Origin of the sequence: Streptomyces sp. PTY087I2, from assembly GCF_001687325.1 — a bacterium.
Taxonomy (GTDB): domain Bacteria; phylum Actinomycetota; class Actinomycetes; order Streptomycetales; family Streptomycetaceae; genus Streptomyces.
This window is the reverse complement of record NZ_LZRD01000024.1, coordinates 56,881-114,035: the sequence shown is the minus strand read 5'-3', so window position 1 is coordinate 114,035 and position 57,155 is coordinate 56,881. Positions and strand designations below refer to the sequence as shown.

Here is a 57,155-nt window from a genome sequence, read left to right as displayed (position 1 = left end):
GCCTACACCGCCGAGGAGTCGGTCGACGGCGTCGCGGACACCTGGGACCAGGAACTGCGGGGCAACTTCAACCAGTTGCGCAAGCTGAAGGAGCTCCACCCCGACCTCAAGGTCCTGTGGTCCTTCGGCGGCTGGAGCTGGTCCGGCGGCTTCGGTGAGGCCGCGCAGAACCCGGCCGCGTTCGCCCAGTCCTGCTACAACCTGGTGGAGGACCCCCGCTGGGCCGATGTCTTCGACGGCATCGACATCGACTGGGAGTACCCGAACGCCTGCGGGCTCACCTGTGACACCAGCGGCCGTGACGCGTACGGCAATCTGCTGGGCGAGCTGCGCAAGGCCTTCGGGAACGACAACCTGATCACCTCGGCGATCACGGCGGACGGCTCCGACGGCGGCAAGATCGACGCGGTGGACTACGCGGGGGCGGCAAAGCATCTCGACTGGTACCTGCCGATGACGTACGACTTCTTCGGCGCGTTCGCGGCGCAGGGCCCGACGGCCCCGCACTCCCCGCTGACCTCCTACCCGGGCATCCCGTCGGAGGGCTTCAACTCGGACGCCGCGATCTCCAAGCTGAAGGGGCTGGGCATCCCGTCGGAGAAGCTGCTGCTGGGCATCGGCTTCTACGGCCGCGGCTGGACCGGCGTCACGCAGTCCGAGCCGGGCGGCACCGCCACCGGGGCGGCGGCGGGCACGTACGAGCCCGGCATCGAGGACTACAAGGTCCTCAAGAGCAGTTGCCCGGCCACGGGTACGGTCGCGGGCACGGCGTACGCGCACTGCGGGAACAACTGGTGGAGCTACGACACCCCGGAGACCATCGGCACCAAGATGACCTACAAGAACGAGCAGGGCCTCGGCGGCACGTTCTTCTGGGAGCTGAGCGGTGACACGACGAACGGCGAGCTGATCAAGGCGATCGACTGATCGACCAGCCGGGCGCGCGGCTGTGGGGGGTGGCGGTTCGCCACCCCCCACAGCCGTTTCCGGCCGCCCGGCGATCCCGGGGCGGGTGTGGGAACTTTTTCGGCCATCCGGCCGACTACTGCCCCATGGGAAGAGACCGCGGCACCGAGCCGCACGCCGCACCCCCCGCCGAGCCTCCCGGGGCAGCTGGCTATTTTGTGTCCATGCGTGCACCGGGCGGCCTGCCGAGGCGAGCGGCCAGGGGCCTGCTCTGCGGTTCGGCGTGCCTGGCCCTCGGTGCCGGGAGCCATGTCGCGGCGGGCGGACGCCTGCCCGGCGCGGGGGTGCTCGCGCTCCTGTTCCTCGCCCTGACCGTGCAGGGCGCCCTGCTGCTCGGCGGCCGGAAGCGGCGCTTCGACGTCGTGGTCCTGGTGCTCGGGGCGACCCAGTTCGCCCTGCACAACGCGTTCCACTTCCTCCCGGCCCCCGGCGGAGGCCCGCATCCCGGAATGCCCGCCGGGCACGGGCACGGGGCCCGGCACCACATGGCCGGGGCATCCGAGGACGTGGCCGCCGGGCATGCCATGGACGCCGGGATGCCCCTGGCCCACGCGGCGGCCACGCTCGGGTCGGCCCTCTGCGTGCTGTACGGGGAGCGGGTGCTGCGACGCCTCGGGGCGCTGCTCGCCCCGCGCGTCGTCCTCCGGCCGGCCCCGTCGCTCCCCTGCCCGCCCCGGTCGCGCCCGGTGCCGCCGGTGGTGGTGCGGATCCGGTTCGGGGCGCTCCTCGCCCGGTCCCGGTCCCGGCGCGGGCCGCCCGTGGCGGCCTCGGCCTGACCTCCTCCCCCACCTGCCCCGACGCCGGAACCGCTCCGGCGTCCGTCAGGCATGCGTGCGGGAGGCGTCGGGCGCGCGTCCGTCACCGTCCGCCCTCCGAGGAGCACCATGTCCCGCAGAACCGAAGAAATACCGCAGAACGAGCAAGAGCAGAGCGAGAAGGAGCAGAACGGGCAGGAGGGGAAGGCCCACGATCCGGCCGCCGGAAGACCGGGCGGCCCCGCGAAAGACTCGTCCGGGCGGCCGGATCGCCCGGCCCGCTCCTGGGCGGAGGTACGGCATCTCCTGGTCCGGCTGCACTTCTACGCCGGGGTGCTCGTCGCCCCCTTCCTGCTGGTGGCCGCGCTGACCGGGCTGGCCTACACGCTGACACCCCAGCTCGACCGGATCGTCTACGGGGACCAGCTCCGCGTCGACCGGGTCGGGGACGAGGTACGCCCGCTGGCCGAGCAGATCGCCGCCGCGCGGGCCGCGTACCCCGAAGGCACCCTGGCGTCGGTGATCACTCCGCCGGGCCCCGAGGACACCACCCGGGTGGTGCTCGCGGTGCCGGAGCTGGGCGAGAACCAGCGCACGGTGTTCGTCGACCCGTACACCGCCGAGGTGCGAGGCGAGCTGACGACCTGGTTCGGGTCGACGCCGCTCACCACCTGGCTCGACGACCTGCACCGCAATCTCCACCTCGGCGAGGTGGGCCGCCTGTACTCCGAGGTCGCCGCGAGCTGGCTGTGGGTGGCCGTCGTGGGCGGCCTGGTGCTGTGGCTCGGGCGCGCCCGGGGTCTGCGCGCCAAGTCGGCCCGGGGCGTGCTGCTTCCGGACCGTAAGGCCAAGGGAGTCCGGCGGACCCGCGGCTGGCACGCGGCCACCGGGGTGTGGCTCGCGCTGGGGCTGCTGTTCCTGAGCGCCACGGGCCTCACCTGGTCGAACTACGGCGGCGAGCGGTTCGGCCGGCTGCTGGACGCGGCCAACGGCAACGCCCCGGCTCTGGACACGGCGCTGCCGGGCGCCGATGCCCCGGCCGAGGACCACTCGGAGCACGCCGGGCACGGCGGTTCCGGCGGAGCGACCGCCGACGCCGATCCGGCGGACTTCGACGCGGCCCTGGCTGCGGCCCGGGGCGCGGGTCTCGGCGGGATCGTGGAAGTGACGCCCCCGGCGGACGCGGCGAGCGCGTGGGTCGTGGCGCAGACCGACAACACCTGGCCCGTGCACTACGACCGGGTGGCCGTGGACACCACGAGCGGCGAGATCACCTCGCGCACCCGCTGGGCCGACCACCCGGCCCTCAACAAGCTCAGCAAGCTGGGCGTGCAGGGCCACATGGGGGTGCTGTTCGGGGTCGCCAACCAGATCGTGCTGGCGATCGTCGCCCTCGGCCTGACCGCGGTGATCGTCTGGGGCTACCGCATGTGGTGGCAGCGCCGGCCCACCCGGGGCGACCGGCGCGCGCCGGTCGGCAGGGCCCCCGAGCGCGGGGCGTGGCGGCGGATCCCGCTGCCCGCCCTCGTCCTGGGCATCCCGGCCGTGGCCGCCCTGGGCTGGGCGCTGCCGGTCCTGGGGGTGACCCTGGCCGGGTTCCTGGTGGTCGACGCGGTCGTGGGGGCGGTGCGCCGACGACGTACCGCCTGACGGTGACGGGGTGAGGCTCCCGGGGCCGGCGGCGAGGAACGCCGGCCCCGGGAGCGAGCCGTCACTTCCGGCCGACGCCCGCGTACATCGCGACATCCTGCGTCGGCGTCGGGGCCCGCCACGCGGAGCACGACACCACCCCGGGCTCCAGCAGTTCCAGGCCGTCGAAGTAGCGCGCGACGGCCGCCGGGGTGCGCTGCGTCAGCTTCGGGGTGCCGTGTTCGTTCCAGAACGCCACTGCCTCGTCGACGTCCGGCATGTCGGGGTGTGTGACCGTGTGGGACAGGACGAGGTGGCTGCCGGGCGCGAGCGCGTCCATGAGCCGGCGCACGATCGCGTACGACTGCTCGTCGTCCTCGATGAAGATGACGACGCCGAGCAGCATCAGCGCCACCGGCTGCGAGAAGTCGAGCGTCTTCGCCGCCGCGGCCAGGATGTCGTCGACGTCCCGCAGATCGGCGTCCAGGTAGTCGATGCGTCCCTCGGGGGTCCCGACCAGCAGCGCCTGGGCGTGTGCCAGGACGAGCGGGTCGTTGTCCACGTACACGACGCGGGCGTCGGGGGCCACGCGCTGGGCGACCTCGTGGGTGTTGTCGGCGCTGGGCAGCCCCGTTCCGATGTCCAGGAACTGGGTGATGCCCTCCTGCTCGGCCAGGTGGCGCACCGCCCGCCCCAGGAACAGCCGGTCCGCCTTCGCGTAGTCGCCGATCCCGGGGTGCAGGGCCCGGATCTCGTCACCGGCCGCCCGGTCGACCGGGTAGTTGTCCTTGCCGCCGGTCCAGTAGTTCCAGATCCGGGCGGTGTGCGGCCGGGTGGTGTCGATGCGCGATTCGATGTCGGTCACACGTTCAACATAGCGCGCCCCTCCGGCAACTCCGTTACGCCGGGGGCGCTTTGCTCACGCCCGGTGCCGCGGCCGTCATCGGGGCGGCCGCGGAACCGGGCTTGCTCAGACCAGGCCGAGCGACCTCAGGACCCGCTGGCGGGAAGGCGTCGGCCGAGTCGGCCAGTAGACGTAGCACACCCCGCCCGTACCGCTTCTGACCCTCCCCTCGGCGTCATAGCGCTTGGTCCTCAACCACACGTTCTCGAATTCGCGCCTGCGGTAGACCCGGCGTACCGCGTCGTTGTCGGGTGACGCGGGGTCGTTCGCGACGACGTCGCCCTCGGGGGTGAAACCGATGACCGTCATCAGATGGCCCGACGTGCCGTATCCGGCGCCGGTCAGCTCCTCCTTCAGGAAGGACTGGGAGGTGATGACGGGGATTCCGGCGCGGACCAGCCGCTCCACGTCGGTGAGCGAGCCGAGCCGGGTGACGGCGGCGTTCATGTCGCGGTACGTGGCGGCGTAGGCGGCGTTGAACGGCCAGTTGCCGCAGCCCCCGTACGCGTAGTCGTAGGTGTTGCGGGCGGCGTGGCAGACCTGGGGGTCGGGCAGGCCGGGCTTGACCCAGGCGAGGTCCTCCGCGGTGGGCTTCCGGCCCCAGTACTCGATGATCATCTGCGAGGAGGTGGGGCTGCACCACGCCTCGCCGCCGTTGTCGTACTCGGGGTACTGCCCGATGTGGATGTTCTGCGAGTAGCGGGGCACGGGCAGTTCGCGGGCCGGGCCGGGGGCGGTCTCGGGCACGGTGAAGCGGTCCGGCACGTCGGAGGCCATCGCGCCGACCCGCCACACGGTCGGGGTGAGGCGGCTGCCCGGGGCGCGGTACAGCGTCACCCGCAGCCGGTGGGAGACCAGGCGTACGCCGCTCGCCGGGTCGTCCACCGCGAGGGTGTCCGTCCATACGGAGCTGTGCGGGTCGCCCTGGTCGTCGACGGAGGTACGGCGGATGTCGCCGTCGCCCGCCGCCCAGCGGCCCATCACGAACCAGGGGGTCGCGGTGCCGTCGGCGTAACGCCCGCTCAGCTCGACCTGGATCCAGGTGCCGGCCGGTGTACGGGCGTTCCAGGAGGCGATCACCTCGGTGGCCGGGACGGTGGAGCGGTGGACGGGCGAGGTCCAGGTGGCGTAGTCCCAGGCGGCCGTCTCACCGGTGTGCGGGTCGGTGTAGTCGGTGCGGCCGGCCGGGGCGGCGATCACCAGGCCGGGGCGGGCGCCGGGGAGGATCCGGGTGCCGTCGCCGGTGCCGCAGCGCCAGTCGGTGTACGTGTGCCAGAAACGGTTGTCCACGAGGGCCGCCGGGGTCGCGGAGGGGCCCGCAGGCGAGGGCGAGGACGGGGCGGCGGACGAGGGCGCGGCGGAGGAGGCCACCGTGCCCGCACTCGCCGCGGCGGCGAGCGCGGCGGTCAGAACGGTTCTGCGCGAAGTCGGACTGGTCATGGTCGTGACCCCCGGTCGGATGCGGAAGAAGGTGGTCTGCGGATGCCGTGCGGTTCGGGCGCCGTGCGGTTTGCGGTTCGGATGCCGTGCGGTTCGCCAACTATCCCGGTTCCGGGGCGGATCGGGCCAGCGGTTCGGCGGTCGCCGCCGAACCAATATGGGTCTGGACCACTGGCATGACCTGCGGCGGCTCCCTGGTGCCCGCGTGCCGGAACGTACCCTGGGGCCATGGACGACCTGGCCCGCCACGCCGATGACCTCGCCGCACTGCCCCCCTCCTGCGGGCCGGTCCGGCTCGTCGCGGTCGACGGGCACGCCGGTTCGGGCAAGAGCACCTTCGCCGCCCGCCTCGCGACGGCGCTGGGCGGCGCCCCGGTCCTCCATCTGGACGATCTCGCCACGCACGAGGAGCTGTTCGGCTGGACGGGCCGGCTGCGGGAGCAGGTGCTCGGGCCGCTCTCGCGCGGCGAGTCCGCCCGCTATGCCCCGTACGACTGGACGGAGCGCCGCTTCGGGCCCGCGCGGACCCTGGAGCCGGCCCCGGTGGTGCTGGTGGAGGGGGTCGGCGCGGGGCGCCGAGAGGTGCGGCCGTGGCTGGCGGCGCTGTGCTGGATGGAGCTGGACCGGGAGACGTCCTGGGAGCGGGGCCGGCGCCGCGACGGGGCCGGGCTCACCGGGTTCTGGGACGGGTGGACGCTCGCCGAGGAACGGCACTTCGCCGCGGACCCCTCCCGGCCGTACGCCGACACTCTGGTACGGCAGTTGCCCGAGGGGTACGCGTGGCTGCCGGGGCCCGGGCGACAGCCGGGAGCGCACCGGAGCGTCACGTACCGTAGCCACGGCACCGCGCCATACTGAGCAGTCGGAAATCAGCTCAGAAGAGCCTCAACTCTGCTTGACCGAGGGGCCTTACTGGTCTTACGTTCTCATTGTGCGGCTTTTCGGAGCCCCCGCAGACGCGAAGCCCCCGGTTGTTCCCCCGTGATCGGGGGCTTCGCCCTGTGCTCCCTCCGCCGCTCCGGCGACTACGCAGAGCGATTCACTCACCCTCGGTGACCACCCCCGAGGGCCGGCCGTTGCGCGGCTCCTCCCCCGGTGCGCGGGTACGATGCAGCTCGGTGTGGTCAATTCCCTTCCTCCACGCCGTGATTCAGCACGCTCAGGTGGGCATGCTGTGCGGGCGGGACATCCTGGGGGCACGGTTTGTGGGGGACCTGATGGACATCGGCACACAGGGCGCTGGAGCCCCCGCCGACCTCGCCTGGCTGCGTGGCATGGACGCCTACACGATGGGCGCCTACCCGCAGGCCGAGGAGGAGTTCAGAGCCGCGGTGCGGTTCGATCCCGGCATGGCGGACGGCTGGCTCGGCCTCCACGCGCTGCGCATCGACACCACCACCGCCCTGTTACGCATGTACCGGCACCGCGACCGCTTCGGCGAGCAGCGCGCCCGTCACCGCCGCGCGCTCAACTCCTGGTACTGGCTGGGCTGGTGGGTGCAGCCGGTGCTGGAGAGCCCGCGCGATCTGCTGCTGGCGCACGCCTCGCACTGGCTGGACGGACGCCATGTGCCGGAGCTGGACCGGGCATTGGCCGGGCTGCCGCCGGTGGACACGGATCCGCAGGTGCGGTTCCTGCACGCCTGCCGCTCGTATCTGGTCAAGGACTGGGAGCAGTTGGTGCGCTGCACCGAGCAGCTCGTCGACGATCCGATGCTGGGCATCGAGGCGGGCCTGTTCGGCGGGATGGCCCGGGTGCGGCTGGAGATGTTCGGGCAGGCGGAGCCGCTGCTGTCGGCCGCGCTGATGCGCTGTCGCAGCGAGCAGCCGCAGCGCAAGGAGCTGCGCTACTGGCTGGCGCGGGCCCACGAGGGCACCGGGCGCAGCGCCGCCGCCCTGCCGCTGTACCGGGCGGTGCACCGGGTGGACCCGGCGTTCATGGACACCTCGGCCCGGCTGGCGGCGCTCGTGGAGGGCGACGGGTTCGACGAGTCGGCGGATCTGGCCGCCGTGTCCCTGACCGGTTTCGGTTCGGGGGGCGCGGGGGCGGAGGCGCAGCCGGAGGGCGACGCGCTGCTCGGCACCGATCTGGTGGACGGGCGCGAGTCCTGGCCGGTCGGCGAGGCCGGGCTGCTCGGCGACGAACCGGCCCCCGGTCCGCCCGTTCCCGTCGAGGGGGCCCGGCGCACCAGGACCCGTAAGGCGCCGCCGTTCCCGGCCGGGCCCAGCGATCCGGTCCTGCTGGCCGAGGCGCTGGCGCAGCTGGAGCGGATGGTCGGCCTGGAGCCGGTCAAGCGGCAGGTCAAGGCGTTGTCGGCGCAGTTGAACATGGCCCGGCGGCGGGCCGAGCAGGGTCTGCCCGTGCAGCCGCCGAAGCGCCACTTCGTCTTCTCCGGCCCCTCCGGCACCGGCAAGACCACGGTGGCCCGCATCCTGGGCCGGGTCTTCTACGCTCTCGGGCTGCTCGGAGGCGATCATCTGGTCGAGGCCCAACGCTCGGATCTCGTCGGGGAGTTCCTGGGGCAGACGGCGGTCAAGGCGAACGAGCTGATCGACTCGGCGCTCGGCGGGGTGCTGTTCGTCGACGAGGCGTACAGCCTGGCCAACTCCGGTTACAGCAAGGGCGACGCGTACGGCGACGAGGCGCTTCAGGTGCTCCTCAAGCGGGCCGAGGACAACCGGGACCATCTCGTCGTCATCCTCGCGGGGTATCCGGAGGGCATGGACCGGCTGCTCGCCACCAACCCGGGTCTCTCCTCCCGGTTCACCAGCCGGGTCGACTTCCCCAGCTACCGGCCGCTCGAACTCACCGCGATCGGCAGCGTCCTGGCCGCCGAGAACGACGACGTGTGGGACGAGGAGGCGCTGGACGAGCTGCGCTCCATCAGCGGCCATGTGGTGGACCAGGGGTGGATCGACGAGCTGGGCAACGGCCGCTTCCTGCGGACGCTGTACGAGAAGAGCTGCGCCTACCGTGATCTGCGGCTGTCCGGTTATGCGGGCGAGCTGACCCGGGAGGACCTGTCGACGCTGCGGCTGGCGGATCTGATGCAGGCCTACGGCGAGGTGCTGTCGGGGCGCGGTCCGGTGGGCCGGGGCAAGCAGGAGCCGGGCGCGGTGTGAGGTCCGGGCCGGGGGAGCTGGCCCCCCGGCGCGGCCTCATACCGCCGGTCCCGGCCCCGTGCCGCCGTCTCAGTGCACCAGCGCCCCGGACGACGGCCGCCCCGGTGTCCTGGGGACGTCCACCGTACGGCGGGGTACGGACACCACCCGGTGGGCCGGGTCGCGTACCTCCCCCACCAGCATCTCCAGGACGTCCTCCATCGCGACCAGGCCGAGGACCCGGCCCGATCCGTCGGCGACCTGGGCGAGGTGCGTCGCGGCGCGGCGCATCACGGTCAGGGCGTCGTCCAGCGGGAGTTCGGCCCGTACGGTCGCCATCGGGCGCCAGATCTGCTGCGGGACCGCGCGGTCGGCGTCCTCCAGCTCCAGGACGTCCTTGACGTGGAGGTAGCCCATGAAGGGGCCGCCGTCCTCCGCGCAGACCGGGAAGCGGGAGAAGCCGGTGCGTACCGTCAGCTCCTCGATGCGGCGCGGGGTGACCGACGGGTCGACGGTGACCAGGGAGGCCCGCTCCAGCAGGACGTCGGCGACGGGCCTGCTGCCCAGTTCGAGGGCGTCCTCCAGTCGTTCGGCGGCCTCCGGTCCGAGGAGGCCGGCCTGTCCGGAGTCCTCGACGAGCCGGTTGAGCTGCTCACTGGTGAAGACGGCCTCCACCTCGTCCTTCGGCTCGACGCCGAACAGCCGCAGCACCAGACCGGCGCAGGCGCCGAGCGCGGTGGTGACCGGGCGGCAGAGCCGGGCGAAGGCGACCAGGCCGGGGCTGAGCCAGAGCGCGGTCCGCTCGGGCGCCGCCATCGCGAGGTTCTTCGGGACCATCTCGCCGATGACCAGGTGCAGGACGACCACGGTCAGCAGCGCGAGGGCGAAGCCGAGGGGGTGGACGAGCCCGTCGGGGACGTGCGCCGCGTGGAAGACCGGCTCCAGGAGGTGGGCGACGGTCGGCTCGGCGACGGCTCCGAGGGTGAGGGAGCAGACGGTGATGCCGAACTGGGCGGCGGCCATCATCTGCGGCAGGTTCTCCAGGCCGTGCAGGACGGTACGGGCCCGGCCGGACCCCTGGGCGGCCAGCGGTTCGATCTGGCTGCGGCGGACGGAGACGAGGGCGAACTCCGCGCCGACGAAGAACCCGTTCGCCAGCACGAGGAGGGCGGCGAGGAGGAGTTGGAGCAGGCTCATCGCGCGGCCTCCAGCAGCCCCGGTGCGGCCGTCTCCGGCAGCGGACCGGACGTCCGGGTGAACCGGACGCGTTCGGCGCGGTTGTGGCCGACCTGGCGGACGGTGATCCGCCAGCCGGGGAGTTCGGCCCGGTCGCCGGGGGCGGGGATGCGGCCCAGGAGTTCCGCGACGAGCCCGGCGACGGTCTCGTACGGTCCGTCGGGGACGTCCAGCCCGTTGCGGCGCAGGGTGTGGACCCGGCAGCTGCCCTCGGCGTCCCACGCGGGGCGACCGTCCTCGGCGGTGGCGGCGGTCAGCTCGGGGCGGCCGGCCCCTTCGGCGTCGTGCTCGTCGCGGACCTCGCCGACGAGCTCCTCGATGATGTCCTCCAGGGTGACGACGCCGGCGGTGCCGCCGTACTCGTCGACGACCACGGCTATCGGCTGTTCGTGGCGCAGCCGCCGCAGCAGGTGTTCCACCGGCAGGGTGCCGGGCACCAGCAGCGGGGCGACGGCGATCCGGCCGGCCGGGGTGCGCAGCCGCTCGTGGGCGGGGACGGCGAGGGCGTCCTTGAGGTGGACCATGCCGATGACCTCGTCGATGCGGTCCCGGTAGACCGGGAAGCGGGAGAGGCCGGTGGCGCGGGTGAGGTTGAGGACGTCCTCGGCGGTCGCGGAGGAGTGCAGGGCGCTGACCTTCACCCGGGGGGTCATGACGTGCTGGGCGGTGAGACCGGCCAGCGAGAGGGTCCGCACGAAGAGGTCGGCGGTGTCCCGTTCCAGGGCCCCGGCCTCGGCGGAGTGCCGGGCGAGGGAGACCAGTTCGCCCGGGGTGCGGGCGGAGGCCAGTTCGTCGGTGGGCTCGACCCCGAAGAGGCGGACCAGCCGGTTGGCCAGGGCGTTGAGGAGGGTGATCACCGGTCGCAGGAGCGCGGCGAAGCGGGCCTGGGGTCCGGCGACGAAGCGGGCCACCTGGAGCGGCCGGGAGACCGCCCAGTTCTTGGGCACGAGTTCGCCGACGATCATCTGGACGGCGGAGGCCAGCAGCATCCCGACGACGACCGCGACCCCGGACACGGCCCCTGCGGGCAGTCCGGTGGCCGTGAGGGGTCCGGCGAGCAGCTGGGCGAGGGCCGGTTCGGCGAGCATGCCCACCACCAGGGAGGTGATGGTGATGCCGAGCTGGGTGCCGGAGAGCTGGAAGGAGAGTTCACGCAGGGCGCGGACGACGGTACGGGCCCGTCGGTCGCCCTCGGCGGCGGCTCGTTCGGCGTCCGGTCTGTCCACGGTGACGAGCCCGAATTCGGCTGCCACGAAGAAGCCGTTGGCGAGGATGAGGAGGAAGGCCGCCGCGAGGAGCAGCAGGGGGGTGGTCATGAGGCCGCCGCCTCCGAGGAAGGGGCGGCGCAGGTACTACCGGACGATCCGTCCATTGCTGGAAGGAGTCACTCCTTGGGTCGCAGGAAGAACCCCGCGGGCCCCGGGGCGGGGCCGTGGTACGGGCGGGGCGGGGCGCACGGGGCGCCGCCGCCCACCAGAGTAGACAAGAAGGCGCCGTGCCGGGCAGGGGCTCAGCCGCCGGCGGGAGTGTCGTCGCCGCCGGTGCCGCGCGACTCGGCGAGGGAGCGCAGGGCGCGGGCGTCGCGGATGGCCTGCTGCTTGGCCAGACCGGGCTGGATGCCGAGGACGGGCAGGCTGGTGCCGTCGCTGAGGTCGAGGAAGACCCAGGGGTCGCCGGAGCGCAGGTTGACGCGGAGGATCTCCTCCCAGGCCAGCCTGCGGGTCCGGGTGAGGTTGACGACGGTGACCCCGGTGTCGTCGGCGGCGACCTTGGGCCTGCTGAGCAGGGCCAGGACGCCGAAGAACAGCGCCGCGACGAAGATGAAGCTGGCCCGCTCCCCCGGGTTGAGCCGCTCCAGCATCAGCGCGACGACGGTGATGACGAGGAACATCGCCAGGCCCACGCTCAGCAGGACCACCCGGGTGAGGGTGGGCCGGAAGGTGACCGGCAGGGTGGGGAGTTCGGGCCTGGGCGCGGACATCGGGGTCTTCTCTCGGGAGGTGCGGGCGGCCGGGGCCGGGGCCGTCAGAGGCGGCAGGCGTGGATGGCCGTGGTGAGGATGGCGCGGGCGCCGAGCTCGTACAGGTCGTCCATGATCCGCTGGGCCTCCTTGGCGGCGACCATGGAGCGGACGGCGACCCAGCCCTCGTGGTGCAGCGGGGAGATGGTCGGCGACTCCAGGCCCGGGGTGAGGGCGACGGCGCGCTCCAGGTGCTCGACGCGGCAGTCGTAGTCCATCATCACGTAGGACCGGGCGACCAGGACGCCCTGGAGGCGGCGGAGGAACTGCTGCACCTTGGGGTCGTCGGCGGGGGCGCCGGTGCGGCGGATCACCACGGCCTCCGACTTCATGATCGGCTCGCCGATGATTTCGAGGCCCGCGTTGCGCATGCTGGTGCCGGTCTCGACGACGTCGGCGATGATCTGGGCGACGCCGAGCTCGATGGCGGTCTCGACGGCGCCGTCGAGGTGCACGACGGAGGCGTCGACGCCCTCGTCGGCCAGGTGCTTCGCCACGATGCCCTCGTAGGACGTGGCGATCGTCATGCCGGCGAAGTCCTTGGGGCCGGTGGCCGTGCCGGGCTTCGTGGCGTAGCGGAAGGTGGAACGCGCGAAGCCGAGCTGGAGGATCTCCTCGGCCCGGGCCCCGGAGTCCAGCAGCAGGTCGCGTCCGGTGATGCCGATGTCCAGCTTGCCGGAGCTGACGTAGATCGCGATGTCGCGCGGCCGCAGGTAGAAGAACTCGACCTCGTTCGCCGGGTCGACGAGGACCAGTTCCTTCGACTCCTTGCGCTGCCGGTAGCCCGCCTCATGGAGCATCGCCATCGCAGGCCCGGAGATTGCACCCTTGTTGGGGACGGCGATGCGCAGCATGAGGTCAGGTTTCCTTTGAGCGAAGGGGTGGTGGGACGGGCGGGGTGTGCTCAGAGATGGGCGTAGACGTCGTCGAGCGAGATCCCGCGGGCGACCATCATCACCTGGACGTGGTACAGCAGCTGGGAGATCTCCTCGGCGGCGGCTTCCTTGCCCTCGTACTCGGCGGCCATCCAGACCTCGGCGGCCTCCTCGACGACCTTCTTGCCGATGGCATGGACGCCCTTGTCGACCAGTTCGGCGGTGCGGGAGGTCGCGGGGTCGCCCTCGGCGGCCTTGAGCTGGAGCTCGGTGAAGAGCTCTTCGAAGGTTTTGTTGGCCATGATGGTCCTCAGAATACGGGGTCGCCGGAGGGCACTCAGCGCCAGGGTTCGCTGACGGTCCGCAGCGTGGCGGCGGTGGCGACAGCGGCGGTGACCGCTTCGTGCCCCTTGTCCTCGTTGGACCCTTCGAGGCCGGCCCGGTCGAGCGCCTGCTCCTCGGTGTCGCAGGTCAGTACGCCGAAGCCGACGGGAACACCGGTGTCGACGGTGACCTGGGTGAGGCCGAGGGTGACGCCCTGGGAGACGTACTCGAAGTGGGGGGTGCCGCCGCGGATGACCACGCCGAGGGCGACGATCGCGTCGTAGCCGCGTCCGGCGAGCACCTTGGCGACGACGGGCAGCTCGAAGGAGCCGGGGACCCGGAGCAGGGTCGGCTCGTCGATGCCCAGCTCGTGCAGGGCGCGCAGCGCGCCGTCGACGAGTCCGTCCATGACCTTCTCGTGCCACTGGGCCGCGATCACGGCCACGCGGAGGTCGCCGCAGTTGCGTACGGACAGTTCGGGTGCACCCTTGCCGCTCATGTCTCTCCTGTTGCTGGTTAAGAGGTGTTCGTTACTGGTTGGCGCAGGTCGACGCGGGGGCGTCGAGCCAGGGCAGATCGTGGCCCATGCGGTCGCGCTTGGTGCGCAGGTAGCGCAGGTTGTGCTCGCCGGCCTGGACGGGCATGGGCTCGCGGCCGGTGACGGCGAGTCCGTGGCGGACGACGGCCGCGGTCTTCTCGGGGTTGTTGGTCATCAGCCGCAGGCTGGTGACGCCGAGATCCTTGAGGATCCGGGCGCCCGCCGCGTAGTCGCGGGCGTCGGCGGGCAGGCCGAGCTCCAGGTTGGCGTCGAGGGTGTCGACGCCGCGCTCCTGGAGTTCGTACGCGCGGAGCTTGGACAGCAGGCCGATGCCGCGTCCCTCGTGGCCGCGGAGGTAGACGACGACGCCCCGGCCCGCTTCGGTGATGCGCCGCATGGAGGCGTGCAGCTGGGGGCCGCAGTCGCAGCGCTGGGACTGGAAGATGTCGCCGGTCAGGCACTCGGAGTGGATCCGTACGAGGACGTCCTCGCCGTCGCCGATGTCGCCGTGGACCAGGGCGACGTGTTCGACGCCGTCGGCGATGGAGCGGTAGCCGTACGCGGTGAAGTCGCCGAACGCGGTGGGCAGCCGGGTCTCGGCCTCGCGGCGGACGGTCGGCTCGTTGCTGCGGCGGTAGGCGATCAGGTCCTCGATGGAGATGATCGTCAGGCCGTGCTTGCGGGCGAACGGGATCAGCTCGGGCAGCCGGAGCATCACACCGTCCTCGCCCGCGATCTCGACGATGGCCCCGGCGGGGCGCAGTCCGGCGAGCCGGGCGAGGTCGACGGCGGCCTCGGTGTGGCCGTTGCGGACGAGGACGCCGCCGGAGCGGGCGCGCAGCGGGAAGATGTGGCCGGGCCGGACGAAGTCGCCGGGTCCGGCGACGCCGCCCGCGAGCATCCGCAGGGTGGTGGCGCGGTCGGCGGCGGAGATGCCGGTGGTGACGCCGTGCGCGGCGGAGGCGTCGACGGAGACCGTGAAGGCGGTCTGCATCGACTCGGTGTTGTCCTCGACCATCTGCGGCAGTTCGAGGCGTTCCAGCTCGTCGCTCTCCATGGGCGCGCAGATCAGACCGCGGCACTCGCTCATCATGAAGGCGACGATCTCGGGGGTGGCCTTCTCGGCGGCGATGACGAGGTCGCCCTCGTTCTCGCGGTCCTCGTCGTCCACGACGACGACGGGGCGGCCGGCGGCGATGTCACGGATGGCCTGCTCGACCGGGTCCAGCGAGAGGTCCTCAACGAGCGGGTCGTGGCCGGGGTGCAGCCAGGTGGGCTGAGCAGTCATGCCGTGGCTCCTTCCAGAGCGGGTGTCCGCGTACGCAGCCACCAGTCGCGCATCCCCCACAGGACGAGGGCGCCGTAGATGATGTAGACGAAGCCGGAGAAGGCGAATCCGTTGGCGAAGTTCAGGGGTACGCCGACCAGGTCGACCAGCAGCCAGGCGAACCAGAACTCGACCATGCCGCGCGCCTGGGCGTACATCGCGACGACGGTGCCGACGAAGATGTACGCGTCCGGCCACGGGTCCCAGGACAGCGACGGGAAGGCGGTGAACAGGCCGCCGACGGCGAGGGTGCCGAGCGCGGCGCCGCCGATCAGCACGCCGCGCTCGCGCCAGGTGGCGAAGCGGACGGCGATGGAGCCGTCCTGGGCCTGCTGCCTGCCGCGGTTCCAGGACCACCAGCCCCACAGAGCGACGACGATGACGACCAGCTGCTTGCCCGCGCTGCCGGAGAGGTGCGCGGAGGCGAAGGCGACGAGCAGGATGACGCCGGAGAGGAGCTGGGCGGGCCAGGTCCAGATGGAGCGCCGCCAGCCGAGGGCCAGGGCGATCAGGCCGACGATGTTGCCGATCATGTCCGACCACTTGATGTGCTGGCCGAACACGGTGAAGGCCTCGGAGTTGAGCCAGTTCGCGAGGTTCATCGCGGGTCCTGTCCGGCCCGGTCACCGAGCATCCGCTCGACGTACTTGGCGATGACGTCCACTTCCAGGTTGACCGGGTCGCCGGGCTGCTTGTGGCCGAGCGTGGTCAGGGCGAGGGTGGTGGGGATGAGGCTGATGGTGAAGTAGTCGGCCGCCGCCTCGACGACGGTGAGGCTGACGCCGTCGACGGTGATGGAGCCCTTCTCGACGACGTACCGGGTCAGCTCGGGCGGCAGGGAGACCTTGACGATCTCCCAGTGCTCGGAGGGGGTGCGCTCGACGATGGTGCCGGTGCCGTCCACATGGCCCTGGACGAGGTGTCCGCCGAGCCGGCCGCCGAGCGCCATCGGGCGCTCCAGGTTGACCCGGGAGCCGGGGGCGAGCGCGCCGAGGCTGGAGCGCTTCAGCGTCTCGGCCATCACGTCGGCGGTGAATTCGCCGTCCGCGGTGTCCACGACGGTGAGGCAGACGCCGTTCACCGCGATGGAGTCGCCGTGCTTCGCGCCCTCGGTGACGAGGGGGCCGCGCAGCCGGAAGCGGGAGGCGTCGGCGAGCTGCTCGACAGCGGTGACCTCACCCAGTTCTTCGACAATTCCGGTGAACACTCAGTTTCCCTTCCGAGCAGGGGCGGGGGCGGCGGGGACGGCGGTGACACGCAGATCGGGGCCGATGGCCACGGTCTCGGTCACATCGAGGCGCAACGCCTGGGAGATGGTGGAGATTCCGGCGTCGGCGAGGGCGGCGGGGCCCGCGCCGAGCAGGACCGGGGCGAGATAGCCGACGACCTTGTCGACCTTTCCGGCGGCGACGAAGGCGCCCGCGAGGGTGGGGCCGCCTTCGAGGAGTACGGAGCGGACGCCTCGCTCGTGCAGGGCGGCGAGGAGGGCGTCGAGGTCCAGGCCGGGGCCGGTGGCCGCGCGGGGCAGCCGCAGGGCGGCGGCCTCCGGGAGGTGGCCGGCCGGGGCGTCGTCGGCGACGGCGATCAGGGTGGGCGCGGTGGCGTCCAGGACCCGGGCGCCGGGCTTGACGGCGGTGGCGTTCGTGTCGACGACGACCCGCAGCGGCTGGGTGGCGCCGTCGATGCCGCGCACGCCGAGCTGGGGGTCGTCGGTGCGGGCGGTGCCGGAGCCGACGAGCACGGCGTCGGCCTCGGCGCGCAGCCGGTGGACGTCGGCGCGGGCCTCGGGCGAGGTGATCCAGCGGCTGGTGGCGTCGGCGGCGGCGATCCGGCCGTCGAGGGTGGCGGCGTACTTCCACAGGACGTACGGCCGGCCGAGGCGCACCGAGGTGAGCCAGGCGGCGTTGCCCGCCTCGGCCTCCTTGGCGAGGAGGCCCTGCTCGGCCCGGACCCCGGCCGCGCGCAGGGTGTCGCCGCCGCCGGTGGCCTGCGGGTTCGGGTCGCCGACCGCGTACACGACACGGCTGATCCCGGCGGCCAGGAGGGCCTGGGCGCAGGGGCCGGTGCGGCCGGTGTGGTTACAGGGTTCGAGGGTGACGTAGGCGGTGCCGCCACGGGCCCGGTCGCCGGCCGCGCGCAGGGCGTGGACCTCGGCGTGCGGACCTCCGGCGCGCTGATGGAAGCCTTCACCGGCCACGGCTCCGGCGGCGTCGGTGATCACGCATCCGACGACCGGATTGGGGCTGGTGGAGCCGAGACCGCGGGCGGCGAGCGCGATCGCTCGGCGCATGGCGGTGATGTCGGCTGCGGTGTCCACCGGGTCCTCCTGCCTCTTCGGGCACGGACTCCGGGGCCTGTCGATGACGACAGAGAAAGCGGATCACCAGCGGGAACGCCGCGGACCCGGGAACGGGAAACGCCAGGAACGCACGGCTTCCGGGAGATTCCCGGCCATGCGTCCGCCGACGGCGGCGTACCGATGACGAACCGCCGCGCACTGCCTCCCATCCGGACTTTAACCGTCGGTCCAGGAATTTCACCTGGTCAACCGGCCGCTGGCTGCGGACGGGTCGCGGACTGTAACCGCCGGTTCGGAATTGCACCGACCCCGGAGTGCGCTGCTACTGGTACGGAACCAGTCTGCCACGGACGCCTCTCGGCCATGCGGGTGAGCGCTGTGGGCTGGGTCACAGGATCCATGGATCGCGTCACACCGGGTCACGGAAAACGTGGCGCATTCCCGTCGGGACGAACGCGACAACGTAGTCATTCACAAAGTTGAGCCTTAAAGGTCCAGACCTATTGACGCACTGGTCTAGTCCTCTTAATCTCTGCGTCACCTCCGAGGTTCGGTCCCACGGTGGGCGCACACCGGGACCCCGACAGACCCACCCCCTTTTCAGCCAGTTGTGTTCTGCCGACCTCCCCAGGAGGAACGACCACATGCTGTCCCCCACCCGAGCGAGAGCCACGCTCCTCGCCGCCGGCGCCGCCGTCGCCGGACTGCTGCTGAGTTCGCTCGCCGCAGGCCCCTCGGCCGCCGCCGACCAGAACTCCTGTCGCCCCGACGGGCTTTACCAGACCCCCGGCGTCGATGTCCCGTACTGCTCCGTCTACGACGCCGACGGACGCGAGAAGATGGGCGCCGACCACCAGCGGCGCGTCATCGGCTACTTCACCAACTGGCGTACCGGCAAGGACGGCAAGGACGCCTACCTCGTCCCGGACATCCCGTGGGACAAGGTCACGCACCTCAACTACGCCTTCGCACACGTCGACAGCTCCAACAAGCTCTCGGTCGGGCCCGACAGCGCCGACAACGCCTCCACCGGAATGACCTGGCCCGGTGTCGAGGGCGCGGAGATGGACCCGACGCTCCCCTACAAGGGGCACTTCAACCTGCTGACGAAGTACAAGAAGCAGCACCCGAACGTGAAGACCCTGGTCTCCGTGGGCGGTTGGGCCGAGACCGGCGGCTACTTCGGCCCCGACGGCGAGCGCGTCGACTCGGGCGGCTTCTACTCGATGGCGACGAACGCCGACGGTTCGGTCAACCAGGCGGGCATCAACACCTTCGCCGACTCGGCCGTCGCCTTCATCAAGAAGTACGGCTTCAACGGCGTCGACATCGACTACGAGTACGCCACCACGATGAAGGACGCGGGCAACCCGCTGGACCACACGCTGGCCAACGGCCGCCGCGCGGGCCTGGTCAAGGGTTACGACGCCCTGATGAAGACGCTGCGCGAGAAGCTCGACCGCGCGGGCGAGGCCGACGGCAAGCACTACCTGCTGACCGTCGCCGCCCCCTCCTCCGGCTATCTGCTGCGGGGCATGGAGACGTACCAGATGCAGAAGTACCTGGACTACGTCAACATCATGTCCTACGACCTGCACGGCGCCTGGAACGAGTACGTCGGACCCAACGCCTCGCTGTTCGACGACGGCAAGGACAACGAGCTGGCGCAGGCGGGTGTCTACACCACCTCGCAGTACGGCGGCCTCGGCTACCTCAACACCGACTGGGCCTACCACTACTTCCGCGGCTCGATGCCGGCCGGCCGGATCAACATCGGCCTGCCGTACTACACCCGCGGCTTCAAGAACGTGCAGGGCGGCACCGACGGCCTGTGGGGCAAGGCGGCCACGACCGACTGCCCGGCGGGCGCGGGTCTGACCAAGTGCGGTGACGGCGCCGTCGGCATCGACAACCTGTGGCACGACAAGGACACCAACGGCAAGGAATCCCCTGCCGGTTCCAACCCGATGTGGCACGCGAAGAACTTGGAGAAGGGCATCGTCGGCGATTACGTCACCGACTACGGCTTCCCCGCGAACACCCAGCTGACCGGCACGTACGCCCGTAAGTACGACTCGACGCTGGTCGCCCCGTGGCTGTGGAACGCTGAGAAGAAGGTGTTCCTCTCCACCGAGGACGAGCAGTCGGTGAAGGCCAAGGCCGACTACGTCGTGGACAAGGGCATCGGCGGCACGATGATCTGGGAGCTGGCGGGCGACTACCAGTGGAACGCGGCGAAGGGCCAGTACGAGACGGGCTCCACGCTGACCTCCGCGATGTACGACGCGTTCAAGTCGGCCACCCCGTACGGCGCGAAGCGCTCCACGATCGACCTGCCGACCGAGGCGCTGGACATCGACGTCTCCTTCGGCCAGTTCCCGCTGGGCGACTCCAACTACCCGATCAGCCCCAAGCTGAAGATCACCAACCGGACCCAGGCCACGCTGCCCGGCGGTACGGAGTTCCAGTTCGACTACTCCACCTCCGCCCCGGCCAACGCCAAGGACCAGTCAGGCTTCGGTACGACGATCATCCGCAGCGACCACACGGCGGCCAACAACATCGGCGGCCTGAAGGGCGACTACAACCGTGTCTCGCTGAAGCTCCCGGCCTGGCAGAGCCTGGCCCCCGGCGCCTCGGTCGAGCTGGACTTCGTCTACTACCTGCCGACCTCCACCCCGTCGAACTGGACCGTGACCTTCGGCGGGAAGTCCTACTCCCTCGCCGGTGACCTGGCCCGCGGCACCACGGTGGTCGAGCCCGGCACCGGGACCGACCCGACGCCGACCCCGACCCCGGACCCGACCGGTCCGACGCCGACTCCGACCCCGACGCAGCCGGGCGGCAGCTGCTCGGCCCCGGCGTGGGACGCGGGCACCGAGTACGGCGGCGGCTCCACCGTCAGCCAGGACGGCCATCAGTGGAAGGCGTCCTGGTGGACGAAGGGCGAGAAGCCCGGCACCACCGGCGAGTGGGGCGTCTGGAAGGACCTCGGCGCCTGCTGATCCCTCCCGTGCCCTCCGGCCCGGCGTGAGCGGTCCTCCCCGCTCGCGCCGGGCCGTTCGGCTCTCCCCCGGTAGCCGCCGGGCCCGGACCGCGTTCTGGGAGGCGGCGGGTGGTACCGGTCCGGCCGTCCGCCGTTTCCCCGGTCCGCCCGCTCAGCCCTCCGGGGCGAACAGCGCGTCCTGGGCCGCGTCCCGGGCGGTGAGCAGCGCGCCGCGCAGCACGGCCCCGTCGCCCAGCGAACCGGCGCGGACCTCGGTGCGCAGCGGTGACATCGTGGCGAGCCGCTCCTCGACCCGGGCGGCGAGCGCGGCCCCGCCCGCGTGGCCGACGGCCCCCGCGAGCAGCACACAGCCCGGGTCGAGCACCGAGACGACGGCGGCGGACCCGAGGGCGAGGCGGTCGGCGACCTCCTTCAGGAAGGGCTCGCCCGCCTGCCCCGCCTCCAGGGCGGCCCGCACCGCGGCCACGGCGGCCGACTCCTCCTGGCCCTCGGCCACTGCCGCCCGGTCCACGAGTCCGTGCGCGGCCGCGAGTTCGCACAGCGCGACGGAGCCGGCCAGGGAGTGGAAGCCGCCCTCGCAGTTGACCGCCGACGGCAGCCCGCTCACCCCGGGGACCGGCAGGAAGCCGATCTCCCCCGCGCCGCCGGACGCCCCCTGACGCAGCTTGCCGTCCAGCATCACGGCGGCCCCGATCCCCTGGCCCAGCCAGAGCAGGACGAAGGTCTCCCGGTCGTGGGCGGCGCCCTCCCGGTGCTCCGCGACGGCCGCGAGGTTCGTCTCGTTCTCCACCAGGACCGTGGCCGGGAGCCGCCGCTGGAGCTCGCGGACCAGGCCCCGGTGCCAGGCGGGCAGGCCGGAGCTGTCGCGGAGTTCGCCGGTGGCCGGGTCGATCAGGCCCGGGGCGCCGATGCCGACGCTGTGCAGGGGTACGGACCCGGCGGCGCGGGCGGTGCGCTCCAGGAGGGCGGCGGCCCGCTCGACGGCGGGCCCGGTGCCGGTGTCGCTGCCGATGGGCAGCGAGTCCTCGGCGAGCGTCGTCCCCAGCAGATCGGTGACGACCACGCTGACACTGCCGAGACGCACGTCGAGCGCGGCGAGATGGGCCCGGTCGGCGACGATCCCGTACAGCTTGGCGTTGGGGCCGCGGCGGACGGCTCCGGACTCGCCGACGACCTGGATCAGACCGGCGCTCCGGAGCCGTTCGACGAGGTCGGCGACGGTGGGCCGGGAGAGCCCGGTCAGCGTCTTGAGCTGGGTGGCCGTCAGCGGGCCGTCCTGCTGGAGCAGGCGCAGGGCGAGCCGGTCGTTGATGGCCCGAGCCGTGCTCGGAGATGCGGGCATACCGGGGATCCTTCCAGATGGCCGCCCCGCCGCTTTCCGGCCGCTTTCCGGCCGCTTTCCGGGCCGATGAGAAACGACTATTTATCAGGCAGGGTTCCTGATAGTTTACGCGACGCATCGTCACGCATCGCCACACGGAAGCGGCGAAAGCGGCGGCAGCGCCGGACCGGCCGGCATCCGAGGATTCCCAGGGGAGGGGCTCGACGGCATGACGAAGGACTCGACGACCGTCACGGTCTACAGCACACAGCAGGTGAAGCGGGCGCGGATCGCCGTCGCCGCGGTCTTCACCGTCCACGGGGCGGTGACCGGCAGCTTCGCGACCCGGGTGCCGTGGATCCAGGACCACGCCGGGGTGAGCGCGGGCCAGCTCGGCCTGGCGCTGGCCTTCCCGGCGATCGGCGCGTCGATCGCGATGCCGCTGGCGGGCCGGATCAGCCACCGGTTCGGCGCCCGGACCGCACTGCGGGGGCTGCTGGCGCTCTGGACGCTGGCGCTGATCCTGCCCGCGCTGGCACCGAACCTGCTCACCCTCTGCGCCGCGCTGTTCGTCTACGGGGCGACGGCGGGCATGTCCGACGTGGCCATGAACGCGCTGGGCGTCGAGGTGGAGAACCGTCTCGACAGGTCGATCATGTCGGGGCTGCACGGCATGTGGAGCGTGGGCGCGCTGATCGGTTCCGCGGCGGGCACGGTCGCCGCCCACACCGCGACCGACGCCCGGCTGCACCACCTCGTCGCGGCCCTGGCGCTCACGGCGCTGGGCCTGATCGCCTGCCGGGACGTCCTCGACATCCAGAGCCGCACGGACGAGGAGCCGCCGCCGCGGTTCACGCTGCCACCGAAGTCGGCCCTGGTCATCGGGGCGGTCGGGTTCTGCGCGGTGTTCGCCGAGGGGGCCAGCCTGGACTGGTCGGCGGTCTACCTGCGGGACGTCCTGGACAGCTCGGACGGTCTCGCGGCCGCGTCCACCACGGCGTTCGCCCTGACGATGGCGGTGGCCAGGATCGCCGGGGACCGGATCGTCGACCGGTTCGGCGCGGTCCGCACGGTGCGGACCGGCGGAGTGATGGCCACCGCGGGCGGGCTGCTGGTCGTGCTCTCGCCCTCCCCCGCGGTCGCGATGTGCGGCTTCGGGCTGCTGGGCCTCGGTGTGGCGGTCGTGGTCCCGCTGGCCTTCGCCGCGGCGGGGCGCAGCGGGCCGAACCCGAGCCAGGCCATCGCGGGCGTCGCCACCATCACGTACACCTCCGGTCTGATCGCCCCCTCCGCGATCGGCTCGCTGGCCGAGGCGACCTCGCTGGTGGTGTCGTTCGGCGTGGTGACCGCGCTGGCCTTCGGCCTGGTGCTGGGCGCCGGGGTGCTGCGGTCGGCCGACCGGAAGGTCGCGGGATCGGCGGTCGGCGGGGGTACGACGACGAAGAGCGCCGCCGGAAGCTGACGCGGAGCCGGACGGGGACGGCGTACGCGACGGAAACGACGTACGCGACGGGAAGACCGCTCGCGTACGGGTGCGCCCCGTCCCCGTACGGGCATGGCGCGGCGGCGGCGCGCGGTGGGTGACCTCCGCGCGGCCGCCTCCGGGGGCACCACTACCATGGCGCTGATCTTTTCCGCAGGTGAACACCGAACCCCGGGTCGCAGACCGGTCGGCACACCGAGCAGACCTTCAGGGAGCAACCATGAGCCTCGGCGTGCGCTGGACCTTGCACGGCGACGGGAAGACCCCCGAGCCCGGGGCGGTGGTGCGCCCCGACGAACGGCTCTCCTGGCCCCGTACGTTCGGACTCGGCGCCCAGCATGTCGTCGCGATGTTCGGGGCGTCGTTCGTCGCCCCGGTCCTGATGGGCCTGGACCCGAACCTCGCGATCATGATGTCGGGTGTCGCGACCGCGATCTTCCTGCTGGCGACCAAGGGCCGGGTGCCCAGCTATCTGGGCTGCTCGCTCTCCTTCGTCGGCGTCGCGGCCACGATCCGGGCGAGCGGCGGGGACAGCGCGACCGTCACGGGCGCGGTGCTGGTGGTCGGCGCGGCGCTGTTCCTGGTGGGTCTCGCCGTGCAGCGGTTCGGCGCGCGGATCATCCACGCGGCGATGCCGCCGGTGGTGACGGGCGCGGTCGTGATGCTGATCGGCTTCAACCTGGCGCCGGTGACCGCCTCGACGTACTGGCCGCAGGACCAGTGGACGGCGCTGGCGGTGATGCTGTTCACCGGCCTCGCCGTGGTGTGCCTGCGCGGTTTCCTCTCCCGGATCGCGATCTTCCTGGGGCTGGTCTTCGGGTACGTGCTGTCGTGGGTGCTGGACCTGGTGTTCGGGAAGATCCACTCCCCGGCGGGCGGGGCCGAGGCCGTCGACCACTGGCGCCTGGACCTCTCGGCCGTCGGCCAGGCCGACTGGATCGGGCTGCCGTCCTTCCACGCCCCGGCCTTCGAGTGGTCGGCGATCCTGGTGGCGCTGCCCGTGGTGATCGCGCTCGTCGCGGAGAACGCCGGACACGTCAAGGCCGTCGGCGAGATGACCGGCGACCCGCTGGACGACAAGCTCGGCACCGCCATCGCGGCGGACGGCGCGGCCTCCATGCTCTCCACCGCCGTGGGCGGCCCGCCCAACACCACGTACTCCGAGAACATCGGCGTGATGGCCGCCACTCGCGTCTACTCCACGGCCGCGTACTGGGCGGCGGCCTGCTTCGCCCTGCTCTTCGGTCTGTGCCCGAAGTTCGGCGCGGTCGTCGCCGCGATCCCGGGCGGGGTGCTCGGCGGGATCACGGTGATCCTGTACGGGATGATCGGCCTGCTCGGCGCCCAGATCTGGCTCAACGGCCGGGTGGACCTGCGCAATCCGCTCAACCTGGTCCCGGCCGCCGCGGGCATCATCATCGGCGTCGGCGGGGTCAGCCTGAAGATCACCGACAACTTCGAGCTGGGCGGCATCGCGCTCGGCACGCTCGTCGTGATCACCGGCTACCACGTGCTGCGGGCCTTCGCCCCGGCGCACCTCAAGTCGCAGGAACCGCTGCTGGATTCGGGGACGTCGGCGTACGACGAGAAGCCGGGGCCCGAGAAGGGCTGAAGGCCGTACGGGGGCGGCCGGGGCTCACCCGGTGGCCAAGGCGTAGGCGTACTCCGGGGTGAAGGAGCCCGCCGCGCCCGAGCAGCCGTCGGACTCCCCCGGCAGCTTCACCCACAGGTACGCGTCGATCCGGGCCTCGCCGGTGCTCGTCGTCGGGGGCTGCCCCAGGGCCCGGCCCGCCGGGTCGCACCACTGGCCGGCGGCCGGTGCTCCGTTGCCGTTGCGGCTGGTGTCGATCACCGCGCCGAGGCCGGCCGGGCCGCCGAGTGCGGCGAGGACCCGGCGGGCGTAGGCGGTCTCGTCGGCGGTGCGGTGGAAGTTGGACACGTTGGTGAAGATGCCGTCGCCGTCGGTGGCGGCCCCGGCGGTCCGGAGCGCGGCGGCCTGTTTCGCGGGGGTGTGCCAGCCCGAGTGGCCGCCGTCGAAGTAGACCCGGGCCCGCGGATTGGCTGTGCGCAGAGTGCGTCCGGCGCGGGCCAGCGAGGCGAAACGGGCGGCCCGTTCCGAGGCGGTGAGGCAGTCGGACAGGGCGATGGCGTCCGGTTCCAGGATCACGATCGCCGGACCCGCGCCGAGCCCCTGGGCGAACTCCCGTATCCACGCGTCGTACGCCGCGAGGTCCGGGGCGCCGCCCTGGGACGCGCCGCCGCAGTCCCGGTCGGGTATCGCGTACGGGACGAGCACCGGGGTCCGGCCCGCGGCGGCCGCGCCCCGGGTGACCTCGCGGACCTGCCCGGCTATCTCGCCCGGGTTGTGGGCGGCGAACCAGACGGCGGCGGGCTGCGCCGCGATCCGGGACTCGATGACCGGGCGGCGCGGGTCGTCGGGGTTCGCCCGCACCCAGTCCAGGACCTGGGAGCGCGGGTGCCGGAAGAGGCCGCTGAGGGGCGCGGGTGCGGGCGCCGTCGACCGGGCGGGCGCGGGCGGCGGTGCGGCGCTCGGGCGGGCCGTGGTGCGTGAGGGCGACGGTGCCGGAGCGGGGCGCGTCGATGAGGCGGACGGGGCGGGGGCCGTGGGCGTCGGCGTGGGGATCGCGGGGAGGGGCTGGAGGAGCGGCGAGGGCGTCGGTTCGGGACGGGCCGTGTCGCGCCCGTCCTGGTGGCCCGCGTCGATCAGCCCGGCCGTCGCGCCGATCGCCACGACCGCCGAGGCGACGGCGAGCAGGGCGTGGCGGCGGGCCGCGCGGCGGCGTTCACGGTGAGCGGTGCGGCGTCGTACGCGGGTGCCCGGCACTCCTCGATCCCCTTTTCCGGCACCGCTGTTCGTCCGTTCCGATGAATACTCGGGCCGGTCGGCGCCGTGGCGAGCCTAAGGCTGGGACGCTCCGCGCATGACGCAGATCGAGCAGTTCGCAGGAGCGGCCGGGGTCGGCGGCCCGTCGGCGGGCACCTCACCGGTGATCGAACATATGCGGGAATTGCGGTCCCGCTGGCCGTCCGGGGAGGGGGTGGCGGTCTTCAACCGGGTCTATCTGGAGGTCCTGGAGACGGCCGAACCGAACCTCGGCCGGGGCGGGCCCGACGGCCGGGAAGCCGCCGCCCTGCTGGGCGTACGCTGCGCCGGGCACTATCTGTCGGCCGCCGATACGGCCACGGCGGGCGGGCGGCCGCCGGAGTGCTGGCGCCCGCTGCTCCCCTGCCGCCGTCATCCCGGCGTACGTCCGGTGCAGTTCGCGCTGAGCGGTCTCCAGGCGCACGTGGGCCACGATCTGGTCCTGGCGCTGGTGGACACCTGTCGTACGCTCGGCTGCGATCCGCCGGACCTGGAAGGGGAGTTCGAGCGCGTGGGCGATCTCCTCGCCTTGCTGGAGGAGCGGATCCACGACGAACTGATGCCGGGGCCCGACCTGTTGGAGATCGCGGATCCACTGACCCATCTGGTGAGTTCCTGGAGCCTGGAGCGGGCCCGCGAGGCGGCCTGGTCGGCGGCCCGGGTGCTCTGGCGGCTGCGCGGATTCCCTTCGCTGGCCGAGGAGTTCAGGCAGCGGACCGACGCGGGCGCGGGGCTGGTGGGGCGGCTCCTGCTCACCCCCTGCCGCTGACGCCCGCGTCGGTACGCTCGGGACTCAGTCCATCGGTACGCTCCCGGGGCTCAGTCCTCCGGAAGCTCGACCGGGGCGATCTCGTCGAAGACGTCGCCGGGGCCGGGGTTGGTCGCGTCCGTCGCCCCGCCGAACTGGTGCATGACGCCCCACACCGCGTTCAGCGCGGTCTGCACGGCGCCCTCGGCCCAGCCGGCCGTCCAGGAGATGTCGTCCCCGGCGAGGAAGATGCCCCGCTTGTCCTCGGGCAGCCGGTCCTGCATGAAGTGGGTGAACAGCCGCCGCTGGTAGCGGTAGTGGCCGGGCAGGTTGGCCTTGAACGCGCCCATGAACCAGGGCTCGTTCTCCCAGGAGACGGTGACCGGGTTGCCGATGATGTGGCTGCGGATGTCGACGTTCGGGTAGATCTCGCCGAGCGACTTGAGCATGACCTCCATGCGCTCCTTCGGGGAGAGCGGCAGCCACTTCAGGCTGTCGTCGCACCACGTGTAGGAGAGACAGATGACGGCGGGCTTGTCAGGACCGTCGTCCAGGAGGTACGTCCCCCGGGTCATCCGGTCGGTGAGCGTCATCGACATGGTGTCGCGGCCGGTGGTCTCGTCCTTGTCCAGCCAGAACGGCCGGTCGACCGGGACGAACAGCTTGGACGACTCCATGTAGTGGGTGCGCTCCATCGCCGTCCAGTGGTCGATCGGGAAGAGCGCGTCATCGCAGTCGATCTTGGAGAGCAGCAGCCAGGACTGGCCGGTGAAGACGGCAGCCCGGAAGGTGCGGATGTCGCCGGTGGCGTCGGTGACCGTGATGCGGTTGCCCGCCGTACGGGTCAGCCGGGTCACCGCGCCGCGCGGCTCACCGCCGTGCAGGGAGGACAGCGAGGTGCCGAGCGGCCAGTGGACGATCTTCTGCGGCTCGCGGTCCCACAGGCGCAGCGGGAGCTGCTGGCTGCCGCCGACGATGCCGCGGTGGTGGTCGTCGGCCTCGGTGTAGACGACGCGCAGGATCTCCAGGATGGAGTTGGGGAAGTCGGTGTCCCAGCCGCCGGTGCCGAAGCCGACCTGGCCGAAGATCTCGCGGTGCCGGAACGACTTGAAGGCCTCGGACTCGCAGAGGAAGCCGTAGAAGGTCTGGTTGTCGAGCCGCTCGACGAGCTGCGACCAGATCTCCCGGATGCGCGGGACGTCGCGCTCACGCAGCGCCCGGTTCATGTCGGAGAAGTCGGCGCCCTCCTCCAGACAGGCGTTCCAGGCCTCGGCGACGTCACGGTAGACCTGCGGCAGGTCGTCGATGGTCTCGGCGTAGTGCGACTCGCCCTTGAGGTCCACGACGGTGGAGGGCGTGGCCGGGGAGAGCGGGTTGGGGAAGGGCCGGGTCTGGAGGCCCACCAGGTCGATGTAGTGCTGGAGCGCCGTGGACGAGGGCGGGAAGCGCATGGCGCCCATCTCGGCGGTGAGGTCGCCGTCGCAGCCGTCGAAGCCGACGGTGCGCAGCCGGCCGCCGATCTGGTCGGCCTCGTAGACGACGGGCTTGAGGCCCATCTTCATCAACTCGTACGCGGCGATGATGCCGGAGAGACCGCCGCCGATGACGGCGACCTCCTGGCCGTGCTCGGTCGCCGGTATCTGGCCGAGCCCGGCCGGGTGGGCGAGGAAGTCGTCGTACGCGTACGGGAAGTCCGGCCCGAACATGGTGATCGGCGGGGCGGCCGCGTCGGTGTGCTGGACGGCGTTGGGCACCGTGGACGTCATGGGGTACGGACTCCTTGCGCGGTACGGAAGTTCAGGGGAGAGGAGGGGCTCAGGCGAGGGAGCCGTAGAGGCCGGGGCGGCGGTCCGCGAGATAGGGGTTGGCAGCGCGCGAGGCGGCCAGGAACTCCGGGTCCACCTCGCCGATCACGAGTTCCTCGCCGCGTCCGGCGCGGGTGCGGACCACCCCGTCGGGGCCGGCCAGGCAGCTGAGCCCGACGAACTCGAACTCCCCTTCCGGGCCGGTGCGATTGACGTACGCCACGTACATCTGGCTCTCGAAGGCCCGTACGGGGACCACGGATTCGGCGACGAACTGGAAGGGGTGCATCTGCGCGGTGGGCACCAGCAGCAGATCGGTGCCGGCCAGGGCGTGCGCCCGGACGTTCTCGGGGAACTCGACGTCGTAGCAGATCAGCAGGCCGATGCGGATGCCGTCGAGGTCGGCCTGGACGACGGTCCGCTCGCCGGGGGTGAACCACTCCTGCTCGAAGCAGCCGAACAGGTGGGTCTTGCGGTAGTTCGCGAGCCGGACGCCGTCGGGGGCGATGAGCTGGGAGGCGTTGAAGATCCGCTCCCCGTCGCGCTCCGGGTAGCCGTAGAGGACGGCGAGGCCGTGGCGTACGGCGATCTCGGCGATCGCTTCGGCGCCGGGTCCGTCGGCGGGCTCGGCCAGGACGGGCACGGCGTCGCCGATGGCGTATCCGGTGAGGAACAGCTCAGGGGCGACCAGCAGCCGTGCTCCGGCACCGGCGGCCCGGGCGGCGGCCTCGTCCAGCGTCTTCAGGTTCTCGGCGACGGCGCCGGGCCGTCCGGAGCTCTGGAGCAGGGCGGTGCGCAACGACGGCATGGCTGACCTCGGGCGGTGCGGGCGGGGTGGGGAGACGTATCGAAGGTACGTGGCCCGGATCGGCCCGGACAAGGCGCGAGCGTTGCGCGTCGACCGTTGATTCGTTGCGCGGGAAGGGCCTCGGGCAGCGAATCGTTGCGTCGGGCATCACCGCAGGTCAGCGGGGTGATGTGCGCCACCCGTCTCAGGCCGGCGGGGCCTCCGCGGAGTACCGGCGCAGCAGCGGCGAGAGCACCAGCACCGACTTCGTACGCTCCACGTACGGCTCCCCCGCGATGCGCTCCAGGACCTGTTCGAAGTGGCGCATGTCGGCGGCGAAGACCTGCACCACGGCGTCCGCCTCGCCGGTCACCGTGGAGGCCGAGGCGATCTCCGGGTAGCGGGCGAGGCCCTGCTTGATCGCGTCCGGGGAGGTGTTGCGGCTGCAATAGATCTCGATGAACCCCTCGGTCTCCCAGCCGAGCGCCGCCGGGTCGACCCGCACGGTGAAGCCGGTGATCGCGCCCTCGGCGCGCAGCCGGTCGACGCGGCGTTTCACGGCGGGGGCGGAGAGGCCGACGAGGGCGCCGATGTCGGCGTAGGAGCGCCGGGCGTCTTCGGCGAGGGCGTGGACGATGCGTTCGTCGAGGTCGTTCAGGCGCACGTCGGGCGGTTCACTATCTCTGCGGTGGGTCGGCTTGCGGGAGGCGGTGCGTGCCGCCTCCCGCAGTAGACCACGGGCCGCCGCTCCGGGCGCGCCCGGAGCGGCGGAACCGGCCGTCAGAAGGGGAACCGCGAGCGGCCGTGCTGGATGGAGATCCACTTCTGGGTGGTGAAGGCCTCGATCATCGAGTCGCCGTTGAGCCGGCCGAGACCGGAGCTCTTCTCGCCGCCGAAGGGGACGATCGGCTCGTCGTGGACGGTGCCGTCGTTGATGTGGATCATGCCGGTGTGGATGCGCTGCCCGATCCGTACGCCGCGCTCGATGTTGCCGGTGTGGACGGCGCCGCTGAGGCCGTACGGGGTGTCGTTGGCGATGCGGACGGCCTCGTCCTCGCCGTCGAAGGGGATCAGCAGGGCGACGGGCCCGAAGATCTCCTGGTGCAGGACGGGCGAGTCGGCGGCGAGGCCGGTCAGCACGGAGGGGCTGACGAGGTTGCCGTCGGCGCGGCCGTGCAGGAGGGCCGTCGCCCCGGCCGCCACGGTCTGGTCGACGAGCTTGGAGACGGACTCGGCCTGCGAGGAGTTGATCAGCGGGCCGATCTGGGTGGCCGGGTCGGCGGGGTCGCCGACGGTGAGCGATGCGACCTTGGCGACGAACTTCTCGGTGAACTCGGCCTCCACCGCGCGGTCGACCAGGATGCGGTTGGCGGCCATGCAGACCTGGCCCTGGTGGACGTACCGGCTGAAGACCGCCGCGTCGACGGCGTAGTCCACATCCGCGTCGTCGAGCACGATCAGGGCGCTGTTGCCGCCGAGTTCGAGGACGGCGCGCTTGAGGTTCTGGGCGCAGACGGTGGCGACGTGGCGGCCGACCTTGTCCGAACCGGTGAAGGAGATGATCTGCGGAATGGGGTGCTCCAGCAGGGTGTCGCCGATCTCCGCGATGTCGGTGATCACGACGTTCAGCAGCCCGGCGGGCAGCCCGGCGTCCTCGAAGACCTTGGCGAGCAGGGTGCCGCCGCAGATCGGGGTGTTCTGGTGCGGCTTGAGGACGACGGCGTTACCGAGGGCCAGCGCGGGCGCGACGGACTTCAGGGAGAGCAGGAAGGGGAAGTTGAACGGGCTGATCACGCCGATGACACCGGCGGGCACGCGGTAGACGCGGTTCTCCTTGCCCTCGGTCGGCGAGGGGAGGATCTGGCCTGCGGGGCGCAGGGCGAGCTGGATCGCCTCGCGGAGGAACTCCTTGGCCAGGTGCAGTTCGAAGCCGGCCTTCAGCCGGGTGCCGCCGAGCTCGGCGACGATCGCCTCGCCGATCTCCTGCTCGCGCTCCTCGACGATGCCGAGCACCTTCTCCAGGACGGCCCGCCTGCTGTACGGGTTGGTGTCCGCCCACGCCTGCTGGGCGCGCTCGGCGGCCCGGTAGGCCTGGTCGACCTCGTCGGCGGTGGCGACCGGGATCGAGGCGAGCTTCTCCCCGTCGAACGGGTTGAAGTCGATGATGTCCCAGGACCCCTTCCCCGGCCTCCACTCGCCGTCGATGTACTGGTGGGCCAGGTCAGTGAAGAAGGACATGAGATCCCTTACCGCAGAGAGGCAGGCAGCTGAGTGCGGTTCATATTACTTAGTTTTCAACAGAGTTGAAGCGCGTCCCCGGCCACGCGGGCAGGCCGGAAACGACCCCGCCCCCTCCGGCGTGGAACAGCCGGAGGGGGCGGGGTCGTTGCGGCGCTCGGGGTATCAACTCCAGCTGGCGTGCAGCGGCTTGCCCTCGGCGTAACCGGCGGCGCTCTGGACGCCGACGACCGCCTTCTCGGCGAACTCCGCCAGCGAGCCGGCGCCGGCGTAGGTGCAGGAGGAGCGGACGCCCGCGATGATCGAGTCGATCAGGTCCTCGACGCCCGGGCGGGCCGGGTCGAGGAACATCCGCGAGGTGGAGATGCCCTCCTCGAAGAGCGCCTTGCGGGCGCGGTCGTAGGCGGACTCGTCCGAGGTGCGGTTCTTCACGGCGCGGGCCGAGGCCATCCCGAAGGACTCCTTGTAGAAGCGGCCGTCGGCGGACTGCTGGAGGTCGCCGGGCGACTCGTACGTGCCCGCGAACCAGGAGCCGATCATCACGTTGGACGCGCCGGCGGCGAGCGCCATGGCGACGTCTCGCGGGTGCCGGACGCCGCCGTCCGCCCAGACGTGCTTGCCGTGCTTCTTCGCCTCGGCGGCGCACTCCAGGACGGCGGAGAACTGCGGGCGGCCGACGCCGGTCATCATCCGGGTGGTGCACATGGCGCCGGGGCCGACGCCGACCTTGATGATGTCGGCGCCCGCCTCGATCAGATCACGCACGCCCTCGGCGGCGACGATGTTGCCCGCGACGATCGGCACCCGCGGGTCGAGGGCCCGCACGGCCTTCACCGCGCTGATCATGGATTCCTGGTGGCCGTGGGCGGTGTCCACGACGAGGACGTCGGCGCCCGCGTCCAGGAGCTGCTTGGCCTTGCCGGCCACGTCGCCGTTGATACCGACGGCGGCCGCGATGCGCAGCTTGCCCTCGGCGTCGGTGGCGGGGGTGTAGAGCGTGGCGCGCAGGGCGGCCTTGCGGGTGAGGATGCCGACGAGGCGGCCGTCGGCGTCGACCGCGGGGGCGAGCTTGCGGTTGGCGCCGTCGAGCTTGTTGAAGGCGTCGCGCGGGTCGATGTCGGCGTCCAGCAGCACGAGGTCCTTGGACATGACCTCGGAGAGCTGGGTGAAGCGGTCGACGCCGCTGAGGTCGTGCTCGGTGACGACACCGACGGGGCGGCGGTCGGCGTCGACGACGACGCCCGCGCCGTGCGCCCGCTTGGGCAGCAGCGAGAGCGCGTCGGCGACGGTCTGGCCGGGGGCCAGCTCGATCGGGGTGTCGAGGACGAGGTGACGCGTCTTGACCCAGGAGATGACGTCGGTGACGACCTCGATCGGGATGTCCTGGGGGATGACGACGAGGCCGCCGCGGCGGGCGACGGTTTCGGCCATCCGGCGGCCCGCGATGGCGGTCATGTTGGCGACCACGAGCGGGATGGTGGTGCCGGTTCCGTCGGGCGACGAGAGGTCCACGCCCTGGCGGGAGCCGACCGCGGAGCGGCCGGGGACCATGAAGACGTCGTCGTACGTGAGGTCGTACGGGACCGCGGGGGACTCTGTGTAGCGACCGGTACCCGGCTCAAGAAAACGCATAAGACTCATTTTTTCATACGAAACCGCGCAGGTCGTTTCCCCGAAGACACAGCAAAAGACCCCCGTGTTCGTCTGATCCTCCGAAGAGGCGGCCGGGGGTCCCGGGCAAGTGAACCTGCCTTACCCACGGACTGTACCCGAACGGTATTCGAATCATTCGTGATCACCATCCCTGGACCGGGTGACAAGGGGTCAGGTAGCTTCAAAGCCGCAGGTCTCGGGGGTGTCGGAAGCGTCGATCCGGCTCGTCGGCAACCCTGGGCACACCGTATGACCGGAGAGGATCCCGATCCGCCTGTGGACAGCGAACTGCCGGACATCTACTGCCCGTTCCCGCAGCGGACCAACCCGCACGTGGGGCACACCCGGGGGCATCTGGACGCCTGGACCAGAGCGACGGGTCTGGTCCATCGCGAGTCCGCGAGGAACCGATTCGAACAAGCCGATTTCGGGGCGTTCGTCGGCATGGTCTACCCGACGGCCGACGAGGAACACCTCGATCTGGTGGCCGACTGGTTCGTCTGGCTCTTCCTGGTCGACGACCAGCTCGACGACGGCCACCTCGGCCGTTCACCCGACCGGGTGAGAAGTGTGGTCGAACGGATGCGCGCCGTGGTCGACGGCTCCGCCCCCGAGCCGCTGCCGGGGGAAGAGGTCCCGGCCGCCGTGACCGCCCTGGCCGATCTGTGGAAACGTACGACACCGAACGCGGCCCCGCACTGGCGGACCCGGTTCGCCTGGCATCTGGTCACCTACCTCACGACCGCCACGACCTGGGAGGCGGGCAATCGCGCCGAGGACGTGGTGCCCTCGGAGGAGACGTACATCGCCAAGCGGCGGCACACCGGGGCCATCCACGTCTGCATGGACCTCATAGAGATCGTGGCGGGCATCGAGGCCCCGGAGTCGCTCCACAACGACCCCCGCTTCATCACCGCCCTGGAAGCCGCGTGCAACCACGTCTGCTGGGCGAACGACGTGTACTCCTTCGAGAAGGAGCAGGTGCTCGGCGAGATCCACAACCTCGTCCACCTGGTCCGCCACCACCGGGGCCTCGGGGAGCAGCAGGCGCTGGACCACGTCGCGGAGCGGCTCGCGATGGAGACCGAGCGGTTCCTGACCGCCGAGGACGAGCTGCTGGAGCTGTATCCGGAGCTGTCCGGGCTGCTGGTGCCCTACCTGGACGGGATGCGGAGCTGGATGCGCGGCAACCTGGACTGGTCGCGCCAGACGCCCCGCTACAACCCGGCGGACGTGGGGCAGTACGAGGAGCCCGAGGAGTATCTGGAGGAGACGGTGCTGGGCGTCCCGCACGCGCGCACCGAGGCCGCCGCCCCCGCCCCGTGCGCGGCCAAGGCTCCCCCGGCCGGCTGAGGGAGTAGCAAGGACCGAGGGCCGTGCACCTTGCGGGGTGCACGGCCCTCAGCGCGTTCTCGGGGTCACTCGCCGTCGGGGTCGGCCCGCTCCAGCGCCGGGCGGACGCCCGCCGCGGACTCGGTGAGCAGATAGTCGGCCGCGGCGGTGTCCGTGACCAGGCTGGTGACCAGGCCGGAGCGGAGCACCGCGCCGATCGCCGCCGCCTTGCGCTGGCCGCCCGCGATCGCGACCACCTCGGGGATCCGGCGCAGCCGGTCCGCCTCCACGGTGATGCAGCGCTCCCCGAGGTCGCGCCCGACCCGGCGGCCCTCGGCGTCGAAGAGGTGCGCGGACATCTCGGCGGCGACGCCGAGCGAGGCGTAGTGGGCGCGCTCCTCGTCCGAGAGCATGTCGTGGACGGTGGAGATGCCCGGCTCCCAGGAGCCGATGGAGACGGCGGCGACGGTGACCTTGTCGAAGTACTCGAAGGCGCGGGCGATGCCCGTCTGGTCGCGCAGCGCGGCGGCCGTCGCGGGGTCGGGCAGCAGCATGGGGGCGTAGATGGGGTGGGCCTCGCCGCCGGAGACCTGGGCGGCCCGGCGGACCGCCTCGACCGAGCCGCGCTCGGCGGTGCCCGCGTCGTACACCCCGGTCAGCTGGACGACCGTGCACGGCGGGAGCCGGTCGAGGGCGGCCGCCATGTGGATGGTGGAGCGGCCCCAGGCCAGGCCGAGCACATCGCCCTCGGCCACCAGTTCGCCCAGGAGGTCGGCCGCGACCTCGCCCAGGTTCTCCGGGTCGGGGGCGTCGTCCTGTTCCTCGGCCGGGGATTCGACGACCACCGCGTGCCGCAGCCCGTAGCGGGCGCGCAGGGCGTCGGAGCGTTCGGCGTCCAGCTCGGCCGGGACCCGGATCTCGATGCGTACGAGATCGCGTTCGAGGGCGGTCTCCAGGACCCGGGCCACCTTGAAGCGGCTCACGCCGAACTCCTCGGCGATCTGGATCTTGGACTTGCCCTCCAGGTAGAACCGGCGGGCCATGGCCGCCGCCTGCACCAGCTCCGCGGGTCCCATCCGCATGGCTGACCGACCCGCCGAGATGCCAGACACCGCGATCTCCTCACTGCTGTTCACACGCCCGATACGCCGTTCATCCTGTCAGATCCGGCGATCCTTGATCGGCCCTGTCGGACCGCGTTCATCTGCCCTTGGTTCAGTGGTCGCATGCCCAGGGGGCCGCGGCCGTCGCCACGTCCGCCAGGGCCCGCAGGTCCCGCACCGCCGCCGCCGGGTCCGCCGCCCCGTAGACCGCGGATCCGGCCACGAAGACATCGGCTCCGGCCTCGGCGCAGCGCTCGATGGTGGAGGCCGAGACGCCGCCGTCGACCTGGAGCCACAGTTCGAGACCGTGCTTGCCGATCAGCTCCCGGGTGCGGCGGATCTTCGGCAGCATGATGTCCAGGAAGGCCTGCCCGCCGAAGCCCGGCTCGACCGTCATGATCAGCAGCATGTCCAGCTCGGGGAGCAGGTCCTCGTACGGCTCGATGGGCGTCGCGGGCTTGAGCGCCATCGAGGCGCGCGCCCCCTTCGCCCGGATCTCCCGCGCGAGGCGCACCGGAGCCGCGGCGGCCTCGGCGTGGAAGGTGACGGACCCGGCGCCGGCCTCGACGTACTGCGGGGCCCAGCGGTCCGCGTCCTCGATCATGAGGTGGCAGTCCAGCGGGGTGTCCGTCGCCTTGCTCAGCGCCTCGACGATCGGCACGCCGAGGGTCAGGTTGGGCACGAAGTGGTTGTCCATGACATCGACATGGAGCCAGTCCGCGCCTTCGACGGCCTTCGCCTCCTCGGCGAGACGCGCGAAATCGGCGGACAGGATGCTGGGGTTGATCTGCGCCATGACCCAAGCCTGCCACGTCTCCGGCCGGTTCCCCGACTCGATGCCCTCCGAAGCCTCACACAGCCCTCACAGTCCGCACATTCTGGGCATTTTGCCAGCGCTTTGCCGTTCTTTTACCGTACGGGCGGGCGCGCTGACGCGGTGATATTCAGCCGGTCCGGCGCAGCAGAGCCAGATACATCGCGTCCGTGCCGTGCAGATGCGGCCAGAGCTGGATGTCGGGCCCCTCGCCCAGGGCGGACACCCCGGGCAGCAGCGGGCGGGCGTCGATCCACTCCGCCTCGACCGGCTCCCCGCCGCGCCCCTTGAGCACGTCCTCGACGACCACGCGGGTCTCTGCGAGATGCGGCGAGCAGGTGGCGTAACCGACCACACCGCCGACCCGTACGGCCTTCAACGCCTCGCGCAGCAGGCCGCGTTGGAGCGGGGCGAAGGCCTCCAGGTCCTCGGCGCGCCGCCGCCAGCGGGACTCCGGGCGGCGGCGCAGCGCGCCGAGGCCGGAGCAGGGCACGTCCATCAGGACGCGGTCGAAGGTGCCGGGCAGCCACGGCGGGCGGGTGCCGTCGGCGGTGATCACCTGGTACGGGCCGGGGTTGCCGGCGAGCGCGCGCTCGACCAGCCGGGCGCGGTGCGGCTGCTTCTCGGCGGCGAGCAGCGTCGCGCCGCGTTCGGCGGCCAGCGCCGCGAGCAGGGCGGCCTTGCCGCCGGGACCCGCGCAGCCGTCCAGCCAGCGGGTGTCACGACCCTCGACGGGGACGGCGGCCAGGGCGGCGGCGACGAGCTGGCTGCCCTCGTCCTGGACGCCCGCCCGGCTCTCCCGGACGGCCTCCAGCGCACCGGGCTCGCCGCCCTCGGCCATCCGGACGGCGTACGGGGACCAGCGGCCGGGCAGGGAGTTGTCCTCGCCCAGAGCCTTGACCAGCTCCTCGGTGGTGGAGCGGCCGGGGCGGGCTACCAGGGTCACCTCGGGCCGCTCGTTGTCCGCCTCCAAGAGGTCCTCGATGCCGGCCCGGCCGCCGCCCAGCGCGTCCCAGAGGGCGGAGACGATCCAGCGGGGGTGGGAGTGGACGACCGCGAGGTGGTCCTCGGCGTCCTCGTCGTACGGCGGGGCGACCTTCTCCACCCAGCCGTCGAGATCGTGCGCGGTGACCTTGCGCAGCACCGCGTTGACGAACTTCGCACGCCCCTCCCCCAGCACCACCCGGGCCAGCTCCACACTGGCGGAGACGGCCGCGTGGGTGGGGATACGGGTGCCGAGCAGCTGGTGGACGCCCATGTTCAGGACGTCCAGGACCGGCGGGTCGACCTCGCGCAGCGGCCGGTCGATGCAGGCCGCCACGATCGCGTCGTACGTGCCCTGGCGGCGCAGCGTCCCGTAGACCAGCTCGGTCGCCAGCGCCGCGTCCCGGCCGTCGAAGTCGCCCTTGGCGCGGGCCTTCTTCAGCAGCGGGGGCAGCACGAGGTTGGCGTACGCGTCCCGTTCGTCGACGGCCCGCAGCGCCTCGAAGGCGAGGAAGCGGACCGGGTCCTTCTTGGGACGGCGGTGAGGCTTGGCGGGACGGCGACGCGGCTGGTCGTTCACGTGAAAGGTGCTCCGCTGAAGGTGCTGAAGGTCAAGGGGCGAACCCTCCCAGCGTACGACGCTGTCCGCGGCCGCCCGAACGGCAGCCCGGGGCTCGCGGAACGCCGCCCCGGGCCCCGGAAGCCCGCTACAGGCCCAGCAGCTCGCCGTGGGCGATGCGGACGCCGCGCGCCCAGTCGGCGGCCCGCATCGGCTTCTTGCCCTGCGGCTGGACCCACAGCAGCTCGACGGCGTGCGAGCCGGTGCCCACGTACACGTTGTTCTTGGCGGCCGACAGCTCGCCGGGGGCCAGGTCCGTACGGTCCAGGACGGGGGTCGCCTGGATCAGCTTGAGCCGCTCGCCGCGGAACAGGGTCCAGGCGCCGGGGGCCGGGGTGCAGCCGCGCACCACCCGGTCGACCCGCAGGGCGGGGTCGGACCACTGGACCTGGGCGTCCTCGACGGTGATCTTCGGGGCCAGCGTGACGCCCTCGTGCGGCTGGGGCACGGCGTGCAGGGTGTTGTCCTCGATGCCGTCCATGGTGGCGGCGAGCAGCCCGGCCCCGGCGAAGGCGAGCCGGGTGAGCAGATCGCCGCTGGTGTCGGTGGGCCGGATCTCCTCCGTGAGGACGCCGTAGACCGGGCCGGAGTCCAGGCCCTCCTCGATCAGGAAGGTCGACGCGCCGGTCACCTCGTCCCCGGCCATCAGGGAGTGCTGCACGGGGGCCGCGCCCCGCCAGGCGGGCAGCAGCGAGAAGTGCAGGTTGACCCAGCCCCGGGCGGGCACGTCGAGGGCGGCCTTGGGCAGCAGGGCGCCGTAGGCGACGACCGGGCAGCAGTCCGGGGCGATCTCGCGCAGCCGGGCGAGGAACTCCTCGTCCCGGGGCTTCACGGGCTTGAGCACCTCGATCCCGGCCTCCTCCGCCCGCTCGGCCACCGGGCTCGCGACGAGTCGGCGGCCCCGCCCTGCGGGGGCGTCGGGACGGGTCACGACGGCGGCCACCTCATGGCGGTCGGAGGCGATCAGGGCGTCCAGGGCGGGGACGGCGACTTCGGGGGTGCCGGCGAAGACGAGCTTCATGGGTGGCTGACTGCCTCTCGGGCCAAGACGTACGGTGACGAGCAGCACACCAGTCTAGGGTCTCGGATCGGACCGGGTCCGGCCGCTCCCTTACGCGGACGGCAGCTCCCTCACGCGGGGGGGCGGCGATCCCTTACGCGGGGGCGGCGACCAGGGGGCGTACGTGCGCCGCGCACGCCCCGTGCATATGCACATACGCCCCGATAGCGTGACCACATACCCGGCTCGGGCGTTGGTCAAAGGAGATTGACCGAAGCGGGCCGCCCCGATTGCGGCCCGATCCCTTTCAACGCCGGTTCGAGAGGCTTCTTCATGGCCGACCACGCAACGCACGACGCCCAAGCGCGGGCCAGTCTGCATCTTCTGGTGCGGGACATCGAGCGGGTCAGGCGGCAGGTGGACGCGCTGCGCACCCTCACCGCCCAGCTGGGCAATGTCTACCGTCCGCGCCGCTCCGGCCCTTCCGCGGGCTTCGTCGTCTACGGCAGGGCCCCGGCCCCCACCGTCCGCCTCGCGCAGGAGCTGCGGGACAGCGTCGAGACCCTGGTGACGGCCGCGGTGGACTTCGACCGCTCGCTGGGCTTCTCCTGGGACGCGGTGGGCTCCGCCCTCGGTGTCACCAAGCAGGCCGTTCACCGCCGTTACGGAGCGCGCCGCGCCACCCCGCAGCCCGCCGCCGAGACGGGCGGCGAGAACACGGCCACGCCGCGCCCGGTCTCCGTCGGCACCGGCCTCACCGGATCCTCCGCCAAGGGGTCCGGCTCCCCGGTGCCCTCGGTCCCGGCGGCCCGCTCGATGCCGCCGCAGCCGTCGACAGCCCCGCAGTCGGCCCGCGAGGAGCTGCGCCCCGGCGCCTTCCCGGGCCCGCGCAACGGCTGACCGTACGTCACGCCCTTCTGCCCCACCGTGCCGGTCGCACGGCGGGGCAGTCCCTTGTCCGCCCGTCTGGGCCCGGGCCCAGACGGGCGGACATACAACCCGCGGGCACCGGCTCACCCAATGTCCGGCGGATCGATCCTGATCCGGATCGGGTCGCCCGCCCCCTTCGCCGTACGGGCCGCGAGCGCCTTCTTGAGGGCGCGGGCCAGCGCCGCCCCGCGCCCCGGGACCACCCGGATCAGGGCCCGCTCCCAGGTCTCGCCCGGCGGCGCGTCCCCCGGCCTGCGGGCTCTTCCGGGCGCGGCCGAAGGGGCCGGCACCGGGCCCAGGATCTCGGCCTCCGGCGGCAGTCCGGCGGTCCGGAGGAAGGTGGCCAGAGCCTCGGGCGGGCCGGTCACCGAGGCCATCCGGGAGACGGGCGGGAAGCCCAGCTCGGCCCGTTCCGCCAGCTCCCGCCGGGCGAACCCCGCCGGATCCCAGCGGACCAGCGCCTGCACCGCCCGCTCCGTCGGCTCGGCCACGATCACCACCGTGCCGCCCTCCTCCTGCCCCCGCACCAGCGCCGACGCCGCCAGCCACCGGCGCAGCGCCTCCTCCCCCGCGCGCAGATCGGGCCGCCCGAGCATGGCCCAGCCGTCCAGCAGCAGGGCCGCCGCGTACCCGCCATCGGCGACGGGCTCCGCGCCGGGTGTGGAGACGACCAGGGCCGGGGCGTCGGGCACCGCGTCGAGGATGTGGTCGCGCCCCGAGGTGCGGACGGGCACGGCGGGAAAGGCCCGGCCCAGCTCCTCCGCGGTGCGGCGGGCGCCGACGATCCGGGCGCGCAGCCGGGTGGAACCGCACTCCGCGCAGCTCCAGGCCCGCTCGGCCTGCCCGCACCAGGCGCAGTTCAGATCCTGCTGGTCCGGGGCCTCCAGAGGGCCAGCGCAGTGCCGGCAGCGGGCGGGGGTGCGGCAGCGTTCGCAGGCGAGGCGGGGAGCGTAACCCCGCCGGGGGACCTGGATCAGCACCGGTCCGGTGCGCAGACCGTCGCGTACGGCGCCCCAGGCGAGGCTGGGCAGCCGGGCGGAGCGGGCGGCCCCGTCCCGGGCCAGCTCGCCGTCCCCGACCGTACGGATGAGGGGCGCGGCCCGGCGCAGCCGCTCGCGGTCCGCGAGGAGCGGGAGCGCCCAGCCGCTCTCGACGAGCTGGGCGGCCTCGACCGTGCAGCCGGTGGCGCCGAGGAGGAAGCCGCAGCGGCCCTGGGCCGCCCGCAGCTCCAGGACCTCGCGGACATGCGGGAAGGGGGCGTTGTCGTCGCTGTGGCTGGAGTCGCCGTCGTCCCAGACGACGACGAGGCCGAGGTCGCGGACGGGGGCGAACATGGCGGCGCGGGTGCCCACGACCGCCCGCACCGAGCCCCGGCGTACCGCGAGCCACTGGCGGTAGCGCTTCTCGGGGCCGGATTCGGCGGTCAGCAGGGCGTGCCTCCCCGCGCCGAGGGCTTCGGTGAGGGCCGCGTCGACCCGTGCGGCGGCCCGGCCGTCCGGGACGACGACGAGGGCGCCGCGCCCGGAGGAGAGCGTCGCCGCGACGGCTCCGGCGATCTCCGCGGGCCAGTGCGGTCCGGGCAGGGCGGTCCACACCGCGCGCGGGGCGCCGCCGTCGGCCAGGGCGCGCAGGAAGGCCGGGCCCTGCCCGTACCGCTCCCAGGTGCCCGGCTCCGGCGGCGGGGGCGGCGGCAGCGGGTCCGGGGAGGGCTTGGCCTCGGCGCGGCCGTTGCGGGGCGGGACGGCGAGCTGGAGGACGTCGGCGAGGCTGCCCGCGTACCGGTCGGCGACGGCGCGGCAGAGGGCGAGCAGCTCGGGCCCGAGGACCGGCTCCGGGGAGACCACGGAGGCGAGGGCGGCCAGCGCGCCCCGGTAGTCGGAGTCGGCGCGGCGCTCGACGATGAAGCCGTCGATCAGGCCGCCGCCCTCGCGCCGCCCGCCCTGGACGTTGCGCCCGCCGGCCCCGAACCGGACCCGGACCCGGACGCCCGGCTGTGCGTCGGCGTCCAGCTCCTGGGGCACCGCGTAGTCGAAATACTGGTCGAGGTGGAGGACGCCCTTGTTGACCAGGACGCGGGCGACGGGCAGCTCCTCGGCGAGGGGCGCGCCGCGCCAGGTCCGCGGCTTGGCGCGCGGCACCTTGGCCCGGCGCACGGTCTCCCGGATCAGCGCAAGCTGCTCCGGCGCCCCGGCATCCGGTTCGGCGGACCGCTCGTTCTCGCTGCTCACAGCTGCATTCCTACCAGAGGGCACGGACAGTCCGGAGCGCGCCGACCGTCGCGGGGGCACGGCAGCGGGGCCCGGCCACCGCGTTCGGTGTCCGGGCCCCGCCGTCGCTCACTGCTGATGCTTTACGTGCCTCTACAGACCCGCGGCCGCGCGCAGCGCGTCCACGCGGTCGGTGCGCTCCCAGGTGAAGTCGGGGAGCTCCCGGCCGAAGTGGCCGTACGCGGCGGTCTGCGCGTAGATCGGGCGGAGCAGGTCGAGGTCGCGGATGATCGCGGCCGGGCGGAGGTCGAAGACCTCGCCGATCGCGTTCTCGATCTTCTCGGTGTCGACCGCGGCGGTGCCGAAGGTCTCGACGAAGAGACCCACCGGCTCGGCCTTGCCGATCGCGTACGCGACCTGGACCTCGCAGCGGGCGGCGAGACCGGCGGCCACGACGTTCTTCGCGACCCAGCGCATCGCGTACGCAGCCGAGCGGTCCACCTTGGACGGGTCCTTGCCCGAGAAGGCGCCGCCGCCGTGGCGGGCCATGCCGCCGTAGGTGTCGATGATGATCTTGCGGCCGGTCAGGCCGGCGTCGCCCATCGGGCCGCCGATCTCGAAGCGGCCGGTCGGGTTCACCAGGAGGCGGTAGCCCTCGGTGTCCAGCTTGATGCCGTCCTCGACGAGCTGCGCGAGCACGTGCTCGACGACGAACTCGCGGATGTCGGGCGCGAGCAGCGAGTCCAGGTCGATGTCCGAGGCGTGCTGCGAGGAGACGACCACCGTGTCCAGCCGGACCGCCTTGTCACCGTCGTACTCGATGGTGACCTGGGTCTTGCCGTCCGGGCGCAGGTACGGGATGGTCCCGTTCTTCCGCACCTCGGACAGCCGCCGGGAGAGGCGGTGCGCGATGTGGATCGGGAGCGGCATGAGCTCCGGGGTCTCGTCGCAGGCGTAGCCGAACATCAGGCCCTGGTCACCCGCGCCCTGCTTGTCGAGCTCGTCCTCATCGCCCTCGACCCGCTTCTCGTACGCGGTGTCGACGCCCTGCGCGATGTCCGGCGACTGCGCGCCGATCGACACCGAGACGCCACAGGAAGCACCGTCGAAGCCCTTTTTGGAGGAGTCGTAGCCGATCTCCAGAACCTTGTTGCGCACGAGGTTGGGGATGTCGGCGTAGGCCTTGGTGGTGACCTCGCCCGCGACATGCACCAGACCGGTGGTGATCAAGGTCTCGACGGCGACACGCGAGGAGGGGTCCTCGCTCAGGAGCGCGTCGAGAATCGTGTCGCTGATCTGGTCAGCGATCTTGTCGGGGTGACCCTCGGTGACAGATTCCGAGGTGAAGAGACGGCGGGACACATCGCTCCCTGGGGTTGCAGCGGCTGCTGGCTGATCATGGGTGGTACGTCCGAGAGCTGCGCTCGGCGCGTACCGTCGGCCAGTTTATCGGTCACTTCCGGCGACCGGGCCAGGTGTCTCGCCCTTTGGGAGGTTCGTGACGTGCGCCACGTGGGTCACCAGTAGGACAATCCACCCTTCCCGGCCGCCATTTTGTGCCTTATGGGGCGATTTCACTCGCCCGGAGGGTTGATTATGAAATCGGCTGGAACCTTCCTGAAACCAGATCCCAGACCGTGTCGGCAAGCGCTTCCTTGGGTCCGTACGGCACCGGCGTCTCCTGGCCGTCGGCGGCGAGGACGACCGCCTCGTTCTCCTCCGAGCCGAAGGTCTTGCGCTCCCCCACCTCGTTGACCACGAGGAGGTCGCAGCCCTTGCGGCGGAGCTTGGCACGGCCGTTGGCCAGCACGTCGTCGGTCTCGGCGGCGAATCCGACGACGATCTGGTCCGGCCGCGCCCGCTCCTTGGAGACCTCGGCGAGGATGTCCGGGTTACGGACGAGGCTGAGCGCGGGCGCCTCCTCGCCGTCCTTCTTCTTGATCTTGCCGGTGGCGTACTCGGAGGGACGGAAGTCGGCCACCGCGGCCGCCATCACCACGGCGTCCGCGTCGGCGGCGGCCTTCAGCACGGCCTCGCGCAGCTGGACGGCCGTGCCGACCCGCAGGACGTCGGCCCCGGCCGGGTCGGGCAGCCCGGTGTTGGCCTCGATCAGGGTGACCCGGGCCCCCCGGGCCACGGCGGTGCGCGCCAGCGCGTACCCCTGCTTGCCGGAGGAGCGGTTGCCCAGGAAGCGCACCGGGTCGAGCGGCTCGCGGGTGCCTCCGGCGCTGATCACGACATGGCGGCCCGCGAGGTCGGACTCGGGAACCCCGCGCGCCAGCACCCGGCGGCAGACCTCGAAGATCTCGCCGGGATCGGGCAGCCGACCCTTGCCGGTGTCGACGCCGGTGAGCCGCCCGACGGCGGGCTCGATGACGACCGCGCCCCGGCGGCGCAGGGTGGCGACGTTCTCCTGGGTGGCCGGGTGCTCCCACATCTCGGTGTGCATGGCGGGGGCGAAGACCACCGGACAGCGGGCGGTCAGGAGCGTGTTGGTGAGCAGGTCGTCGGCGAGCCCGTGGGCGGCCTTGGCCAGCATGTCCGCGGTGGCCGGGGCGACCACCACGAGGTCGGCGCCCTGCCCGATCCGCACGTGCGGGACCTCGTGGACGTCCTGCCAGACCTCGTCGGAGACCGGGTGCCCGGAGAGCGCCGACCAGGTGGCCGCCCCCACGAAGTGGAGCGACGCGGCGGTCGGGACGACCCGTACGTCGTGGCCGGACTCGGTCAGCCGGCGCAGCAGCTCGCACGCCTTGTAGGCGGCGATGCCCCCGCTGACCCCCAGGACCACCTTCGGCTTGTCCACTGCGTCTCCCCGCACTCGGCACCGTAACGGCAATATGTGCGTCCCATGCTGCCTCACCGCGCGCGGCCCGTTCACCTGGCCCCGGACACACCTCAGGCCCGGCGGACGGGCCGCCGGGCCTGGAGTGAAGGTGCTGCGGTGCTGCTGCGTTACTGCGCGGGGCCCTCGATGGCCTCGGAGGTCAGCAGGCCCGCGTTGATCTCGCGGAGCGCGATCGACAGCGGCTTCTCGTGCACGTGGGTGTCGACGAGCGGACCGACGTACTCGAGGAGGCCTTCACCGAGCTGCGAGTAGTACGCGTTGATCTGACGGGCACGCTTGGCCGCGTAGATCACCAGGCTGTACTTCGAGTCGGTGGCCTCGAGGAGCTCATCAATCGGCGGGTTGATGATGCCCTCGGGCGTGGTGATGGAAGAGGACACTCTCTGCCTTCCGAAGGGGGTGTAGATCAAAGATCCGAGTGATCTTGACGATCGCCGGGATCTAGGCCTGAAGCATCAAGGCTAGCAGCTCGCGTGCCACATCCTCGACGGAGGTGTTGACGAGCGTCGTATCGAACTCCGCCTCGGCGGCCAGCTCGACCTTGGCGGCGGCGAGCCGGCGCTCGATGACCTCGGGCGCCTCGGTGCCCCGGCCGGTGAGCCGGCGCACCAGCTCCTCCCAGCTCGGCGGGGCCAGGAAGACCAGACGCGCGTCGTCCATCGACTGGCGGACCAGCCGGGCACCCTGGAGGTCGATCTCCAGCAGGACCGGCTCGCCCGCCTCCAGGCGGTCCAGCACGGCCCGGCGGGGTGTGCCGTAGCGGTTGCCCGCGAACTCGGCCCACTCCAGCAGCTCGCCGTTGGCGATGAGCTTGTCGAACTCCTCGTCGTCCACGAAGAAGTAGTGGACGCCGTTGCGCTCCCCGGGGCGCGGCTTGCGTGTCGTCGCCGACACGGAGAGCCAGACCTCGGGGTGCACGGAGCGCATATGGGCGACGACCGTGCTCTTGCCGACCCCCGAGGGGCCGGAGAGCACGGTCAGCCGCGGACGTACGTCCGGGGGTACGGGGGACGTCCCCCGGGATGTTGCAGCCATGGAGCGATTATCCAGGTTCCCAGGAGTGCCTGAGAACGTCAGGCGGGACTGCCGCCGAACTCACGCTCCAGGGATGCGATCTGGTTGGAGCCGAGACCCCTGACCCGGCGGCTCTCGGAGATGCCGAGACGCTCCATGATCTGCTTGGCGCGGACCTTGCCGACGCCCGGCAGGGATTCCAGCAGTGCGGAGACCTTCATCTTCCCGATGACGTCGTTCTCCTGGCCCTGCTTGATGACCTCGTGGAGGGAGGCGCCGGAGTGCTTGAGTCGATTCTTGACCTCGGCCCGCTCCCGGCGAGCCGCGGCGGCCTTTTCGAGCGCGGCTGCGCGCTGTTCAGGGGTAAGGGGCGGAAGAGCCACGCCTACGTCACCTCGGATGTCGATCTGTCGGATACGGACCGGCGGGGAAGCTGGACGCCACCCCACCAGGTGAGCGACGAAACACACTGTGCTCGGCCGCTCTTCGACGGAGACTAGCGGCAAGGGCCGCTGTAGTCAGCGAGAACAGACGAAAAGTCCTGGTCAGCTGTGGCCGACCAGGATTTTCCCGACATATCGACCAGGTTTCTCGTCAGTAATTCGTCAACACGCTGTAAACGTGTCAGGGTCAACTGCCGGATACGGCGGCGCGGATCTCGTCCGCGAACCGTTCGGCTGCTTCGCGCAGCCCGGACGCGTCCGGGCCGTGGCGCAGCACGCCCCGGCTCACGCTGGGCACCACGTTGCCCACCGCGTCGCCGAACACCGCCGGAAGATCCGCCGGGGTCGCTCCCTGGGCGCCGATGCCGGGCGCGAGCAGCGGCCCGTTGATCGCCAGGTCCACCCCCGCGTCGCCGAGCGTCGCGCCGACCACCGCGCCGACCGAGCCGAGCGGGGTGGCCCCCTCGTTCTCGGCGGCCATGTGGTCGAGCATCAGCTGGGCGAGCGAGCGGCCGTCGGCGGCCGTGGCCCGCTGGACCTCGGCGCCCTCCGGGTTGGAGGTGAGGGCGAGGACGAAGACGCCCGCGCCGGAGACGGCGGCGGCGTCCAGCGCCGGGCGCAGCGAGCCGAAGCCGAGGTACGGGGAGACGGTGACCGCGTCGGAGAAGAGCGGCGAGTCCTTGTCCAGGTAGGTCGCCGCGTAGGCGCCCATGGTGGAGCCGATGTCGCCGCGCTTGGCGTCCATCAGGACGAGGGCCCCGGCGGCGCGGGCCTCCTCGACGGCCTTCTCCAGGACGGCGATGCCGCGCGAGCCGAACCGCTCGAAGAACGCGGACTGCGGCTTGAGCACGGCGACCCGGTCGGCCAGCGCCTCCACGACGGTCCGCGTGAAGCGCTCCAGGCCCGCGATGTCGTCGTTGAGGCCCCAGGAGGTGAGCAGGGACGCGTGCGGGTCGATGCCGACGCAGAGCGCCCCGCGGGTGTCCATGGCGTGGCGCAGGCGGGCGCCGAAGGGTTCGAGCGTCACAGGGCGGCCTTCTTCCGGGTCTCGGCGCCGACGGCCTCGGCGAGGGTGGTGTACGGGGAGGCGGCGAGCCGGGCGGCGAGACCCTTGTGGATCGCGCGGGCGTAGAAGGGACCCTCGTAGATGAAGGCGCTGTAGCCCTGGACGAGGGTGGCCCCGGCGAGGATGCGCTGCCAGGCGTCCTCGGCGTTCTCGATGCCTCCGACGCCCACCAGGGTGATCCGGTCCCCCACGCGGGCGTACAGGCGGCTCAGGACCTCCAGCGAGCGCGCCTTGAGGGGGGCGCCGGAGAGTCCGCCGGTCTCCCCCAGCAGCTCCGGTCCCGACTTCAGGCCGAGGCCCTCGCGGGCGATGGTGGTGTTGGTGGCGATGATGCCGTCCAGGCCCAGTTCCACGGCGAGGTCCGCGACGGCGTCGACGTCCTCGTCCGCGAGGTCCGGGGCGATCTTGACGAGCAGCGGGACGCGCCGGGTGGTGACGGTGCGGTCGGCGGCCTCGCGTACGGCGGTGAGCAGCGGGCGCAGCGACTCGGTGGCCTGGAGGTTGCGCAGGCCGGGGGTGTTGGGCGAGGAGACGTTGACGACCAGGTAGTCCGCGTGGGAGGCCAGCGCCTCGGTGGACTTCACGTAGTCGGCGGCGGCCTCGGCCTCGGGGACGACCTTGGTCTTGCCGATGTTGACGCCGACCGTGGTACGGAAGACGGGGTTACGGGCGGCGAGGCGGGCGGCGACGGCGGCGGAGCCCTCGTTGTTGAAGCCCATGCGGTTGATCAGCGCGCGGTCGGCGACGAGCCGGAAGAGGCGCTTCTTGGGGTTGCCGGGCTGCGGTTCGCCGGTGACGGTGCCGATCTCGATGTGGTCGAAGCCGAGCATCGCCATGCCGTCGATCGCGACGGCGTTCTTGTCGAAGCCGGCGGCGAGCCCGAAGGGGCCGTGCATCCGCAGGCCGAGGGCCTCGGTGCGCAGCTCCTTGTGGCGAGGGGCGAGGGCGGCGGCGACGAAGGTGCGCAGGACGGGGGTCCGGGCGGCGAGGCGGATCCAGCGGAAGGCGGCGTAGTGGGCCTGCTCGGGGTCCATCCGCTTGAAGACCAGCCGGAAGAAGAGCTTGTACATGAAGAGATGTCCTCACAGAGAGGGGGACACCGTTTCCGGTGTCCCCCTGCTGGGCTGCTAGTCGCGGGCCGCGGTCAAGTGTTCCGCGTGTTCCTGGAGGGAACGGACGCCGACGTCGCCGTGGTTGAGGGCGTCGATGCCCTGGACGGCGGCGGCGAGCGCCTGGACCGTGGTCAGGCACGGTACGGAGCGGGAGACGGCCGCGGTGCGGATGTCGTAGCCGTCGAGGCGGCCGCCGGTGCCGTACGGCGTGTTGACGATGAGGTCGACCTCGCCGTCGTGGATGTGCTGGACGATCGTCTTCTCGCCGTTGGGGCCGGGGCCCTCCGACTGCTTGCGCACGATCGTGGCGTTGATGCCGTTGCGCTTGAGGACCTCGGCGGTGCCGGAGGTGGCCATCAGCTCGAAGCCGTGGGCGACCAGCTCGCGGGCCGGGAAGATCATCGAGCGCTTGTCCCGGTTGGCGACCGAGATGAACGCGCGGCCCTTGGTGGGCAGCGGGCCGTACGCGCCGGCCTGCGACTTGGCGTACGCCGTGCCGAAGACCGAGTCGATGCCCATGACCTCGCCGGTGGAGCGCATCTCCGGGCCGAGGACCGTGTCGACGCCCCGGCCGTGGATGTCGCGGAAGCGCGACCACGGCATCACGGCCTCCTTGACGGAGATCGGCGCGTCCAGCGGCAGGGTGCCGCCGTCGCCGGTCTTCGGCAGCAGGCCCTCCTCGCGCAGCTCGGCGATGGTCGCGCCCAGCGAGATGCGGGCGGCGGCCTTGGCGAGCGGGACGGCGGTCGCCTTCGAGGTGAAGGGGACCGTGCGGGAGGCGCGCGGGTTGGCCTCCAGGACGTAGAGGATGTCGCCGGAGAGCGCGAACTGGATGTTGATCAGGCCGAGTACGCCGACGCCCTTGGCGATGCCCTCGGTGGAGGCGCGCAGCCGCTTGATGTCGAAGCCGCCGAGCGTGATCGGGGGCAGGGCGCAGGCCGAGTCGCCGGAGTGGATGCCGGCCTCCTCGATGTGCTCCATGACGCCGCCGAGGTAGAGCTCGTGGCCGTCGTAGAGGGCGTCCACATCGATCTCGATGGCGTCGTCGAGGAAGCGGTCGACCAGGACCGGCCGGGTGGGGCTGATCTCGGTGGACTCGGAGATGTACGCGGCGAGGCGCGTCTCGTCGTACACGATCTCCATGCCGCGGCCGCCGAGGACGTAGGACGGCCGTACGAGGACGGGGTAGCCGATCTCGTCGGCGATGGCCTTGGCCTCGGCGAAGGTGGTGGCCGTGCCGTGCTTGGGCGCGGGCAGTCCGGCCTCGGCGAGGACCCGGCCGAAGGCGCCGCGGTCCTCGGCGGCGTGGATCGCCTCCGGGGAGGTGCCGACGACGGGCACGCCGTTGTCCTTGAGCGCCTGGGAGAGGCCGAGCGGGGTCTGGCCGCCGAGCTGCACGATGACACCGGCGATCGGGCCCGCCAGCGATTCGGCGTGCACGATCTCCAGGACGTCCTCCAGGGTGAGCGGCTCGAAGTAGAGCCGGTCGGAGGTGTCGTAGTCGGTGGAGACAGTCTCCGGGTTGCAGTTGACCATGACGGTCTCGAAGCCCGCGTCGCTCAGGGCGAAGGAGGCGTGGACGCAGGAGTAGTCGAACTCGATGCCCTGGCCGATGCGGTTGGGGCCCGAGCCGAGGATGATCACGGCCGGCTTGGTGCGGGTCGCGACCTCGCTCTCCTCGTCGTAGGAGGAGTAGAAGTACGGCGTCTTCGCGGCGAACTCGGCGGCGCAGGTGTCGACCGTCTTGTAGACCGGGCGGATGCCGAGCGCGTGCCGGACCTCGCGGACGACGTCCTCGCGCAGCCCGCGGATCTCGCCGATCTGGGCGTCGGAGAAGCCGTGCCGCTTGGCCTCGGCGATCAGGTCGGCGTCCAGGCGTTCGGCGGAGGCCAGCTCGTCGGCGATCTCCTTGATCAGGAAGAGCTGGTCGACGAACCAGGGGTCGATCTTCGTGGCGTCGAAGACCTCTTCCTGGGTGGCTCCGGCGCGGATCGCCTGCATGACGGTGTTGATCCGGCCGTCGGTCGGGCGGACCGCTTCGGCGAGCAGTTCGGCCTTGTCGCCGACCGGGCCGGTGAAGGCGAACTGCGAGCCCTTCTTCTCCAGCGAGCGCAGGGCCTTCTGGAGGGCCTCGGTGAAGTTCCGGCCGATGGCCATGGCCTCGCCCACCGACTTCATGGTGGTGGTGAGGGTGGCGTCGGCGGAGGGGAACTTCTCGAAGGCGAAGCGGGGGGCCTTGACGACGACGTAGTCGAGGGTCGGCTCGAAGGAGGCCGGGGTCTTCTCGGTGATGTCGTTGGGGATCTCGTCCAGGGTGTAGCCCACGGCCAGCTTGGCGGCGATCTTGGCGATCGGGAAGCCGGTGGCCTTGGAGGCGAGCGCCGAGGAGCGGGAGACGCGCGGGTTCATCTCGATGACGATGACCCGGCCGTCGGTGGGGTCGATGGCGAACTGGATGTTGCAGCCGCCGGTGTCGACGCCGACCTCGCGGATGATCGCGATACCGACGTCGCGCAGCCGCTGGTACTCGCGGTCGGTGAGGGTCATCGCCGGGGCGACGGTGATGGAGTCGCCGGTGTGGACGCCCATCGGGTCGAAGTTCTCGATGGAGCAGACGACCACGACGTTGTCGTTCTTGTCGCGCATCAGCTCCAGCTCGTACTCCTTCCAGCCGAGGATGGACTCCTCCAGGAGCACCTCGGTGGTCGGGGAGAGCGTGAGGCCCTGTCCGGCGATGCGGCGCAGCTCCTCCTCGTCGTGGGCGAAGCCGGAGCCGGCGCCGCCCATGGTGAAGGAGGGGCGGACGACGACGGGGTACCCGCCGAGGGTGTCGACGCCGGCGATGACGTCGTCCATGGAGTGGCAGATGACGGAGCGAGCGGATTCGCCGTAGCCGATCTTCTCCTTGACGGCTTCCACGACACCCTTGAAGAGGTCGCGGTCCTCGCCCTTGTTGATCGCCTCGACGTTGGCGCCGATGAGCTCGACGCCGTACTCCTCCAGGACGCCGTTCTCGTGCATGGAGATCGCGGTGTTCAGCGCGGTCTGGCCGCCGAGGGTGGGCAGGAGCGCGTCGGGGCGCTCCTTGGCGATGATCTTCTCGACGAACTCGGGGGTGATCGGCTCGACGTAGGTGGCGTCGGCGATCTCCGGGTCGGTCATGATCGTCGCCGGGTTGGAGTTCACCAGGATGACGCGCAGGCCCTCGGCCTTGAGGACGCGGCAGGCCTGGGTGCCGGAGTAGTCGAACTCGGCGGCCTGGCCGATGACGATCGGACCGGAGCCGATGACCAGGACGGACTGGATATCGGAGCGCTTAGGCACGCTGGCCCTCCATCAGGGAAACGAAGCGGTCGAAGAGGTACGCGGCGTCGTGCGGGCCGGCGGCCGCCTCGGGGTGGTACTGGACGCTGAACGCGGGCCGGTCCAGGAGCTGGAGCCCCTCGACGACCTGGTCGTTCAGGCAGACGTGGGAGACCTCGGCGCGGCCGAACTCGGTGTCGGAGACCTGGTCGAGCGGGGCGTCGACGGCGAAGCCGTGGTTGTGCGCGGTGACCTCGACCTTGCCGGTGGTGCGGTCCTGCACCGGCTGGTTGATGCCGCGGTGGCCGTACTTCAGCTTGTACGTCCCGAAGCCGAGCGCCCGGCCGAGGATCTGGTTGCCGAAGCAGATGCCGAAGAGCGGGGTGGAGCGCTCCAGGACGCCGCGCATCAGGGCGACCGGGTGGTCGGCGGTGGAGGGGTCGCCGGGGCCGTTGGAGAAGAAGACGCCGTCGGGCTCGACCGCGTACACCTCTTCCAGGGTGGCGGTGGCGGGCAGGACGTGCACCTCGATGCCGCGCTCGGCCATCCGGTGCGGGGTCATGCCCTTGATGCCGAGGTCGACCGCGGCGACGGTGAACTTCTTCGTGCCGATCGCGGGGACGACGTACGCCTCCTTGGTCGCCACTTCGGCGGAGAGGTCGGCGCCGGTCATCTCGGGGGCCTGGCGGACCCGGGCGAGCAGGGTGCCCTCGTCGGGGATCGCGTCGCCGGAGAAGATCCCGACGCGCATCGCGCCGCGCTCGCGCAGATGGCGGGTGAGGGCGCGGGTGTCGACGCCGCTGATGCCGACGACGCCCTGGGCGGCCAGCTCCTCGTCCAGCGAGCGCTGCGAGCGCCAGTTGGAGGGCTTGCGGGCGGGGTCGCGGACGACGTAGCCGGAGACCCAGATCCGGGCGGACTCGGGGTCCTCGTCGTTGACGCCGGTGTTGCCGACGTGCGGGGCCGTCATGACGACGACCTGGCGGTGGTACGAGGGGTCGGTCAGCGTTTCCTGGTAGCCGGTCATGCCGGTGGAGAACACCGCTTCGCCGAAGGTCTCCCCCACGGCCCCGTAGGCGCGGCCGCGGAAGCTGCGGCCGTCCTCCAGGACGAGTACGGCGGGGGTCTGTGCCCCCCGGGTGGAGAGGGTCATCGTGCGGTGCCTTCCGTCGTGGTGCTGGTGGGTTCGGTGGCGGCCGGGGCGCCGGTGAGCCGGTTGACGGCGTCGACCCAGGCCTGGTGCTCGGCGGCGCGGTCGGAGCGGAAGCCGGAGTCGATCAGCGTCTCGCCGTGCGCCCAGGTGATGATCAGCAGGCCGCCCTCGGGGAGGACCTTGCCCGCGAGCGCCTTGTCGAGGCGGGCCTCGCGCAGGGCGTCGGCCGGGATGAAGAAGCCGGCCGCCCCGGGGCGTACGACGTCCAGGCCGCGGGCGGTGAGCGTCAGCTCGGTACGGCTGCGGGTGCCCAGGCCGTGGGCGACGATCCGGTCGAGCCAGTGCCCTGCGGTGGTGGAGGCGTGGTAGCGCCCCTCCAGCGTCAGCAGCGTCTCGTCGTCGGCGAAGTCCTCGGGGGTGGCCGGGAGCTCCGGCAGGTCCGACTGGAGGCTGGCGCGCCACTTCCAGCCCTGGCGCATCAGCCAGTAGACGAGGGCGATGAAGACGAACAGGCCGATCACCCAGGCGATGCGGGCGGCCCAGTCCGTCACTTCCGCCGACTTCTGCTCGGCGGCCAGGTGGTACAGGGGGGTCAGAGTTGTCACGCGAGCTTCCCGTCGACGACCGTGGCACGGCCCCGCAGGAAGGTGTGGGTGACACGGCCCGGCAGCTCACGGCCCTCGTAGGGGGTGTTGCGGCTGCGGGACGCGAAGCCCGCGGGGTCCACGGCTCCACGGTATGCCGGATCGACCAGAGTGAGGTTGGCGGGCTCACCCGCCGAGACGGGACGGCCGTGTCCGTCGAGCCGGCCGATGGCCGCGGGGCGGAAGGACATGCGGTCGGCGACGCCCGCCCAGTCGATCAGACCGGTGTCCACCATCGTCTGCTGGACGACCGAGAGCGCGGTCTCCAGGCCCACCATGCCCATGGCGGCCGCGGCCCACTCGCAGTCCTTGTCCTCGTGCGGGTGCGGGGCGTGGTCGGTGGCGACGCAGTCGATCGTGCCGTCGGCCAGCGCCTCGCGCAGGGCCAGGACGTCGGCCTCGGTGCGCAGCGGCGGGTTCACCTTGTAGACCGGGTTGTAGGTGCGGACCAGCTCGTCGGTCAGGAGGAGGTGGTGCGGGGTGACCTCGGCGGTGACGTTCCAGCCCTTGGACTTGGCCCAGCGGACGATCTCCACGGAGCCGGCGGTGGAGAGGTGGCAGATGTGGACGCGGGAGCCGACGTGGGCGGCGAGGAGGACGTCGCGGGCGATGATCGACTCCTCGGCGACGGCGGGCCAGCCGCCGAGTCCCAGCTCGGCCGAGACGATGCCCTCGTTCATCTGGGCGCCCTCGGTGAGGCGGGGCTCCTGGGCGTGCTGGGCGACGACGCCGTCGAAGGCCTTCACGTACTCCAGGGCGCGGCGCATGATCACCGCGTCGTCGACGCACTTGCCGTCGTCGGAGAAGACCTTCACCCCGGCGGCCGAGTCGTGCATGGCGCCGAGCTCGGCGAGCTTCTTGCCCTCCAGGCCGACGGTGACGGCGCCGACGGGCTGCACGTCGCAGTAGCCGGACTCCTTGCCGAGCCGCCAGACCTGCTCGACGACGCCGGCGGTGTCGGCGACGGGGAAGGTGTTGGCCATGGCGTGGACGGCGGTGAAGCCGCCGACGGCCGCGGCCTTGGTGCCGGTGAGGACGGTCTCGGAGTCCTCGCGGCCGGGCTCGCGCAGATGGGTGTGCAGGTCGACCAGGCCGGGCAGCAGGATCTGCCCCTCGGCCTCGATCACGGTGGCGCCGTCGGCTTCGAGGCCGGTGCCCACCTCGGCGATGGTCTCGCCGTCGATCAGGACGTCCTGCGGCTCGCCGCCGAGGATCCGCGCACCGCGGATGATGATCTTGCTCATGGTTACTTGTTCTCCTCGGTACGGGCGGGGGCGGCGGACAGCGCGGTGTCGGAGCCGCCGAGCAGCAGGTAGAGCACGGCCATGCGGATGGAGACGCCGTTGGCGACCTGCTCGACGACCGTGCAGCGGTCGGAGTCGGCGACCTCGGCGGTGATCTCCATGCCGCGGACCATCGGGCCGGGGTGCATGACGACGGCGTGTTCGGGCATCTTCGCCATGCGCTCGCCGTCCAGGCCGTAGCGGCGGGAGTATTCGCGCTCGGTCGGGAAGTAGGCGGCGTTCATCCGTTCGCGCTGCACACGCAGCATCATCACCGCATCGGACTTCGCCAGCACGTCGTCGAGGCTGTAGCTGACGTCGCAGGGCCACTGCTCGACGCCCACGGGGACGAGGGTGGGCGGGGCCACCAGGGTGACGTGCGCGCCGAGCGTGGTGAGCAGGTGGACGTTGGAGCGGGCGACGCGGCTGTGCAGGATGTCGCCGACGATCGTGATGCGGCGGCCGTCCAGGTCGCGGCCGAGCCCGGCGTCGGGGCCGACGAGCCGGCGGCGCATCGTGAAGGCGTCCAGCAGGGCCTGGGTGGGGTGCTCGTGGGTGCCGTCCCCGGCGTTGACCACGGCCCCGTCGATCCAGCCGGAGGTGGCGAGCCGGTAGGGGGCGCCGGAGGCGCCGTGCCGGATGACGACGGCGTCGGCGCCCATCGCCTCCAGGGTGAGCGCGGTGTCCTTGAGGGACTCGCCCTTGGAGACGGAGGAGCCCTTGGCGGAGAAGTTGATGACGTCGGCGGACAGCCGCTTGGCGGCCGCCTCGAAGGAGATGCGGGTCCGGGTCGAGTCCTCGAAGAAGAGGTTGACGACGGTACGTCCGCGCAGGGTGGGGAGCTTCTTGATCGGCCGGTCCGCGACCCGGGCCATCTCCTCGGCGGTGTCGAGGATCAGGACGGCGTCGTCGCGGGTGAGGTCGGCGGCCGAGATGAGGTGACGCATCATCTGGGGTTCTCCGGGTGGCTGGAGGGGGTTTCAGGCATGCGGGCGCGCAGAAGGGCGCCGTACGTCCCCACAGGGGCGTACGGGGGTGCTCGGGCTACTGCGCGTCCGCGGGGGCGGCCTGCTTGACGCCGAGCAGCACGGCGTCGCGGCCGTCCTCCTCGGCGAGCTGGACCTTGACCGTCTCCCGCAGCGACGTGGGGAGGTTCTTGCCGACGTAGTCCGCGCGGATCGGGAGCTCCCGGTGGCCGCGGTCGACGAGGACCGCGAGCTGCACCGCGCGGGGGCGGCCGATGTCGCCGAGCGCGTCGAGGGCGGCGCGGATCGTACGGCCGGAGAAGAGCACGTCGTCGACCAGGACGACCAGGCTGCCCTCGACCCCCTCGCCGGGGATCTCGGTGCGGGCCAGGGCGCGCGCCGGGCGCAGCCGCAGGTCGTCGCGGTACATGGTGATGTCGAGCGATCCGACCGGCGTCTTCCGGCCGGTGATCTGTTCGAGTTTGTCGGCGAGCCGACGGGCGAGGAACACGCCCCGGGTCGGGATGCCGAGCAGCACCACGTCGTCGGCGCCCTTGGCGCGTTCGACGATCTCGTGGGCGATACGGGTCAGCACACGGGCGATGTCGGGGGCCTCGAGAACGGGGCGCGCCGCGTTGCCGGTGTCGTCGTGCTGTGCGTCCATAAGAAACGGACCTCCTTCTCCGCCTCACGGGACGGATCGTTAAAGGACGTCGAATTTGCGTCATCCACGCTACCAGGGCTTGCGCCCGGCCCTGGACCCACCCCCGGGAGGTGCCGGTCCGGACCATTCGGCTTGACGCATCCAAGTAACGCTGCGTAACCTCACAGTGAGTTACCAGCCACGCGGCGGAGCCGCACACTGTTCCAGCGTCCGGGGAGCCATATGTCCAGCGAATACGCAAAACAGCTCGGGGCCAAACTCCGTGCCATCCGCACCCAGCAGGGCCTCTCCCTCCACGGCGTGGAGGAGAAGTCGCAGGGTCGCTGGAAGG

49 protein-coding genes and 1 riboswitch (2 of these 50 only partly in view) are annotated in these 57,155 nt (G+C 72.0%); of the genes, 12 read left to right on the top strand and 37 right to left on the bottom strand.

Annotated elements, in window-relative coordinates; genetic code table 11:
- From A3Q37_RS26195 to A3Q37_RS26185, 3 genes are all read left to right on the top strand, one after another.
- On the top strand, positions 1–927 hold the 3' portion of the coding sequence (locus A3Q37_RS26195) for a glycoside hydrolase family 18 protein (protein ID WP_065488090.1). It extends 333 nt beyond the left edge of the window; the window shows 927 of its 1,260 coding nt (coding positions 334–1,260); the start codon falls outside the window, past its left edge; the stop codon is at positions 925–927.
- A 323-nt stretch (positions 928–1,250) separates the two neighbouring features.
- Positions 1,251–1,742, top strand: coding sequence for a hypothetical protein (locus A3Q37_RS26190; RefSeq protein ID WP_079137999.1), 492 nt, complete (start codon positions 1,251–1,253; stop codon positions 1,740–1,742).
- A gap of 108 nt (positions 1,743–1,850) precedes the next feature.
- Positions 1,851–3,371 (top strand): PepSY domain-containing protein, encoded by a 1,521-nt coding sequence (locus A3Q37_RS26185; protein WP_065488088.1) that lies wholly within the window; start codon positions 1,851–1,853, stop codon positions 3,369–3,371.
- Between the two features lie 61 nt (positions 3,372–3,432).
- Here A3Q37_RS26185 and A3Q37_RS26180 read toward each other — a convergent pair whose 3' ends face one another.
- Positions 3,433–4,215 carry an SAM-dependent methyltransferase gene (locus tag A3Q37_RS26180; protein WP_065488087.1) on the bottom strand — a complete coding sequence of 261 codons (783 nt, stop codon included), beginning with the start codon at positions 4,213–4,215 and terminating at the stop codon, positions 3,433–3,435.
- Between the two features lie 105 nt (positions 4,216–4,320).
- Positions 4,321–5,694 (bottom strand): peptidase C39 family protein, encoded by a 1,374-nt coding sequence (locus A3Q37_RS26175; RefSeq protein WP_065488086.1) that lies wholly within the window; start codon positions 5,692–5,694, stop codon positions 4,321–4,323.
- 228 nt (positions 5,695–5,922) lie between these two features.
- Here A3Q37_RS26175 and A3Q37_RS26170 point away from each other — a divergent pair, with 228 nt between their 5' ends.
- Together A3Q37_RS26170 and A3Q37_RS26165 are read left to right on the top strand one after the other, a co-directional pair.
- The gene (locus A3Q37_RS26170) at positions 5,923–6,552 is read left to right on the top strand and encodes a uridine kinase (protein ID WP_065488085.1); all 630 of its coding nucleotides are present in this window, start codon (positions 5,923–5,925) and stop codon (positions 6,550–6,552) included.
- A 359-nt stretch (positions 6,553–6,911) separates the two neighbouring features.
- Complete coding sequence (locus A3Q37_RS26165) at positions 6,912–8,816, top strand: AAA family ATPase (protein ID WP_065488107.1); 1,905 nt, start codon at positions 6,912–6,914, stop codon at positions 8,814–8,816.
- Between the two features lie 69 nt (positions 8,817–8,885).
- Here the strand turns inward: A3Q37_RS26165 and A3Q37_RS26160 are convergent, their stop codons facing one another.
- The 10 genes from A3Q37_RS26160 to ribD all read right to left on the bottom strand — a co-directional run bounded on the left by A3Q37_RS26160 (position 8,886) and on the right by ribD (position 17,432).
- Complete coding sequence (locus tag A3Q37_RS26160) at positions 8,886–9,992, bottom strand: hemolysin family protein (protein ID WP_065488084.1); 1,107 nt, start codon at positions 9,990–9,992, stop codon at positions 8,886–8,888.
- On the bottom strand, positions 9,989–11,347 hold the full coding sequence (locus tag A3Q37_RS26155; RefSeq protein WP_065488083.1) for a hemolysin family protein: 1,359 nt from the start codon (positions 11,345–11,347) through the stop codon (positions 9,989–9,991). The genes A3Q37_RS26160 and A3Q37_RS26155 overlap by 4 nt, the downstream gene beginning before the upstream one ends.
- A 194-nt stretch (positions 11,348–11,541) precedes the next feature.
- Positions 11,542–12,012 (bottom strand): PH domain-containing protein, encoded by a 471-nt coding sequence (locus A3Q37_RS26150; protein ID WP_065488082.1) that lies wholly within the window; start codon positions 12,010–12,012, stop codon positions 11,542–11,544.
- Between the two features lie 44 nt (positions 12,013–12,056).
- Positions 12,057–12,905 carry an ATP phosphoribosyltransferase gene (gene hisG / locus A3Q37_RS26145; protein ID WP_065488081.1) on the bottom strand — a complete coding sequence of 283 codons (849 nt, stop codon included), beginning with the start codon at positions 12,903–12,905 and terminating at the stop codon, positions 12,057–12,059.
- A gap of 50 nt (positions 12,906–12,955) precedes the next feature.
- The gene (locus A3Q37_RS26140; protein ID WP_003970410.1) at positions 12,956–13,228 is read right to left on the bottom strand and encodes a phosphoribosyl-ATP diphosphatase; all 273 of its coding nucleotides are present in this window, start codon (positions 13,226–13,228) and stop codon (positions 12,956–12,958) included.
- 35 nt (positions 13,229–13,263) lie between these two features.
- Positions 13,264–13,749 carry a 6,7-dimethyl-8-ribityllumazine synthase gene (gene ribH, locus A3Q37_RS26135; RefSeq protein ID WP_003970409.1) on the bottom strand — a complete coding sequence of 162 codons (486 nt, stop codon included), beginning with the start codon at positions 13,747–13,749 and terminating at the stop codon, positions 13,264–13,266.
- A gap of 31 nt (positions 13,750–13,780) precedes the next feature.
- Complete coding sequence (locus A3Q37_RS26130) at positions 13,781–15,076, bottom strand: bifunctional 3,4-dihydroxy-2-butanone-4-phosphate synthase/GTP cyclohydrolase II (RefSeq protein WP_065488080.1); 1,296 nt, start codon at positions 15,074–15,076, stop codon at positions 13,781–13,783.
- Positions 15,073–15,717, bottom strand: coding sequence for a nicotinamide mononucleotide transporter family protein (locus A3Q37_RS26125; RefSeq protein ID WP_065488079.1), 645 nt, complete (start codon positions 15,715–15,717; stop codon positions 15,073–15,075). Before A3Q37_RS26125 ends, A3Q37_RS26130 begins: the two co-directional genes overlap by 4 nt.
- Positions 15,714–16,322, bottom strand: a complete 609-nt coding sequence (locus tag A3Q37_RS26120; RefSeq protein WP_065488078.1) for a riboflavin synthase — start codon at positions 16,320–16,322, stop codon at positions 15,714–15,716. The genes A3Q37_RS26125 and A3Q37_RS26120 overlap by 4 nt, the downstream gene beginning before the upstream one ends.
- On the bottom strand, positions 16,323–17,432 hold the full coding sequence (ribD, locus tag A3Q37_RS26115) for a bifunctional diaminohydroxyphosphoribosylaminopyrimidine deaminase/5-amino-6-(5-phosphoribosylamino)uracil reductase RibD (protein ID WP_065488077.1): 1,110 nt from the start codon (positions 17,430–17,432) through the stop codon (positions 16,323–16,325).
- A 173-nt stretch (positions 17,433–17,605) separates the two neighbouring features.
- A riboswitch (FMN riboswitch) is annotated at positions 17,606–17,736 on the bottom strand.
- 322 nt (positions 17,737–18,058) lie between these two features.
- Here ribD and A3Q37_RS26110 point away from each other — a divergent pair.
- Complete coding sequence (locus A3Q37_RS26110; protein ID WP_065488076.1) at positions 18,059–20,419, top strand: chitinase C-terminal domain-containing protein; 2,361 nt, start codon at positions 18,059–18,061, stop codon at positions 20,417–20,419.
- Positions 20,420–20,572: 153 nt separating this feature from the next.
- Here the strand turns inward: A3Q37_RS26110 and A3Q37_RS26105 are convergent, their stop codons facing one another.
- Complete coding sequence (locus tag A3Q37_RS26105) at positions 20,573–21,763, bottom strand: ROK family transcriptional regulator (RefSeq protein ID WP_065488075.1); 1,191 nt, start codon at positions 21,761–21,763, stop codon at positions 20,573–20,575.
- Positions 21,764–21,971: 208 nt separating this feature from the next.
- Here A3Q37_RS26105 and A3Q37_RS26100 point away from each other — a divergent pair, with 208 nt between their 5' ends.
- The gene (locus A3Q37_RS26100; protein ID WP_065488074.1) at positions 21,972–23,204 is read left to right on the top strand and encodes an MFS transporter; all 1,233 of its coding nucleotides are present in this window, start codon (positions 21,972–21,974) and stop codon (positions 23,202–23,204) included.
- 241 nt (positions 23,205–23,445) lie between these two features.
- Positions 23,446–24,837 (top strand): uracil-xanthine permease family protein, encoded by a 1,392-nt coding sequence (locus A3Q37_RS26095; RefSeq protein ID WP_065488073.1) that lies wholly within the window; start codon positions 23,446–23,448, stop codon positions 24,835–24,837.
- A 24-nt stretch (positions 24,838–24,861) separates the two neighbouring features.
- On the opposite strand, the gene A3Q37_RS26090 is transcribed toward A3Q37_RS26095, so the two are convergent.
- Positions 24,862–26,070 carry a glycoside hydrolase family 6 protein gene (locus A3Q37_RS26090; protein WP_065488072.1) on the bottom strand — a complete coding sequence of 403 codons (1,209 nt, stop codon included), beginning with the start codon at positions 26,068–26,070 and terminating at the stop codon, positions 24,862–24,864.
- A 97-nt stretch (positions 26,071–26,167) separates the two neighbouring features.
- On the opposite strand from A3Q37_RS26090, the gene A3Q37_RS26085 reads away from it, so the two are divergent.
- The gene (locus A3Q37_RS26085) at positions 26,168–26,878 is read left to right on the top strand and encodes a DUF5995 family protein (RefSeq protein WP_065488071.1); all 711 of its coding nucleotides are present in this window, start codon (positions 26,168–26,170) and stop codon (positions 26,876–26,878) included.
- Between the two features lie 50 nt (positions 26,879–26,928).
- Here A3Q37_RS26085 and A3Q37_RS26080 read toward each other — a convergent pair whose 3' ends face one another.
- The 5 genes from A3Q37_RS26080 to A3Q37_RS26060 all read right to left on the bottom strand — a co-directional run bounded on the left by A3Q37_RS26080 (position 26,929) and on the right by A3Q37_RS26060 (position 33,319).
- Positions 26,929–28,623, bottom strand: a complete 1,695-nt coding sequence (locus A3Q37_RS26080; RefSeq protein WP_065488070.1) for an NAD(P)/FAD-dependent oxidoreductase — start codon at positions 28,621–28,623, stop codon at positions 26,929–26,931.
- Positions 28,624–28,672: 49 nt separating this feature from the next.
- On the bottom strand, positions 28,673–29,470 hold the full coding sequence (locus tag A3Q37_RS26075) for a carbon-nitrogen hydrolase family protein (protein ID WP_065488069.1): 798 nt from the start codon (positions 29,468–29,470) through the stop codon (positions 28,673–28,675).
- Between the two features lie 184 nt (positions 29,471–29,654).
- Complete coding sequence (locus tag A3Q37_RS26070; protein WP_065488068.1) at positions 29,655–30,113, bottom strand: Lrp/AsnC family transcriptional regulator; 459 nt, start codon at positions 30,111–30,113, stop codon at positions 29,655–29,657.
- Between the two features lie 116 nt (positions 30,114–30,229).
- The gene (locus A3Q37_RS26065; protein WP_065488067.1) at positions 30,230–31,687 is read right to left on the bottom strand and encodes an aldehyde dehydrogenase family protein; all 1,458 of its coding nucleotides are present in this window, start codon (positions 31,685–31,687) and stop codon (positions 30,230–30,232) included.
- A gap of 165 nt (positions 31,688–31,852) precedes the next feature.
- Positions 31,853–33,319 carry a GuaB1 family IMP dehydrogenase-related protein gene (locus A3Q37_RS26060; protein WP_065488066.1) on the bottom strand — a complete coding sequence of 489 codons (1,467 nt, stop codon included), beginning with the start codon at positions 33,317–33,319 and terminating at the stop codon, positions 31,853–31,855.
- 297 nt (positions 33,320–33,616) lie between these two features.
- Here A3Q37_RS26060 and A3Q37_RS26055 point away from each other — a divergent pair, with 297 nt between their 5' ends.
- Entirely contained in the window at positions 33,617–34,693 is a 1,077-nt protein-coding gene (locus A3Q37_RS26055; RefSeq protein ID WP_065488065.1) for a terpene synthase family protein, read from the top strand.
- Positions 34,694–34,758: 65 nt separating this feature from the next.
- On the opposite strand, the gene A3Q37_RS26050 is transcribed toward A3Q37_RS26055, so the two are convergent.
- The 4 genes from A3Q37_RS26050 to fmt all read right to left on the bottom strand — a co-directional run bounded on the left by A3Q37_RS26050 (position 34,759) and on the right by fmt (position 39,213).
- Positions 34,759–35,754 carry a sugar-binding transcriptional regulator gene (locus A3Q37_RS26050; RefSeq protein ID WP_065488064.1) on the bottom strand — a complete coding sequence of 332 codons (996 nt, stop codon included), beginning with the start codon at positions 35,752–35,754 and terminating at the stop codon, positions 34,759–34,761.
- A gap of 133 nt (positions 35,755–35,887) precedes the next feature.
- A complete protein-coding gene (gene rpe, locus A3Q37_RS26045; RefSeq protein WP_065488063.1) occupies positions 35,888–36,571 on the bottom strand; it encodes a ribulose-phosphate 3-epimerase in 684 nt (227 codons plus the stop codon).
- Between the two features lie 148 nt (positions 36,572–36,719).
- On the bottom strand, positions 36,720–38,153 hold the full coding sequence (locus A3Q37_RS26040) for an RsmB/NOP family class I SAM-dependent RNA methyltransferase (protein ID WP_065488062.1): 1,434 nt from the start codon (positions 38,151–38,153) through the stop codon (positions 36,720–36,722).
- A 127-nt stretch (positions 38,154–38,280) separates the two neighbouring features.
- Positions 38,281–39,213 (bottom strand): methionyl-tRNA formyltransferase, encoded by a 933-nt coding sequence (gene fmt, locus A3Q37_RS26035; RefSeq protein WP_065488061.1) that lies wholly within the window; start codon positions 39,211–39,213, stop codon positions 38,281–38,283.
- A gap of 312 nt (positions 39,214–39,525) precedes the next feature.
- Here fmt and A3Q37_RS26030 point away from each other — a divergent pair, with 312 nt between their 5' ends.
- On the top strand, positions 39,526–40,092 hold the full coding sequence (locus A3Q37_RS26030) for a hypothetical protein (protein ID WP_065488060.1): 567 nt from the start codon (positions 39,526–39,528) through the stop codon (positions 40,090–40,092).
- A 113-nt stretch (positions 40,093–40,205) separates the two neighbouring features.
- Here the strand turns inward: A3Q37_RS26030 and A3Q37_RS26025 are convergent, their stop codons facing one another.
- The 14 genes from A3Q37_RS26025 to pyrR all read right to left on the bottom strand — a co-directional run bounded on the left by A3Q37_RS26025 (position 40,206) and on the right by pyrR (position 56,824).
- Positions 40,206–42,350, bottom strand: coding sequence for a primosomal protein N' (locus A3Q37_RS26025; RefSeq protein ID WP_065488059.1), 2,145 nt, complete (start codon positions 42,348–42,350; stop codon positions 40,206–40,208).
- Between the two features lie 132 nt (positions 42,351–42,482).
- Positions 42,483–43,691, bottom strand: a complete 1,209-nt coding sequence (gene metK, locus A3Q37_RS26020; RefSeq protein ID WP_065488058.1) for a methionine adenosyltransferase — start codon at positions 43,689–43,691, stop codon at positions 42,483–42,485.
- 232 nt (positions 43,692–43,923) lie between these two features.
- Positions 43,924–45,135: a bifunctional phosphopantothenoylcysteine decarboxylase/phosphopantothenate--cysteine ligase CoaBC gene (gene coaBC / locus A3Q37_RS26015; RefSeq protein ID WP_065488057.1), complete on the bottom strand. Its 1,212-nt coding sequence runs from the start codon at positions 45,133–45,135 to the stop codon at positions 43,924–43,926.
- A 149-nt stretch (positions 45,136–45,284) separates the two neighbouring features.
- Positions 45,285–45,557, bottom strand: a complete 273-nt coding sequence (gene rpoZ, locus A3Q37_RS26010) for a DNA-directed RNA polymerase subunit omega (RefSeq protein WP_003970369.1) — start codon at positions 45,555–45,557, stop codon at positions 45,285–45,287.
- A 61-nt stretch (positions 45,558–45,618) separates the two neighbouring features.
- Entirely contained in the window at positions 45,619–46,212 is a 594-nt protein-coding gene (gene gmk, locus A3Q37_RS26005) for a guanylate kinase (protein ID WP_053562000.1), read from the bottom strand.
- A 38-nt stretch (positions 46,213–46,250) separates the two neighbouring features.
- A complete protein-coding gene (locus A3Q37_RS26000) occupies positions 46,251–46,574 on the bottom strand; it encodes an integration host factor (RefSeq protein ID WP_003970367.1) in 324 nt (107 codons plus the stop codon).
- A 247-nt stretch (positions 46,575–46,821) separates the two neighbouring features.
- Entirely contained in the window at positions 46,822–47,661 is an 840-nt protein-coding gene (gene pyrF / locus A3Q37_RS25995) for an orotidine-5'-phosphate decarboxylase (RefSeq protein WP_065488056.1), read from the bottom strand.
- Positions 47,658–48,770, bottom strand: coding sequence for a quinone-dependent dihydroorotate dehydrogenase (locus tag A3Q37_RS25990; protein WP_065488055.1), 1,113 nt, complete (start codon positions 48,768–48,770; stop codon positions 47,658–47,660). Before A3Q37_RS25990 ends, pyrF begins: the two co-directional genes overlap by 4 nt.
- A gap of 57 nt (positions 48,771–48,827) precedes the next feature.
- The gene (carB, locus tag A3Q37_RS25985; protein WP_065488054.1) at positions 48,828–52,136 is read right to left on the bottom strand and encodes a carbamoyl-phosphate synthase large subunit; all 3,309 of its coding nucleotides are present in this window, start codon (positions 52,134–52,136) and stop codon (positions 48,828–48,830) included.
- On the bottom strand, positions 52,129–53,268 hold the full coding sequence (gene carA / locus A3Q37_RS25980; RefSeq protein ID WP_065488053.1) for a glutamine-hydrolyzing carbamoyl-phosphate synthase small subunit: 1,140 nt from the start codon (positions 53,266–53,268) through the stop codon (positions 52,129–52,131). Before carA ends, carB begins: the two co-directional genes overlap by 8 nt.
- A complete protein-coding gene (locus tag A3Q37_RS25975; protein ID WP_065488052.1) occupies positions 53,265–53,873 on the bottom strand; it encodes a hypothetical protein in 609 nt (202 codons plus the stop codon). The genes carA and A3Q37_RS25975 overlap by 4 nt, the downstream gene beginning before the upstream one ends.
- Positions 53,870–55,156 carry a dihydroorotase gene (locus A3Q37_RS25970; protein ID WP_065488051.1) on the bottom strand — a complete coding sequence of 429 codons (1,287 nt, stop codon included), beginning with the start codon at positions 55,154–55,156 and terminating at the stop codon, positions 53,870–53,872. The genes A3Q37_RS25975 and A3Q37_RS25970 overlap by 4 nt, the downstream gene beginning before the upstream one ends.
- A gap of 2 nt (positions 55,157–55,158) precedes the next feature.
- Positions 55,159–56,145: an aspartate carbamoyltransferase catalytic subunit gene (locus tag A3Q37_RS25965; protein WP_030085981.1), complete on the bottom strand. Its 987-nt coding sequence runs from the start codon at positions 56,143–56,145 to the stop codon at positions 55,159–55,161.
- Between the two features lie 94 nt (positions 56,146–56,239).
- On the bottom strand, positions 56,240–56,824 hold the full coding sequence (gene pyrR / locus A3Q37_RS25960; protein WP_065488050.1) for a bifunctional pyr operon transcriptional regulator/uracil phosphoribosyltransferase PyrR: 585 nt from the start codon (positions 56,822–56,824) through the stop codon (positions 56,240–56,242).
- A gap of 222 nt (positions 56,825–57,046) precedes the next feature.
- Between pyrR and bldD the strand changes: the two genes are divergently transcribed.
- A protein-coding gene (gene bldD, locus A3Q37_RS25955; RefSeq protein WP_006123181.1) for a transcriptional regulator BldD crosses the window boundary here: on the top strand, positions 57,047–57,155 show its beginning. Its footprint extends 392 nt past the window's final position; 109 of the gene's 501 nt are visible here — the first part of the coding sequence; the start codon lies at positions 57,047–57,049; its stop codon lies beyond the right edge, outside the window.

Coding starts and splice junctions, on each gene's coding strand:
- A3Q37_RS26185 (WP_065488088.1), top strand. CDS start 1,851: ATGTCCCGCAGAACCGAAGAAATACCGCAGAACGAGCAAGAGCAGAGC.
- A3Q37_RS26175 (WP_065488086.1), bottom strand. CDS start 5,694: ATGACCAGTCCGACTTCGCGCAGAACCGTTCTGACCGCCGCGCTCGCC.
- A3Q37_RS26170 (WP_065488085.1), top strand. CDS start 5,923: ATGGACGACCTGGCCCGCCACGCCGATGACCTCGCCGCACTGCCCCCC.
- A3Q37_RS26165 (WP_065488107.1), top strand. CDS start 6,912: ATGGACATCGGCACACAGGGCGCTGGAGCCCCCGCCGACCTCGCCTGG.
- A3Q37_RS26160 (WP_065488084.1), bottom strand. CDS start 9,992: ATGAGCCTGCTCCAACTCCTCCTCGCCGCCCTCCTCGTGCTGGCGAAC.
- A3Q37_RS26155 (WP_065488083.1), bottom strand. CDS start 11,347: ATGACCACCCCCCTGCTGCTCCTCGCGGCGGCCTTCCTCCTCATCCTC.
- A3Q37_RS26150 (WP_065488082.1), bottom strand. CDS start 12,012: ATGTCCGCGCCCAGGCCCGAACTCCCCACCCTGCCGGTCACCTTCCGG.
- hisG (WP_065488081.1), bottom strand. CDS start 12,905: ATGCTGCGCATCGCCGTCCCCAACAAGGGTGCAATCTCCGGGCCTGCG.
- A3Q37_RS26140 (WP_003970410.1), bottom strand. CDS start 13,228: ATGGCCAACAAAACCTTCGAAGAGCTCTTCACCGAGCTCCAGCTCAAG.
- ribH (WP_003970409.1), bottom strand. CDS start 13,749: ATGAGCGGCAAGGGTGCACCCGAACTGTCCGTACGCAACTGCGGCGAC.
- A3Q37_RS26130 (WP_065488080.1), bottom strand. CDS start 15,076: ATGACTGCTCAGCCCACCTGGCTGCACCCCGGCCACGACCCGCTCGTT.
- A3Q37_RS26125 (WP_065488079.1), bottom strand. CDS start 15,717: ATGAACCTCGCGAACTGGCTCAACTCCGAGGCCTTCACCGTGTTCGGC.
- A3Q37_RS26110 (WP_065488076.1), top strand. CDS start 18,059: ATGCTGTCCCCCACCCGAGCGAGAGCCACGCTCCTCGCCGCCGGCGCC.
- A3Q37_RS26105 (WP_065488075.1), bottom strand. CDS start 21,763: ATGCCCGCATCTCCGAGCACGGCTCGGGCCATCAACGACCGGCTCGCC.
- A3Q37_RS26100 (WP_065488074.1), top strand. CDS start 21,972: ATGACGAAGGACTCGACGACCGTCACGGTCTACAGCACACAGCAGGTG.
- A3Q37_RS26095 (WP_065488073.1), top strand. CDS start 23,446: ATGAGCCTCGGCGTGCGCTGGACCTTGCACGGCGACGGGAAGACCCCC.
- A3Q37_RS26085 (WP_065488071.1), top strand. CDS start 26,168: ATGACGCAGATCGAGCAGTTCGCAGGAGCGGCCGGGGTCGGCGGCCCG.
- A3Q37_RS26080 (WP_065488070.1), bottom strand. CDS start 28,623: ATGACGTCCACGGTGCCCAACGCCGTCCAGCACACCGACGCGGCCGCC.
- A3Q37_RS26075 (WP_065488069.1), bottom strand. CDS start 29,470: ATGCCGTCGTTGCGCACCGCCCTGCTCCAGAGCTCCGGACGGCCCGGC.
- A3Q37_RS26065 (WP_065488067.1), bottom strand. CDS start 31,687: ATGTCCTTCTTCACTGACCTGGCCCACCAGTACATCGACGGCGAGTGG.
- A3Q37_RS26060 (WP_065488066.1), bottom strand. CDS start 33,319: ATGCGTTTTCTTGAGCCGGGTACCGGTCGCTACACAGAGTCCCCCGCG.
- A3Q37_RS26050 (WP_065488064.1), bottom strand. CDS start 35,754: ATGCGGATGGGACCCGCGGAGCTGGTGCAGGCGGCGGCCATGGCCCGC.
- rpe (WP_065488063.1), bottom strand. CDS start 36,571: ATGGCGCAGATCAACCCCAGCATCCTGTCCGCCGATTTCGCGCGTCTC.
- fmt (WP_065488061.1), bottom strand. CDS start 39,213: ATGAAGCTCGTCTTCGCCGGCACCCCCGAAGTCGCCGTCCCCGCCCTG.
- A3Q37_RS26030 (WP_065488060.1), top strand. CDS start 39,526: ATGGCCGACCACGCAACGCACGACGCCCAAGCGCGGGCCAGTCTGCAT.
- gmk (WP_053562000.1), bottom strand. CDS start 46,212: ATGGCTGCAACATCCCGGGGGACGTCCCCCGTACCCCCGGACGTACGT.
- A3Q37_RS25990 (WP_065488055.1), bottom strand. CDS start 48,770: ATGTACAAGCTCTTCTTCCGGCTGGTCTTCAAGCGGATGGACCCCGAG.
- carA (WP_065488053.1), bottom strand. CDS start 53,268: ATGACCCTCTCCACCCGGGGGGCACAGACCCCCGCCGTACTCGTCCTG.
- A3Q37_RS25970 (WP_065488051.1), bottom strand. CDS start 55,156: ATGAGCAAGATCATCATCCGCGGTGCGCGGATCCTCGGCGGCGAGCCG.
- A3Q37_RS25965 (WP_030085981.1), bottom strand. CDS start 56,145: ATGATGCGTCACCTCATCTCGGCCGCCGACCTCACCCGCGACGACGCC.
- pyrR (WP_065488050.1), bottom strand. CDS start 56,824: ATGGACGCACAGCACGACGACACCGGCAACGCGGCGCGCCCCGTTCTC.